This is a genomic window from Peribacillus deserti (genome assembly GCF_016909175.1).
GTDB lineage: Bacteria > Bacillota > Bacilli > Bacillales > DSM-1321 > Paraperibacillus > Paraperibacillus deserti.
This window is the reverse complement of record NZ_JAFBFI010000003.1, coordinates 230,686-283,491: the sequence shown is the minus strand read 5'-3', so window position 1 is coordinate 283,491 and position 52,806 is coordinate 230,686. Positions and strand designations below refer to the sequence as shown.

Genomic DNA, 52,806 nt, shown 5'->3' with positions numbered 1-52,806 from the left:
GGATTAAATAAAATGACCCCGGTACAATACCGGGATCATTTATTAGCAGCATAGGGCCTTTTTATTAAACTGTCCATTTTAGGGGTTACAGTTCACAGATTCGGGGTTTCTTTTTATGATTCATGATGCAACGGCCTCATACTAAGAACAAGATCTATACCATACGATTGTTTAGTTCTTACTTATCCTGGCCCCGCAAGCTGGCCGCCCCGCGGCTGTTTGATTTTTCATCATTTCCGCCATTTTTTTCGGCTACAAATACTTGATTATCCTTCGTAACTTTAGCACCTTCTGAAAAGTTGTCCTTTGTTTTCATTTTCTCACCTCCTGTTTTATTTTGTACGATCCCTATGTATTTATGAAGAAATGCAGCGGTTCCTTAATATCTGGGTTCTTACATCTCGCTTCATTCATGTTAGAACCCCTAAACCGAAAAGAGTACGCAAAAAAGCCCAAGTGCATCACTTTTAGCTCTCAGGGTTCTTTGGGAAATAAGGTCTGTCCCCAGCATAAATTCTTACAATCCGTGAAGGCATGTCCCACTGGGAAATTGGGACAGTCCCCGAATAAAAAAACAGGCCATAATCGGCCTGCTTTCCTGTTTTATCCCTCTAAATCTACATTGTGGTACACTTGCTGAACATCCTCTAAATCTTCCAATGCATCAATCAATTTTTCAAATTGAGCCTGCGAATCCTCTGGAAGTGTCAATTCATTCTGAGCAAGCATTGTTAATTCTGCCACTGTAAAATCAGTAATTCCTGCATTCCTGAAGGCTTCCTGAACCGCATGGAACTGATCAGGCTCGGCATACACGATGACCCCTTCGTCTTCCTCAAGAATGTCACGTACGTCTACATCAGCTTCCATTAATAATTCAAGCACGTCATCTGCTGATTTATCTTCAACACCGATAACAGCTGTGGCATCGAACATATACGCTACAGAGCCGCTGACACCCATGTTGCCTCCGTTTTTACCGAAAGCTGCACGCACATCGGAAGCTGTACGGTTCACATTATTTGTGAGTGCATCAACGATAAGCATAGAACCATTCGGACCAAAGCCTTCATAACGGAGTTCGTCAAAAATTTCCTCTGAACCGCCTTTTGCCTTTTCAATGGCCCGGTCAATGATCGTTTTTGGCACACTATAGGTTTTGGCACGTTCCAGTACCACTCTCAAGGCCTGATTGGATTCAGGATTAGGTTCGCCCTGCTTGGCCGCTACATAAATTTCGCGTCCAAACTTAGCATATATCCGGCTTGTATTGGCATCCTTTGATGCTTTTTTCTCTTTAATATTGTTCCATTTACGGCCCATAATGAACACTCTCTTTCAACTTTGGTTCTTAATTTTTTTTATGGATTTGTTCTTCAGCTTATGCAAAACTTCATCATTCGAAGAAACGGCATCCATTCACTTCACTCACAACCATTATTATACCGTAATTAAGTTATATGTTAAAAGATTAATAACTAGGAAGATCCTTTATAATATCTGACGCTTTTTTATGAAATGGCGATGTAACTTAGGAAGATCCGCACCGCATGTGCAATTAATGGACCGAAATCGAATAAGCTGATGCCAAAAACCAGCAGGCGAAGCGCTACTTCGCCTGCTGGTTTTGCTCCTCAAGATGCTTCCTTACTTTCTGAAGATATTCCGGGGCATCCATTGGATCTTCTACCACCAGCTCAATCAAACAAAGCATATCAGCGTTCTCCTTCTCTGCCTTTTTAATCGCAGCATCCAGCTCATAGTTTGTTCGTACCTGAGCAGTAAAGGATGGTACACCAAATACATCAGGGATTTTAGAATAATTCCATTGCGGGATTTGATTATACTTCTGGTTTTCCGTTTTTACATTTAATATTTTTTCAACGGTATACCCTTGATTGTTTAAAACGAATATAATAGGTTTGCAGCCATGTTCAAGCATTGAGCTGATTTCCTGAACAGTTAGCTGAAGGGATCCATCTCCGGTAAATAGCACGACTCTCTGGTCTGGTGCCGCAATGCAGGCTCCAAATGCAGCTGGTGCCGCATACCCTATGCTCTGCCAGCCTCCCTGGGCGATGTATGCTGCTCCATGAGGAAGTCTAACCTGCGACATTCCATAGGAAAGAGTTCCTGTGTCCACTACTACAATATCCTTTTCTTTGAGCATCTGCTGAAAACGGGGATAATAGTAGGCTGCCTTGATCGAATGATCTGCTTCTCCATTTGCTTCAACATCATTAGGAAAAGATATAGGGACCGTGCCCTCTTTCTGATGATATTCTATCGAATGTAATTCTCTAAGCATATCTTCTGCCATAACATTCGTGTACAAAGCTTCGCCCACTTTTACTGAATCTGGCTGTATGACTATCATTTTCATTGGATCGAGCTTTGCAGTATATTTAGCAAAATTCATATCCGATTGTAAAAAGCCTGCAGCAATAACACAATCGGCCTCTTCCACGATCTTACGGACCTGATTACTTCCAAAAGCTCCTCCATACATCCCGATATAATGAGTATGGCTTTCGTCAAAACCGCTTTTACCCTGCATCATAGAAGCTGCAGGGATATTCAGCTTCTCTACAAGAGCCTGTACAGAATCTTCTAAACCATGCCGGAGTGCGGCCAAATCAACCAGTGCTGCCATTTTACGTGACCCTTCCAGCATTTCCCGGATATGCGCTAAAGCTGCCTGCAAGGATTTTTGATTTGAATGAGCAGGTTCAGGTTCCTCCAATTTGTGCGTGACGATTGGCTTTGTAACAAGGTCAATCGCGACCATGACATACACCGGCTTTTTTGATTCTCTAGCGATCCTGATGGCCTTTGGTATTTCTATTTCAGCATTTTCAGGAGTCAAATTAGCCGTATATTCGGTTATGTTTTGATATACTTTGCGAAATACCTCATAATTTCCATCCATCAGCGTATGATGAAGCAGCTTTTTCTCGTTCTGTTCCTTCGAATTAGGAGAGCCGACAATATCTATAATCGGCACATTTTCACTATAAGCACCGGCTATTGCATTACAAGCACTCATCTCTCCTACTCCAAAGGTAGTAATCAGTGCCGCCATTCCTTTTACCCGTGCATAACCATCAGCTGAATATCCGGCATTAAGCTCGTTCGTCCATTGATGAAACGAATTCTTCCATAATTCTCTAGAGTGTCAAGCAGCGAAAAGTTATAATCTCCGGGTATACCGAAAATGTCCGTTATGCCTTCTTCCATCAAGCAGTCCAGCAAAAACTGACCCACAGTCTTTTCCTCTGCACCAGCCAAACTAATCCCTCCATTCTCTTTATGTTGTACTATCACTTTATACCCATTGCCTATTCCTCTAATCAGCCAATGTAGCTCACTGCATATCCAAATAAATATAAAAAAAGAGATATCTACAATAGATATCTCAAAAGCTATCGATGTTTACATAATAATATTACTTTTAATAGTCATTTAGAAAGGAACCAATCCTTTCATATACGTCTTTTATATCCTCTTTTGAATCCATTATACTAAATAGATTAAAGAAGCCGTGAATCTGCCCCTCTTCCCTTTTTAGGACAACTGGGACTCCAGCCTGCTGTAGTTTTTCAGCATACAGTTCTCCTTCATCACGCAGCGGATCATATTCAGCCGTGATTACAAGTGCCGGCGGAAGGCCGCTTAAATCCGGAGCGTTAATCGGTGCCGAAAATGGGTTCCCGGCATGCTCAGGATTTTGAACATACAACCGTCCGAATAACTGCATCGACTCTGTTGTTAAAAAGTAACCGCTGCCATTTTCCGTGTATGAAGGATATTTGTCTGGGTTAAATCGGTCAGTCACTGGATACAGTAATACCTGCTTAGCTATTTCCAGGCCGCTCAGCTCTTTTGCCATCATAGCCACAACAGTGGCCAAATTTCCGCCGGCACTGTCTCCTGCAACAGCTAATTTAGTCCGGTCGGCATTTAGTTCTTCTGCATACTCATACACCCATTTGGCGGCTGCAAAGCAATCGTTCGGTGCTGCTGGAAAAGGATTTTCGGGAGCTAAGCGATATTCAACGGCAACGAGCATATGATTTGAAGCTTTTACAATACTTCTGCATACAGAATCGTGAGTTTCCAGATCTCCATATACAAACCCTCCCCCATGGAAAAAGACTACAACAGGAAAAGGCCCTTCTCCTTCAGGCGTGTAAATCCTTACCTTAATAGTACTTTCTGCCCCTCTGATGTCCCGGTCGCTTACGTTGTGAACAAACTCTACCGAGCCTTTAGGCACTTCACTATTCCTATTACGGATATCCTCAAGAGAAGGAACATAGCCTTCCGGATAGGAAGGGATTAAATTCCCAAGAAAAAACTTCATTTTAGGATGTAATTCCGCCATTTCCAAACCTCACTTTATCTATTTTAATATGTATCCATAGTATTTATATTCTATGAATATACTTGCCAATCCTTTTTCATAAACTGTTTTTACTAAACCTCCTCTGTGTTATGTCGATTTAGTCTATTTAGATAATCGAATGATAGATTGGGCTGCTTCAAATTTTTTAAACTGGGTCATTGAAATAACCTTAAAATAAAAAGGCACCCGCCTTACTCTGAAGTATGGTGGATGCATGGGTAATAGAGTTAATCTTACTAGCTGCGTTTCTGTACTATATAAATTTTATATCAATCTCCAAGATTTCAGAACGGCTGCCAATCCGAAGCGGCGGACCCCAAAAACCGAAACCTGAAGAAACAAAAGCATGCAGATTGCCTTTTTTCAGATATCCCCAGTCAAGTTCGTAAATTTTCTTTGTGATTAAATGGTTCGGCGCCATCTGACCTCGATGGGTATGGCCTGACAGCAGCACATCTACACCGCTTTTTTCAGCGTTGTCTAATTCATATGGCTGATGATCTAAAGCAATAATCGGATAGCTTTTATCTAGATTGCTGGTTAGATCTGTAAATGGCTTTCTGTTTCGATCCATACGGTCCTTTCTTCCCACCAGGTAAAAGTCTTCTTCAATTTTGACCGTCTCATCCATCAGGATTTGAATATTAATGCTCCTCATAACGTCTACTAACTCCGAAATTCCCCCGCCATAATAATCATGGTTTCCGGGTACTCCATATACTCCAAGTGGTGCTTGCAGCCCTGCCATAATTTCATGCATATTCTTTCCGATGAATGGCTCCGGGTCATCATCAATAATATCGCCAGCCAGAAGGATCAAATCTGGTTTAATTCCATTCACTTTCTTAATCAGCCGCTTTGCGTGGCCTCTTCCTGACAGCCGGCCAAAATGCATATCGGAAGCAACTGCAAGCTTCAAAGATTTCCGCCTGCTTTTATTTTTTGCTACTGTAATCTGATATCTTCGGATAATTGGACTGTATGCATTAAACATACCGAATGCAAAAATCCCAATAAACAAAGCAATAACAAGAAACCCGGTATAATAAATGGCCTCCTGCAAAGGAACTCCACCCCATGTTATCCCCCATACAATGAGATCTGCTGCCGGAAAAAGCATGACACCGTACTGAAAAAAGCCAAACCAGAAAGAGCCAACCGCACGAAAAATATCCGACTTTTTCCTAAAAAAATAAGAATAAGAAATCATAGCCCATAATACCCAATACAAGAAAGGCTGGTCAAACCCAAATGATGAATGCAGCCACACCCACCCATTCCATCCCATAAAAAGAATCAATCCATTAAAAATAAGAAGAAGTAACATATATCGTAAGTATCCTCGTCTATTATCCATTCATTCTGCGCTCCCTTTTTGATAGACCTTCTTTTTATGATACCCTCCTTCCAACGTAATTCAAATATAATGTCTTGAAACCAAAATAAAAACACCTGGATGCATATGATCCAGGCGTACTTTCTTTAATGTAGTGATAAGGTAATCCATGAACTGTGTACATACAATTTAAGTTCTCAGCAAAATCAACAATCTGTCCAAAATAAATAAATGGATAAAAAAGGCGTTCCATCTATATTTCCTTCATGGAATAGTTCTAACTTTGCAGATACTGGATCCCTTGCTACAGTCAAACTTAAACGAACTTTTTTTACGCAAGTATAGTTTCAATTTTCTCAATTACATCAGAAGATAATGATACATCCACTGCTTTCACGTTTTCTTTTACCTGCTCTGGTTTGCTCGCACCAATCAAAGCACTTGCCACATTTGGCTGGCGGAGAATCCAGGCCAATGCCAGCTGGGAGATGGAGATTTCCAACTCTCTTGATATTTTTTCTAACTGCTCTACTTTTAACAGGACGTCATCCTGAAGCAATTTATCCATGAACATATTGGATTTTGCATCTGCAGCACGGCTTCCCTCAGGCAGCTCTGCTCCACGTTTATATTTCCCAGTAAGTACTCCCTGTGCAAGCGGTGAGAACACAATCTGGCTGATGCCATTTTGTTCGCCCAAAGGAATGATTTCCTTTTCAATATAACGCTGAAACATGCTGTAATTCGGCTGGTTTACTACAAGCCGGTCTAATAAATATTTGTCTGCCGTACCCAGGGCAGATTGGATTTGCTGGGCAGTCCACTCACTTACGCCCACGTATAAAACCTTTCCCTGGCGAACCATATCATCTATCGTTCGAAGTGTCTCGTCTACAGGAGTTTCAGGATCGAACCTGTGACAATAGTAAATATCTACATAATCCAGTCCAAGACGGTTTAAGCTTGCATGCAGCTGTTCAAATACATGCTTTCTTGATAGACCTTTGTCATTCGGACCTTCTCCCATCTGGCCGAAAACTTTTGTAGCCAGAATATAAGATTCTCTGGGATACTTCCGTAAAGCTTCACCTACGATTTTTTCGGCTTCTCCTCTTGCATATACATTAGCGGTGTCAAATGAGTTAATTCCTAAATCATAGGCTGCATCAATTGTAGACACAGCTGTATTTCTCTCAGTAGAATTTCCATATGTAAGCCAGCTTCCTAAACTTATTTCACTAACCTTTAATCCTGTCCGGCCCAGTCTGCGGTATTTCATCTTGCATTTCCCCCATTCATTTGTCAGCTAAATATATATAGCGCTTTCATAAGTGTAGCTAGTATACTTCTGTTTTGTCCATTTCTAGGCTCAGGTTGACGAAATTTTTATCGGAAAACTTCTATTATGATAAGATTAGGAGTGTAAATAATAATATTAAATCTTAGGAGTGTATAATATGAACCGGTGTGGATGGGTCAATCAGGACCCGCTTTATATAGATTACCATGACCTTGAATGGGGGGTACCTGTATATGATGATCGGCTCCTTTTCGAATATTTAAATTTAGAAGGAGCGCAGGCGGGGCTGAGCTGGTATACCATTTTAAAAAAACGGGAGAATTACCGCAGGGCGTTTGATAATTTTGAGATAAATAAAATCGTAAAATATAACGAACAGAAAATTGAACAGTTGATGAACGATAAAGGCATTGTCAGAAACCAGTTAAAAATACGGGCAGTTATAACGAATGCAAGGGCCTTTCAAAAAGTAACAGAGGAATTCGGATCTTTTCAATCCTATATCTGGTCGTTTGTTGATGGACAGCCTGTACAAAACCATTTCCAGGATTTAAGTGAGGTTCCAGCCAGCACAGAAATCAGCGATAAACTTAGTAAAGATTTAAAGAAACGGGGATTTAAATTTGTAGGTTCTACGATTTGTTACGCATTCATGCAGGCAGTCGGGATGGTGAATGACCATTTAACAACGTGTATTTGTTATAAGAAATCTCGGTGACTTAAACAACATAAAGCGGCAATGAAATTCGGGTAACTGTACATATTCCCTTTAAAGGAATTATATATTACATAATGAAAATTAAATCCAATTGTATATAAAATTAAGTCAAGGATTAGGAGGTTGAAAAATGAGTACAGTGACTCTTCCCTCTTGGTTTTGGATGATCTACTATTTATTCTTGCTGATAACGGTTGGAACGGCCACATTTTGTCTAATTAGGTCAAGGATGACAGGCTGGTCATTACTTGTAATAGGAATTTCATGTTCTCTTCCTATTGTCAGCTTATTAAATAGTATAGGCCGAGAAGAAGGAATGAACGAATTTGAACATTTGTATAATCAGTTACAGCAAGGGTCACTCTGGTCCTTTTATGTATTTTTAGGTTATCTCTATACATTGGTATGGTGGTTTTTGTTCTTGAAGAAAAACTTTCTTAAACTAAAAGGCTGAACTTATCTATAAACGGGGATTCCTAATTGGGAAGCCCCAATTTTTGTAAGGTTTATTGACTAGCGTTTTAAAGCTCAAGGATGTTCCGCATCATTTTTGCGGTGAACTCAATTTTAATGATGAATTAATAAACCAAAATGGAAGATTTGCAGCGGATTCTTTGCTGGGGTTAAATCCGGTAAATCTGAAGGATTATCATAGTAAACAGCCGGACGGCAGGCAAGTGCCTCCGTCCCACTGTTATTAGACGATAGGTGCACCCACAAGATATGCAGTCTCAGTCTAATCTTTTAAATGAGATGAAAGAACAAACCTCACATTTTACTTTCTGTAAATATTTGGAAGCATATTCCAAATTTGTCTGTTACATTGCCGTAAGCTGGACTAAAAAACGTTTCCTGGAGCGGCATATTTACTTGACCGTCCTTAGCTAAGGCATCGAAAATTTGTTTGGATTTCTCTGCATCACCAATTGTTATACAGATGGTAACTTGATTTCCGCTTTGATGGGGCTGACCTGGGAACGTATCTGAAAGCATCAGATGGGTTTCACCAACCTGAATGGTTGCATGCGACACACGGTCCTTGGCTTCTTCAGGTAATGGAAATTCTGCATTTTCAGGCATTTCACCGAAAGATTGGACAAAAAGAACCTCGGCTTCCAAAGCTTCTTTGTAAAACTGAATGGCTTCTTTTGCATTTCCGTTCATCACTAAATACGGGATTAATTTCATGGTCATTCTAATCATCTCCTTGGGAATTTTTATAAAATATGTATGCTGTCACTTAGAAGAAATTAAGATAAAAAGGAATGGCGAAGCAGCTGTTGTGGAGCCTATCAATATACCTGCTTTTTTCCATGATTATCCTCTTCTTGATTATAAATCACAGAACGTATGTTTGCAAACAAATTCCATAAAAATACCGCAATATTAGAAAGCTATATATTAATTGATCCATACTCTTCCATTTCCTTCCCTCGCAGTTATTTTCGCTCTATCGAGGGTTTCCAGAAAAGGGATCATATGCTTTCGGGACAGTCCCAAGACGTCCTTTGCTTCTCCTACTTCAAAGCTCTTCGCTGTTTTTTCCTTCAGCTCCTGAACGCCCTTATTAAAAGCATCACCGTGAACAAATAATTGTTCGTCTAATCCCACGATGAGGTTCTCGTCGATTAAAAAATGCATAATATCTGCTTCCAGCACTGCTGGCAAACCAGCTTCCATAAAGTATTCCTTGAAGGGACGAACTTTTAAGTGATCCTTCCGTACCGCTTCTATCATAGAATCTGCCCTTTTGCTCCAGCTGGAGGGAATGTGCGGAGTAAAACCGGCTGAAGAAATAAAAGGTCCGTTACGTTTCCAGAATCCCTTTTTTTCCCCTTCCGCTAGTAAAAACTCTGTTAACTCCCTCGGCATGCCTTCTTCGAGTTCCGATAGAAGTTCAGCTTTATTTATGCCGCATTTTAAGGAATTTTTTTGATGGTAATCCTCGATTTTTTCCTTAAGTATTTCCTCGAACCTAATTGTCACATCGATATGTGTGACATACCCAGGCTTATAAATTATAAATGCCGGGGCTTTGAGAACAGCTTCTAATTCATTACTTGAGAGTGCGGTTTCTTGGGCCAATAACTCTTTAGATATTCCTTTTTTACGATTAATGACATCAAGGACTCTATCCTCAGGCCTGCCCTCTTTTTTCTTCATCAATAATTCAATAGTATCCTTACCAAATCGATACTTCTCACCTGCTGCTTCAATGACCCATCCTCCTCCGACCGTTTCAGCCGGGCTGGGACGCCGCAGTATAAAACGGTCACCCCTTTTGACTGCAATCTCTCGATCAAGGCGGATCTGGCACAATACATCTTCCTGAGATGAGTTTAATTCGTTACGGTCAAAAAATACAATTTTCCCCATAACCTCAGATGTGCCGATATAGCATTTGATCGGCATGCGCTGTTTAATATTCCGAGATAATTCCTTAACAGTTGACAAAGCAACATCAAGTACAGTTGTCACTTTATAATCGCTGTTAGATACAAGAACATCCCCGCGAACCACTTCATCATTAGACAGATTTGCTACATTAACAGCAGCCCGCTGACCGGCAAAGATTTGTGAGGCCGGTTTGTTATGCACCTGAAGCTGACGGGCTCTGGTTTCCACATTCCCTGGTAAAAGATAGAGCTTTTCCCCTTCCTCAAGAGAGCCGTTATATACCGTACCCCGAACAATCGTTCCGTGTCCTTTCACAGTGAAAACCTGATCAATAGGAAGCCGGAAAGCTCCTTTGTGATAAACGGGCTGATGTTCATTCAGCTCTTTAAGAATTAAGCCTTTAAGTGCATCGATCCCTTTGTTCGTTAAGCTGTCTACACGTACAATGTTACTTTTTTCAAAAATGCTGCCTTCCAGTTCAAGGGAAATTTCTTCTTGTACCAGTTCCTGAAATTCAGGATCGACTTTGTCGATTTTTGTTAGAACTACAATTCCCTTTTTCACACCAAGAAATTGAAGAATTTCTAAATGTTCTTTTGTCTGCGGCATAACTCCTTCATCAGCAGCCACCACTAGGATGACTAATTGAATTCCCGCAGCCCCGGCAATCATCTGACGGATAAACCTCTCATGTCCTGGTACATCAATGATGCTCACTGAAAGCTTCTCGTCTTCATATAGCGGTGCAAATCCCAGTTCAATGGAAATCTGCCGCTCCTTTTCTTCTTTAAGACGGTCTGTATCCACATTTGTTAAGGCCTTCGTTAATGACGTTTTTCCATGGTCAATATGGCCTGCCATACCTATCGTATAGTATTTTTTCATCGTTTTCCCTCGCATGCTGCCTATATTTACCTCATCTTTTTTATTAGAACATACATTAAGTATAAAGGAGGAAAGCCATAATTTCTAACTGCGGATAAGGATTTAAAGCCATATCCATTTCATTAAAAATTTTGTAAAATAATTCTATATATTATTTATTTTGAAAAAGAGAGGAAAAATTAAAATGGAATATGTGAAACTTGGAAATACAGGGTTGGATGTTTCCCGGCTTTGTCTTGGTTGTATGAGCTTTGGAGATGCAAAGCGATGGATACATAAATGGATACTTGATGAAGAGAACAGTCGCCCTATTATTAAACAAGCACTTGAGCTTGGTATCAATTTTTTTGATACGGCTAATTCCTATTCAGGTGGAACAAGCGAGGAAATTGTTGGTCGTGCTTTAAAGGATTATGCCAATAGATATGAAGTTGTTATCGCTACTAAGGTTTTTTTCCCTATGCATGATGGTCCAAATAATAGTGGACTTTCCCGGAAGGCAATCATGAGTGAAATCGATAACAGCCTAAGAAGGCTCGGAACAGATTATGTAGACTTATATATGATTCATCGTTGGGATTATAATACTCCTATCGAAGAAACGATGGAAGCATTGCATGATATTGTGAAGTCAGGAAAGGCAAGATACATTGGAGCTTCTTCCATGATGGCGTGGCAATTTTTAAAGGCGAATCATGTAGCGGAGAAAAATGGATGGACTAAATTTGTATCAATGCAAAATCATTATAATCTGTTATACCGAGAAGAAGAGAGGGAAATGATGCCTCTTTGCAAAGAAGAGAAAATTGGTGTGATACCTTATAGTCCACTCGCTTCAGGAAGGTTGACTCGCGATTGGGCGGAAACTACATTCCGTTCAGAAACTGACCAAGTTCAGAAAGCTAAGTACGATTCGACTGTCGATGCAGACCGTTTAGTTGTAGAGAGGGTTGCAGCAATAGCAGAAAAACACGGAGTTCCTCGTGCTCAAATTGCACTTGCTTGGTTGTTACAGAAAAAACCTGTAACAGCTCCCATTATTGGTGCTACAAAAACGTCTCATCTTGAGAATGCCGCAGCCGCTTTATCAATTAATTTAACACCCGAAGAAGAAGATTTTCTAGAAGTACCATATGTACCCCATCCAATAAGTGGTTTTGGTTTGAAGTAATTTCGGTGTGTTGATTGAGCATCTTACATTAAAATATAATTTACAAAAAGAGAGCCAATTTTCCTTAGTAGGAAGATTGGCTTTTCTTTTTATGACTTTTATATACTTGAACCAATATACCCTGATATAGAAAAATACTTAACAAATAAATTTTCCTAAAGCTATGCTAAAAGCAGTCTGTTTTCAGGTGCGAAATCCACTGCTTTTATCCATGTTTTTATGTATATTTTTATGTATATTTTTTCCTATGCGGGTACTCCAAAAGGAAGGTTTACCCATAACACAGGGAGTTTTATTTATGTTCGCATTCTTTTATAAACGTTTTATTTTAGTAAACACTCTATTGATCATAATATTTAGACTCTATTATTCTCAATGAGCGTTCTAGTCATAAAATATTCCAGGTTTTTTCTGAAATAGCGCTGGTTAACAAACGAAATGACCAGGAGGACTGCATTAATAAGAAAAAGGACGATCGAGCCTGTAGACCATGAATGAAAGTAAAACAAAAGAATTAAAGTCATGCAGGATAATATGAAGCTTGTAGTTAGGGCGCGTAAAGCGTAAACCTGACCTGAACGATAGCTGTATATTCGCTGAATTTCAGGGCCACAAGGCTTGTTTATTATGATGTGATCCATTTTAAATTCATTACGGAAGTAGTTTTCCCATTTGTTCCAAATCACAAAACCGAACAACAAACTAACCTGGTGAATGACATATCCCAGTATGAACCCAAAACCAATGAGCAAGGCTGTGAGTCCCAGAAGCGAAATGTCCCATTCTTTCAAAAAACGAATGAAAGCTTTTTTATCGTCAATGGTGAAATAGGTAAACATAACTGAAATAAACAGCCAGCCTGGCATTCCCCATCTTATCATTTGTTTTGCTTCCAAATTCATATGTAAATCTTCCTTCCCCCAGGTAATTCAATGAAGGGAACGGCATCCCTTAAGTGATTAGCTATCTCTACTATATCATCAAATTCTTATTAATGCTTTCTCCTCTTTATCCATACATCTATTTGCTAATAGATTGGGTCTAATTATAATAGATTTTTATCTAAATGAAAAAAATCAGAAGCACCAAGGCTATTACATAGTCATATTTTAATAGTGGTTCATAGATTACTAGTATTGAAGCAGAAAGGGGAAATTAATATGGGAAAAAAAGAGAAAAAGATTGCTAAGCTTGTAGACTCATTACTGAAAAGGAGAAAAAAATGTATAAATATTAACGTATTCAATATGGTAGAGCCTGATCTAATAGGAGAAGCCGGGATGATGCAGAAACCTGCAGCCGGGATGATTCCTAAAAAAGCTAAACCAACCACAGCCCAAGCAGGATTAAATGCGGCAGCAGAAGCTGAAAAAACCGTTAAAAGTATCAACCGCGGTCCAGGTTCAGTTAATTCAGGCCGCAGAGTACCTAAAGATGTGCCAGTAGAGATTAATGCTAAAGGTATAACAGCTGCTGAGTTAGGAATAAATCAACATGGATTCCTTATGGGACCACAGTAAATTAGACTAAAGATTTTCCGATTTAAATAAAAAACGAGTTTGAACAAAAAAGAGGAATTTCGTAAGGGAATTCCTCTTTTTTCTTATAGCTATACATTCAATCCCACAGACCGAAATTTTGTAACTTATTCGGAATGCAGCGCACCAATGGCCCCGCTGTACTCTCCTCTTTCCAGTTCTTGATAAGTAAACCCAAAAATCTCAGTTGTCTGTTTTAAGTTCTTCTTAAACATTCTGCTGCCATTCATCGTATTTCCGATATAAAGAATATCTTTCACACCTTTGAGTTGAGCATTTCCTGCAGCAAGTAAAACAACGGTCTCAGTAATCATGCCTACAAGGGCGGCGAGGAGATCTTCATTTTTTATCTCTCCGTGCCTCAGGCCTTTGCCAAAATTGCTTGCGGTGTAATGGCCTGGAATAGGAGACTCTAGAGGTTCATAAATATCTTTAACTTGGAGATCCATCATACTGCGATCACCGATTTCAGCCATCCTGCAGATTTCCTGAAAGTCTCGTTCTCCAGTCAAAACAGAGGCGAGCCCCATAAGAGTTCCGCCGCCTACACCCGAACCGGTAAGCCTGATTGTTTCTTTTCCTGTTATATAATGGATAGAAGTGCCTGTCCCAATGTTGGCCAGAATAAACCCAGACTTGAGCAGCGGATGAGAAGGCTCAAGCAGATAGCGGATTCCTTCGGTGACGGCAGTAAACTCATCTACCAAATGCAGGTCTGAAGTCTTCAGCTTGTCCTGTATATAAGCTGCTTTTCCTCCAGTTATGGAAATTCGGGCATTAGGAACTACCAGCTTGATCCATTGTAAAAAGGAATCCAGAGTATCATATGAATATTTCTTAAGGTGCAGCCTGCCTTTTTCATAATAAACCGCTTTTAGAAGCGTTCCCCCTGCATCCAGGCCGATCGTTTGGCTCTCTGCCATCAATTTCACCTCTAAGTCTATCATTTCTTAGTTCATAAATTTAAATTCTGTAAAACTGCCATTTTGTGTGGCTGTTACCTCTAGCCGTGCATCAATTCGCTCTTTCAGCTCCGGAACATGGGAGATGATGCCCACAAGGCGGCCGCTGTTTTGTATATCCACCAATGCTTCGATCGCATTATCTAATGATTCGGGATCCAGCGTTCCAAATCCTTCATCAATGAACATGGTTTCCAAAGAAACACCGCCTGAATACTGCTGAACCACATCAGCAAGTCCTAAAGCCAGCGCGAGTGCCGCTTTAAAGCTCTCGCCGCCTGAAAGGGTCTTAACATGGCGCTCTTGGCCTGTATATTGATCATAAACAGAGAGCTCAAGCCCGCTCTGTACATTTTTGCGGGTAGGATCTACTTTTCTTATAAGCTGATACCTGCCGCTCGTCATTTTGGTCAGCCTCAGGTTCGCTTCCTGAAGAATATCATCAAGGAAAGCAGCGAGAACAAATCTTTCAAATGTAATACGGAACGGATTCTGGCCGCGGGCAATTTCATATAAGTGCCCAACAACCTTATATTTCTCGTCCAGCTCTTTTTGTTCCTCGAGCATCTCCTCCAGCTTCCTATGAATCTGCTGATTTTTCTGCAGCTGTACAATCACATTTCTGCTCTCAATCTTGTGCTGCTCAAGCTCCTGATTAATTGCAGCAAATGCTTGTTTGAGAGAATCTAAATCGGGCTTTTCCAACCCTTTCAGCTTCAGCTCTAAATCGTGCAGGAGCTCTTTTACCCGGTTGTAATTCTGTTCATATTCCGCAATTACCTCTTCCAGTCTTTTGACTTCATGTTCAGGCTTCTTTGCACTCTTATAATCTCCATACTTCTCAAATCCCTGATTCTGCATATCTGTCACAAAGCGTGTGCGCTCTTGCTCCAGTTCTGCCTTCAACCCGGCAAGCCGTTTTTCAGCAGAATCCTTCAAGGCCTGGACATTGGATTCCTGCTGCTTAGCTCTATGAAGATCCTGCTGAGATTTTTCAAGAGCTGCCTGCATTTTTTGCAGATTGGCAGCAGCCAGTTTAAGTGCTGATTCAAAAGCTGTGAGTGAGCGGATTTCTTCTGGCAGGGAATTCTGGATGCTTTGAAGTTTGGAACTGGCTTCATTGTAATCCTTGACCGCTGTTTCTTCTTCCGTGGCATACGTTTTGATTTTTTCTCTTATAATGTTTTTTTCTTCTTTAATTTTTCCTAACTGAGCCGTAATCACAGGCTGCTGGCTTTTGATTTTGTTTAAAATAGCAAGCTCGTTCGAATAGGATATTTGCTGCTGCTGAAATTCAGACTGGTAGTGAGACAGTTCCTTGAGTTCAAATTCAGGAAGTGCCTCCTTCATGCCGAGCACCCGGTCTTCGAGAAGCCGATTAGCTCCTTCAAGAGCAGATTTTGCCTGGTAATATCTAGTTTCTGCCAGACTCTTTTCTTTTTCAGCAGCAGCCAGGAGTTCCCGTTTCTCGTTCAGCTCTTCTTCAGACGGCATATCACCAAGTATTGATGCCGGCGCAGGATGGCTGGTAGATCCACAAACGGCGCATGGCTCTCCGTCTCTTAGAAGAGAGGCAAGAATTCCAGCATGAGAGTGTCTCCATTTATTCTCGAGCTCCGCCAGGCTATCTCTTGCCCCTTGTAAATGACCTGCTTTAAGCTGTAGGTCTTTTTCCCGGGACACAAATATCTTTTCTTCACTTAAGGATTCCGTGTGGCTCTGTTTAATCCGGTCAAGATCTGTTATCAGTCTTTTCACTTTCTCCAGAGCTCTTTCTTGTTCAGAAAACATCAGTGCTGCAGTATCGCTTTCTTCCTTCTGGATATAAAGCTTTTCTTCTTCTGTTTCTATCGCAGCAGACCTATTCTCAGCCTTTTGTTTATTCTCTTTTGCCATGCGAAGCTTTTGCTGCAGCTGATCGGTCTCTTTCTGAAGGCCTGAATACACTGATACAGATTCTCGAAGACCCTTTAATCGATGAATTTCGGCAGAAGCCTGTTCACGCTGTTCTTCTCTGCCCTGCTCCTGCTGATATCTTTCTTCAGCCTCTTTAACTGCCTGTCTCAGATTCTCAGCCTCTTTTGCCAGGTTAAAAGCTTCATCCTCTGTGCTTTTCACCTGTCTGCCTACTTTCAGGTAAAACTCTTCCTGCTTTTCAAGATGGGCCGCTTTTGAAGCAAGCAGAATCCTCTGTTTAATCGATTCTATTTCACCTTTTTTCGCTTCGAGCTCTTCCTTGTTCCGATGGAGGCTGTCACGCTCCTTAAGCTTGGTTAGCAGCTCCTCAGCCTGATAGATTTTCTGCTGAATTCCATCCCTTGTTAGCTGCTTTTTCTTCTCTTCTGCCTCAAGACTCCTGCTTTTTTCGTCAAGAGCCCCAATCTGCCCTTCTAAGAGAGATAGAATTCTCAGCTCGTTTGGATCTTCTGCATTCATTTCAGCCAGAAGTTCTTCATTTTCCCCCGCCTGAATATCCTTGATCAATGTTTTTCGTTCATTTTTATTGGCTTCAGCATGCTTTTTAAGAAGAGTCGCTTCTTCTTTCAGCTTTTCTTCTATTCTTTTATAAATTTCCGTATGGAATAGACGCTGCAGAATGACTTCCTTATCTTTACTTTCCGAAGTCAGAAGTTTCCTGAATTCCCCTTGCGGAATCATGAGAATCTGCCTGAACTGGTTGGCATCTAGACCGATGATCTGTTTAATCTTTTCATCCACTTCACGAACATTTGCCCCTAAGAGCTGTTTTTCGCCGTAATCATCTATTTCATACAGCTCTGCTTTAGCAGTAACTGTAGTGTTTCCCCCTCCGGACTTCTTTTTACGTTCCTGCTGAGGTGAGCGGTATATGTAATACGCTTTTCCTCTAAGAGTAAATTCTAATGAAACCTCTGTCAGCAGATCTTCCTCCGCAAACTGGCTCCTCAGTTCCTGTCCGCTTCGGTCTTCTCCGCTTGCCTTTCCATAGATAGCAAAACTCAGGCCATCAAAAATAGTCGTTTTGCCAGAACCTGTTTTTCCAGATATCACAAACATAGTCCGGCTGCCGAGAGAGGAAAAATCAATTTCCTCTTTCTCCGCATAAGGCCCAAAAGCCTGCATGGTGATTTTGAGCGGTTTCATTAGAAATCACCCTCTCTCTTTGTTTTTTCAATGACCGCTGTCATTACAGCCATCTTAGAGTCATTAAAGCTGCGTTCCGTCATATTAGAATAAAAGGTCTGGAACAAATCCAGCTCTGACTTTTTGTCATCTCTCTGGGCCGAGTAGGACTGTTTCCGCTTCATATCGGTGATGTCCCACTTTCTTTCAAGGTGAAGTATATTCGGATATACCTGGCGCAGCTTGCCCATCGGATCAATAATGGTCCCCTCATCCAGCAGAGTCACTTTCATATAATCTTGAATTCTTTGAGACTGATAAAAGGAAGGATCCAGCAGCTCTTCCAGATGCCCTGCAATTTCCCTCATATCGTTTCGAGGCTTCAAAGAACGGCACTGCAGATCAAAGGATCCGTCATCTTTCATTTCAATAATGGAAACTGCCTTTTTCTGCTTCGCTTCTGAAAACGAATATTTCATCAGGGATCCGGAGTAAAATACCTTAGGGTGCTTAATAGCATCCGGACTGTGGAGGTGGCCCATTGCTGTATAATTAAAGCAGTCAAAAAGATCAGCAGATACACAACCAGACCCGCCCACAGATAAGCTGCGCTCTGAATCAGAAGTTTTCCCGCCAAGCACGAACGCATGTCCAACCAATACATTCGGTTCATTTGGATTCAGTTTTTCTTCTATTTTACCGATCAAAGCTTTCATAGCATCCTGATGAGAATGAATACTGCTGTCATTGAAAAGATAACGGACTGTTCCAGGCTCTGCATAGGGAATGCTGTAAAAGTTCACTCCACCTATCTGCACAGGTGTGAGATCAGCAGAGAGCTTGCCCTGGATAAATAACCGGCTTTGTTTATACCAGCTTGTCCCAAAGGACAGCCTCTCTGCACTATCATGGTTCCCGGCAATTGCTACTACTGGTATTTTCATGTCTACATTGATCTTAAACAGAATTTCATCCAGCAGCTCGACCGCTTCAGTGGGAGGAACAGAGCGGTCGTATAAATCTCCAGCAATAATAACCGCATCCGGCTGCTCCTCTTCCACAAGCTGAACAAACTGGACTAGCATCTCTCTCTGTTCTTCTGTCATATGAATGCCATGGACAATCTTGCCTAAATGCCAATCGGCAGTATGTATAAATTTCAATTTATTCACCTCATACGTGGTTAATCTCTATCACGATTTTTATTTATCTTCTATTATAGCAAAAACAAATGGTATTCATAGCCTAAATCACGAACGCACGTTCCAAAGCGTTCGACATTTCTATTTCTAAAAATGGCTGTCATTGGAACTCATAAAAATAGACCTTTGAAAAGGCCCTCGTTTTACTAATATGTTTATATTCTTTTTTCAACATGGCTCTAAACTGTAAAGCTATCGCAGTCATAAACTTGAAACTTCGTCTTTTGAGAAATAGTGAAATAGTTTTAATGTATCCTTCAGAGTCAGCTCCCCTAAAATAAACCACTCCGTTTCAAATACAGGAACTCTCTAAGAGCTTCAGTGGTGTGTGTTATATATATATTTTTCTTTTTATTACTATTTACCTATCATTCAATTCGTCCTTAAAATTCCTTTTCTAAAATAATACTTTTCTTAAGTTTGAAAAATTCCATTTATTTAAAAACTATGAGAAAATAATGTCGATCAACAGAATACGCTTACATATGTTTCTGTTTCATTCCATGCAGCTGTGTGCAGACTAACAAATAAAATCTGCACCGGTATTTTAAGAAGGAGGAGAAGTATGAAATCATCCGCAGAACGCGCAAACTCAAGGCGTATTACGGGAAATATCTTCAAGGGATCAGTTGGCAATCTGATCGAATGGTATGACTGGTACGTCTACTCTGCCTTTGCTGTATATTTCTCGGCAGAATTCTTTCCAAAGGGAGACCCGACCTCCCAGCTGCTTAACACGGCAGCCATCTTTGCTGTAGGATTTCTGATGCGTCCGATCGGCAGCCTTTTGATGGGCCGCTATGCAGACCGCCATGGCAGGCGGGCCGCACTTACATTGTCCATAACCGTCATGGCTGGAGGATCCTTGATCATCGCCCTTACACCGAGTTATGAAACGATAGGCGTAATGGCACCGATTATCCTGGTACTCGCCCGCCTGCTGCAGGGTTTATCCTTAGGAGGCGAATATGGAACCTCGGCAACGTACTTATCCGAAATGGCAAGCAGCGGACGCCGCGGCTTCTATTCAAGTTTTCAATATGTGACACTTGTTGCCGGCCAGATGGTGGCACTTGGTGTCCAGATTATTCTTCAGCAAATCTTAAACGAATCTGATATGAATTCCTGGGGCTGGAGAATTCCATTCGTCATCGGAGCTCTGGGAGCAGTAGCTGTGTTATGGCTGCGCCGCACAATGGACGAATCAGAGCAGTTTGAAAAAATGAAAACAAAAAACAGTGAGAACGCCGGTACTGTAAAGGTTTTAGTGAAATATCCTAAAGCTGTCCTAACGGTAGTAGGTCTGACTCTTGGAGGAACTGTTGCTTTTTATACGTATACAACCTATCTTCAGAAGTTCATGGTCAACACAGTCGGAATTGCCAAAGAGCAGGTCAGCTGGATCAACTTTATCGCATTGCTGATATTCGTAGTTCTTCAGCCGCTGGCCGGGGCGCTTTCTGACCGGATTGGGCGCCGTCCGCTTCTTATGGGCTTCGGTATATTTGGAACACTATTGACCGTTCCCCTATTCCTGCTTTTGGAAAAGACGGACAGCCCCTTTGCAGCTTTCTTGCTCATGATGGCCGGACTCATAATTGTCACTGGGTATACTTCCATTAATGCAATTGTAAAAGCCGAACTTTTCCCTACCAAAATCCGGGCCCTTGGTGTAGGATTTCCTTACGCAATTACAGTGGCCGTCTTTGGTGGAACTGCAGAATTCATAGCTCTCTGGCTGAAAAACATTGGATATGAATCACTTTTCTACTATTACGTAGCTGCGTGTATTGCTATAAGCTTACTAGTATACTGGCGTATGGCTGAGTCTTCAAAGGAATCGCAAATTGAGGCAGAATATCGTAATTAAACACTGAAGCCGACCATTAATTGGTCGGCTTTTTATATTTAAGGCGTGACTGCACTTTGTATTCTTATTTCGGCGGAACATAAACTGCCCTCTTGCGCGCGATATCAGCTATGCTGTGCGCGAGAAAACAAATGCTTGCGCGAAAACCATTAACCACCAAGCGAAAAAGCCGGAATCAGCGCGAAACCATTTTCTCCCGTAGAAGTTTCTTATGATGAAACCAGCTCTATTAAAAAATTATTCCATATAACACTATGAATTTATGCTATGATAAAACAAAAATCAACGTTAAGAGGAAAAATTATGTATGTATCAGGACAAATAATTCTGGTGTTGGTTTCCATATTTTTTACCGCCTATCAAAAAATCGTCTATGATGAGCCCTTTGTAACATTCGACTTTTTAATTTTCACTTTAATTGCCTGGCTTGTCGGCTGGCAGTATGACCTGGCTAGATATTATGCTGCAAAAGCCAAATTGAATGAAACAAGTTATAAACAATTAATTGACTTGCTGCCTGACACCATTTATATTCATCGGGACTTCAAGGTCATTTATGCCAATGAAGCGGCGGTTCACCTAATAGGCGCCACAAGTAAGAAAGAGGTAATTGGGAAAAGCCTGCTTGACTTTATAGTGCCAGAGTATCATCCCCGGTTAATGGAAAGAGATAAGCAGATCAAGAAACAAAAACTTCCAATCCATACGATTGAATATAAGATAAAACGTTTTGATGGTACTTTGCTTTTCTTTGAAGCTTCTTCCCTGGAAATTGTTTTTGGCGGCAAACAAGCCGTTCTTACAATCGGAAAGGATATTACAGCAAGAAAAGCTGAAACCGAACGGATTCTTCAAAAGTCCGAAAAGCTGGCTCTATTAGGCCAGATGGCTGCAGGCATTGCACATGAGATACGCAATCCCCTCACTTCCATAAAAGGATTTATTCAGCTGTTTCAGGCAAATTATCCTCAAGAAAAATATACAGAAATTGTTTTATCTGAGCTTGAACGAATCAATTCCATCGTAGGAGAATTCCTGGTCCTAGCAAAACCGACTGCAGCTGTTTTTGCTGAGCAAGATGTAAAAATCTTGATAAAAGATGTGGTTACGCTAATAAATAATCAGTCCATGCTGAATAATGTCCAAATCTTCGTAGAGTTCGACAGACACCTGCCAATGGTCAGCTGTGAAGAAAAACAGATCAAGCAAGTTCTGTTAAACCTCCTTCAAAACTCAATCGAAGCCATGCCGAAGGGCGGAAATATTGATGTGAGGGTTAAGGAAAAAGAAGAAGGTAAAATCTCCATTCAGATTATTGACCAGGGCATAGGGATACCAGAGGAACGAATCTCTACACTTGGCGAACCTTTTTATACCACAAAGGAAAAAGGGACCGGCCTCGGCCTCATGACCTGCTATAAGATCATCGAAGGCCATAACGGAAAACTTAATATTGAGAGCAAATTAAATGAAGGAACCACCATTGAAATTATTCTGCCGACGATCACTCAGCCATATTTGCAGAGGGATATGAGCCATTCTTAATGAAAAGTAAAAATGCCGCATACAATATCAACTTTTGTGTGCCGGCATTTTTTTATTTATTTAGCACTTATTTCTACCTGATAATCTATTGAAGCATAGTTGATTGATTTTTCCGCTTTCTTTGCCGTCCAGATGGGACACCAAACAAAATTTAACAAAAAATTAACAGAAAAGAGAATCTTCCTTTATCATCTTGTTTTAATCTAGATAAGAAAGGAGCGGATCATATATGGCAGCCAATAACCTGGAATTACTTGTTAAGGTAAAAAAGAGTTTGGAGGAACAGCTGCAGGCATTCGAAAAATGTGAAAATGAATACAATTTTAAAATAGCTGAGCTTAAGCAGCAGTACGAATTGTTGAACAATACCGACTCCGTGTCTAATAAAGAAAAACTATTAGAACTAATCTCGAATACCATTCAATATGAGGAAGCTCAGTTTAAAAAATTCCTTGCGCACAAAAGAAATCATGAAGGTAGCCTAAATCATAACCTATACCTAGTTTGCAAATCATTAGCAGCACTGCTCAGCAAGCATCCTTATAGACATTTGTGTATAAGTTAACCCTGAAGATTAGCCCTGAAAGTAAATAAATGGCAGCAGATTTTGTTCTCTGGAAATCTGCTGTTATCTTTTTTTAGTGCTAAATTAATGAATCATTTATTAAATACGTCCATCCCGGCATGAACATAATTTCCCAGATTTTCACATAAAACTTACCTAATTTGCTCTTCAATAAATAAATGATTCAAGCTTTTATTAAATGCGATTTCAGCATTATCCCCTACACTGACAGCAAGTTTTTTTCCTTTCCATAGCTTAGTCCCGCACTTAAAACGCCCATGATCTTGTTTCACAAGATAAACCTCGATAAATGAATTTTTATGGAATAATAAATTGAACTTCACTGGGAAACCCCCTTTTTCATCCTCCGTTTTTCACAAGACTTCGAACTATTGGAGTTCTCCGTTTACGGTCAGAGTCAGACAGAGAGGAATTACTCATATCATTCCATTACTTTTACTTAAATTCAAGCAGACCGTCATTGACCACTTTTCCTCGTCTAACATCCAAATTTGCTTTGACCGTCCCATCTTTCGTGATTATATGGACAATATAGATGCCTTCCCCAGGATAGTAATCAACATGCGATACGATAAAAGGCAGTTCAGGATAATTTACATCTAAATACTCTCTTGCAATTTGCTTACTCTCCATTTTTGTTACCGGATTCCCATAAAAAAATACAAGCAAAAATATTAAAGCTGGAAGTGTAACCAAAGCAAGCGGTAACCAGATTTTTATACGCACAGTTTATCGATCCCCTTTTTGGTTCAGCTTTACCTGCGCTAAAGGAAAGTGATTAAAGTACGATATTATATTTTTGGATGGTAGATATTATACCTGTAGACTTGCATCTGAAAATTTGGATTTACTTTAGAAAAATGGCATAAATGCAGGCTGCTAATAAAAAGAAAATTAAAATGAATCCAGATAACGCAGTCTGTGTTGGAAACAGTATTTGATCAAAAAAGGAGGCCAGTTTAAGGTTTGACAGGAGGGTTTTTTTCTACATCTGGCCTTATCATCTATAGGATTTATGGTCTTTGCATATTTCTCTTATTTTTTCACCTTAAACGATTGACACTAACCAGTTAGTAATGATATTATAGAAAATTTGATAAAAAACTCAACTCATGTTATGATGGAGTATAGATACATGGAGGTGGGTTAATGTTTGAAGTTGGAGATAACATTATTTATCCGATGCATGGAGCTGGTGTCATTAAAGGAATTGAAGAGAAAGAAATTCAGGGAGTAACCCAGAAATACTACGTCATTCAAATACCGATGAACAATATGCAATTACTGATCCCCACTAGTCAAGCAACATCACGTATACGGATGGTTGCTGATGATCTTTCCCTGGGCCTTGTATTAGAAGTTTTCCATTACGGAGAATCTGATCGAACCTTAACCTGGAAAGAGCGTTATAAGATGAATTCCGATAAGATGAAAACAGGAAAACTGCAAGAAGGCGCTGAGGTTGTACGTGATTTAACCCGAATGCAAAATGAAAAAAAACTTAGTTCTAACGAAAAACGGATGTTAGAAAATGCCCGGATCATTTTTGTTGGAGAATTAAGTTTAATCAGAGGCATTACGGAGGGCCAGGCGGCAGATTTGTTAAAAATCTAAATTTCAGTCTTCTATTAATTACCGCGAACAATAAAGATTGGTTTGTACGATATCCGTCCTAAACACGCTGCATATTCCCCCTTTGCCCATCCGATACCCAAACATCGCTTTACTGCCCCCTTTCAGATTAGAAAGAGAACAGCCTCCCTCATAGAAAAATTGCACATCTTTCAAGAAGGGTTTACAAGCTATGTTCAAAATAATTAATTCTGTTGAATACACCTAAAGGAGCTTACACAAAATGAAGTACTTATGTGTTAAAGATTGGGAAATGAACGGCAAAGTTTATTTTAAAAAAGACAAAAGCTATAAAGGCAGAGAAGTCAAGGCCGCGCTCGATAAACAGGAAAACAGCGTTAAAATGATCGGCGAAAACAATTTGCGAATCAGATTCCAAAAGAATAGTGAGTATTTTATTGCCATTTAATTATGTTACCCCAGGTATGTATGCATCTTTTAAGATGTAATGAAATAATGATGAAGAACGAATTAGGATATCTTAACTCACTGTGCTATACTTAGTTAAACCTTTTAACCTGCCTTACTTTACTTGTTACCATTAACCTGCTCGCACGCTGAGCAGGTTTTTTAATGCGCTGTTTTTGGCAAAAGAAAAGCAGATCCTTTAAAAGGATCTGCTTTTGGATTCATATATTATGCTTTTTGAACGTTAGCAGCTTGAGCTCCACGTGGACCTTGCTCAACGTCAAAAGTAACTTTTTGACCTTCGTCTAATGATCTGAAACCGTCAGTTTGGATTGCAGAGAAATGAACGAATACATCGTCTCCACCTTCACGTTCGATAAATCCAAAACCTTTGTCTGCGTTAAACCATTTTACTGTACCTTGTTCCATTTTTGTTGCCTCCTAGTGCTTTAAAGCACAATGTGTTACTATCCTTGCCAAAGTGATCATCAAGACGAAAAGTCTGTAACTTATACTATCCTTTACACCGAACAAAAATAATTCTTCTTAAGAATAACATGAAATAAATTGAAAATCAACTAAAATTAACAATATATTTCTAAACCTTTGAAAATTAGTTTTTGATCCCCTGCCGCGTGGGTATAAATGAGTACAGAAATGACCCTCAAAGATGTGTAAGTTCAGTCACCAAACTTTATGATAAAAATAATAAATTGGTTTCTACAGGAGAAAGCTGCCTTCATGTCGAAAAAGTAAGTTAAGAAAGAAGGGGTTGACCCAATGGATAAAGCTAAACTATATAAAAACATTCAGCATGTTAACCGAGGGAATTTTTTTGCAATTGAGATTCCGATCGCTACTAAAAGTGAAGAAAAAAGCATTAAAGAGCTGGCCAAAGAGTTAGAAAATGAAGGGAAAATTAAATTAAGAGAATGCGTACTGAGAGATTACTCCGTCTATCTTCATGGAATCATTAAATACGCATCAAAATGATTTCATTAGTCATCACAAAAATTCAGTCAGCCTGGGTCTAGTACGACTCAGGTTTATAGTTTTTTTTTTGCGAATCATATAAAAAATCCACTAAAAAAGAAGCATTCCTAGAATGCCTCTCCTTATTGAAACAGATGCTGATATGGAGCCACATCCACCTGTCTCTGATTTAATTTTTTCAATAAAAATTTATGGTCCCGTTTTGGCGTTGCCATTATGTAGCCTCTTATTATAAGGTCCTGCGTAATTCGCTGTGCCTTCTCTTCTATGGCAAGCTCACCGATCTTCCCGGCAATTTTCTGACGGGCCACATCCCGGAACAATTCAGGTACAGGGCTGACTAAATCCTCTAGCAGCTCCTTTTCAGGCTTCTTCCAAAGATTCTTCGTCTGCTTCACATAATGCTCTTCCCAATCCAAAATGGAACGTCCATCTTCCTTTGGCATCCGTTTCAAAAACTTCCGAAACATAAAGAACCCGCCAATCGCAAACATCCCGACCAGAAAGACGACCCAAAAAAGGATAAACCATAAAAACCAGCCATTCAGCACTGTGTTCACCCCTGTTATTATATGTATAGTTTCTTCTATTATAGCCACGCTTACCTATCATTTACAAGAATAATAAAAGGTTTACAGTAAATTGAACGCTGCAGCATCCATGAATTTTTTTAATGTAAAACCAAGTATCTTGCTGAATACTGTAGGATCCTGCAGTATATTTGAAAAAACAGATAAGCACTGGTATACTAGTAATTTGTATGGGGCTGGAAGGGTAGCTGGTGCGCTCCTCGGTCTTCAAAACCGCGTGAGAGGCGCGTGTCGTCTCTGGTGGGTTCGATTCCCACACGGTCCCGCCAACCTTGATGTATAAGCTAGCTTAGAATACCAGAGTTTATCTTCCTCGTCCCTATAAATAATTGTCTTTAGGGTCAACATTTTCATTAAATTCATCAGGCCTATCTTGCTTGCAGTCTATTCAAAATCCGGAATGTTGCCAAAGGATAGTCATATTCATCCTTATTTAAACACTTCATTATTTTTTACTTGTAAAACCCTGGTCTCAATAATTTTGTTATACCAATAGGCGGATTTCTTCATTTTTCGGTTTCGATTCTGTTCCAGATTGATTTCCACAAGTCCATATTTTTAAAGGCATTCATCGGTGAAACATTATCTGTAAAAGCCCACAGCATATAGCCATTGCAATTAGAACCTTCTTCCACTGCTTTTAATAAAGAATTTAAGTGCTCACTAATAAACTCAATCCGGTAATCGTCCTGAATTATTCCTTCCTCATTCTTGAATCTGAATTCATTTTCAACCCCCATGCCATTTTCTGCAATAAACCATTCAATATTTCCATATTCCTCCTTCATCCTCATTGCCATATCAAACATAATTTGAGGGTAGATTTCCCAACCTCGAAATGGATTCATTTCTCTGCCAGGAAGTTCAAACATTTCATAGTAAAAGGCCGGATGAAAAGGAGCACTTTCATTCAAGGCAGTGGTCCTAGCCTTTACACGATATGGGAAGTACAAATTCAATCCAACATAATCTACGGTATTTTCTCTTATCAAAAAGCTCCGCCGGATATTCGCCCTTAATGGATGGGTCCAGGAAAATCCGATTAAAAAATAAATCAAATATCCTGGCTGCTTCCATGTCATGTTCAGCTGAAGAGCGAGCATAAGTAACTTCAGGATTTAAAATTACTCCTATTTTAGAACCATATTTCTCTTTGTAGGCTTTTTGTTTAAACAGCTGTACAACCATTGCAGTTGCAAGTGCTTTATTAAAATTCCACTGCATCCATTTTTTTGTGTTTTGTTCAAAAGGATATCGAATAGCATCTAAATATACCCGCGTTTGAACTACGATTGGCTCATTAAAGGTAAACCAATTCTTTACCCGATCACCATACCGTTCAAATACTTTTTCGGCATATTTTACGAATAAGTCTACGACATGTTTTGAACCCCAGCCTCCGTATGTTTCTAATAAAATGGCTGGGAGCTCCTAATGTTCCAGGCAAATCATAGGTTCTATTCCGTTGCTTATCAATTCATTGATGACCTGTTCTATATAATCTGCATATTCCTCATCAACGGTTACATTCTCATAGTCTAAAAGAAAACGAGACCAATTGATTGAGGTGCGAAAATGGGTGAGTCCTATTTCTCTCATAAGGGCAATATCTTCTTTATAACGATGATAAAAATTGGTGGCAACTGCTGGTCCATATCCATTATGCCAAACATGCCTGTTTTTTTGTACCACAGGTCAAGGTACGAATCCTGTGTGGACTTTTTCCCTTCCCACCCTTCTGTTTGCCATGCGGAAGCAGCTGCTCCCAATATAAAGTTTTTAGGTATGCTTATGGTATTTGAAATCCATATGGTAACTCCCTTCATTTAAAATGGAGGTTAGTAAAAAAATTACCAACCTCTTTTTCCTAATAGCCTAGCCCTTGCAGCTATCTATTTTGTAGAAATGCTCTCATGATATCCTAATTCTTCTCCATTTGTGGCAATTACTCTCCTATACCAATCAAAGCTTTTTTTCTTATATCTCTTCAAATCTCTTAAATCGGTTTCGCCTCGGTTTACAAAGACAAAGCCATAACGCTTTTCAAATTGTCCGCCAGAGCTGATAAGATCTGTTGCACCCCAAGTCAGGTACCCGATCACATCTACGCCCTCTTCCATCGCGATTTTCATTTGTTTGATATGTTCGCTTAAATATTCAATACGGTAATCATCTTTAACTGTATTGTTTTCATCTAATTGTTCGCGGACGCCAATTCCGTTTTCTGTAATGAAAATTGGCAGGTGATAGCGGGCATACATATCCTTTAAGCATACTCTTAAACCGATTGGGTCAATTGCCCATCCCCACTCATTTGTGTTCAAGTTCGGATTTGGTGCCATTCCAGGAATAAGCGACTTTCCATCAGCTTTATCCGCGCTTACTGTCTGGCTTTGGTAATAGCTGATACTTAAATAGTCTACAATGTTTTCTTTAAGTAATTCTGCATCGCCAGGTTCAAATATTGGCATAATGCCTTTTCTTTCCAGGTCCTTTGACACATAAGCTGGATATTCACCATTCACAAATACATCAAAATAGAAATCGACCAAAAGTTCTTTTGCTTTCATATTGGCTATTGCATCTTCCGGCTTGCATGTATTCGGATATGTTACTTGATAAGTCACCATACCTGCCATTTGTCCGTCCGGCACTAGCTCATGAAGAGCCTTAACAGCTTTAGCATGTGCAACAAATGCATTATGAGCAACCTGATATCTAAAGGCTTCTTCATTTTCAGCGCCATCTAATTTAGCTCCCCAGTGGTGCGGTTTGATTAATACTAGGTTCTGCTCATTAAAGGTTAGCCAGTATTTTACTTTATGTCCAAAACGCTTAAACAAGGTTCTTGCATAGCGCTCAAATAAATCAACAACTTTCCTGGAAGCAAATCCATTGTATTTTTCAGCTAAAGCAAGCGGAAGGTCAAAATGATAAAGAGTGATAACAGGCTGAATTCCATTGGTCAGCATTTCATCAAATAAATCATCATAGAATTGCAAACCTTTTTCGTTTACCTCCCCTTCACCATCTGGGAAAATTCTTGACCAGGAAATGCTTGTCCGATAAGCATTAAAGCCCATCTCTTTAAAAAGGGCAATATCTTCCTTATAACGATGGTAAAAGTCTACTGCAGTCTTCCAGTCTGATTGCCCTTCCTTTACAGGTCTTGCATCTACAATAGAAGGCCCCTTTCCATCTTCATTCCAAGCACCTTCCGTTTGGAAAGACGTAACCGCGCCTCCCCAAAAAAATCCTTCTGGAATCACGTTTGCATGTTTTTTTTCCATTCGTTTTCTCCTCACTGAATTTTTTCTAATGTATATTTTTTCAGTCTGAGCCCCCTGAATATCCATTTGTGAACACCATGCCGGTTGATTTTTTTCAAGAAAAAGTCAGGAGTCATTCCATCACTTCGGTATGTTTAACTTGTGGGTGTGGGGCCTGGCGTTGACTTACTTTAGTAAAAACGATATGGGCTAACCAATAAGCAATATAAGCCCCAATACTGCCGATAAATAGCACGGAAACAGGGAAGATATATAGTACGAGCGCAATTAAAACGAATAATAAACATAGTAACAGTGAATAAGGAATATAACTGATTGAAAGCAAGAACGAGTTCACAAATATATTCCGTGTTTTTGTTTTAAAATGAACTATATGCGGAAAAAGAAAGCTTGATCCCAACATAAGGAGGGAACCCAAAACTATTAATATCGGTGAAATGATTGCTTTAAGAAAGCCCAATCTTAGGGAAATAGAATAGTCAAAAAACAAGAAACCGGCCAATAGTATCCAAACCACTTGTATAATAAAACTTTGTTTGAAATTTTCTTTTAAACAGCGAAGAAATGCCGGGAAGACGCTGGTATCTTTATGAATAATCCATTGTCTCACTACCCCAAACATGGCAGCGGTTGCAGGGAAAATCGTAATGACGGGCAAACAAAGGATTAGCCATAATAAATTAAGAAGAAACATATTTGAGACAAAAACAAGGATAGAATAAAACCTGCTGTCAATAAACATAGATTACCTCACCATATTTCTAATAGTCTATATTATCTAAAAATTATCATAATTAACTCCTAGATGATACCTACAAGAATGTTAAGGAGGAAAAGCATGAAAGAAAATTTAATTAATATTTAAAAACAAATTTATATGAATCTTATGAAATATGAATAGAGGCTTTTTTGTTTTGTTGCTGTAAATAGTGAAATAATGCCCCGAGCAAATTGGCATCATTTTTAAAATGACATGTTTCAATTACTGGACGCACCCTTGCAAAAGGAACGGAAACGAATATAAGATCAAGTTTTTTATTAATTTGCTCGATCAAATCACTCCGGCTGCTAATAGCACCCCCAATAATGATTTTCTCGGGATCGTAGACATACTGAATATTGAAGATTCCCTGAGCTAAATAAAGGTAGAAATTATTAATTGCCTCGACACAATCTTGATCACCAGATTGGGCAGCTTCGAAAATCATTTTTCCGTTTATTTCTGATGGATCCATCCCTTTAACTTTTGCTACCTCTTTTACTAACGCACCTGTTGCCGCTAAATGGCTCCATGTACGGACGGTATGCTGCCCGCCATTTTCTTTTTGTATGTCCATTACCATGTAACCTACTTCTCCACCATGTAAATTCGCGCCTTTATGGATTTTTCTGTCTTTTATCACGGCACCGCCAATTCCTGTGCCGATAATGACAAAAAGGACATTTTGATTATCCTTAGCAGCACCCTTCCACACTTCCCCTAAGGCCGCACTGTTCGCGTCATTTTCGATTTCAACTGGAAGACCCGTAGCAACCCCAAACACTTCTTTAAAATTGGGTCCGTGTATACATGGCAGAGCGCTGTATCCACCTATAATCCCTGTCTCACTGTCAACTCCGCCTGGACAGCTAAATGCTAGTCCGGCAACATCGTATTTTTGTTTATTTTCAATAGTGATAGAGGTGATGTCATCCCTGAATTTATCAAAATCATACCGGGATGATGGAAATTCTCCTTTAACCAAAAACTCGCCATCTTCATTGATAACCGCATATTTAACGTTCGTACCACCCACATCAAATACCATGAAATTTTCCATAACCTTCTCTCCTCCTTTGTCTTACCGGCATTTTTATCTCGTATGAAAGAGTTTAGCAGAGAAATCCCCTGCTTTTTCTCTGCTCAATATTCTGATGCCAGGCTGGTGTGCTCTTCGGCGAGAATAATGAATACTTCAAGAACCTCCCCGCTCAGGTAAGATAACCTTTTTAAAAAATAGTAAAAATACCCGGGTCAACATCCTGAAAAACCGCTGGAGGAAGAGGCCACTGAGGGCGGCTTCCTCCGACAAATCCAAATTAGCTTCCTTAGTGACTATGACACAGGATTTTTCTACTTCAGAACTATCAAAAAATTCAGATATCATCGGACATCAGTAAACCGGCAGACATTATTATATAAATGCTGGTACATCATGGGAGAGTAAGATTTCATCAAATTCAATTATGCTGGCACATTTTATGGATCCTCCGCATATCTTGTCTGGCAATTATACGGGAAGACCCTAATTCTTTTGCTATTTTTGATGCCCAGCGAAGCAAATATACCAATGTATCAGCTTGCGCTTCCCTGAATCCAAAATCCAACAGCACCAATTCCTCTTCGTTTATGCCAAAACGGGCATATCCCCAAAACTCGTCTGCCTTCATTAGTCCCGCAAACAATTCTCTATTTTCAAGTGTATTTTGAGCTTTTATTGGCTGTGATAGCTGCTGTATCCATTGGCTTTCGGCACCGTAACCTGAAGGGATTTTGTCCAGCCCCCATCCTAATGTCTCGGCAGCCAGTTTTTGGATATCTTCGGGACTTTGTATTTTTGTCCATTCAAGCGGCGGGATCGGGTCTAATTGAGGAACATCAATAGAAACTTTCCACGATCTATACTCTGTTGAAATGCCCATTCCCTCTAATAATTCTGAAACTTTTACCGGATTTAAATCCTTTTTAACTGCGTTTTGTATAAGTTCTTTCACTGCTTTTGGAGTTTCCTTTGCAATGTCATTACTGTGTAGAACCAAGATGGAACCGCAATCCAGAAAGTTTGTGCCATTTTCTATTATTTTTTGGGCAGGAGGACCCGACCAATCCTTTGTATCGTCCCCTGTTATACTGTGATATCTCCATTCTGAAAGCCAGCTGAGATTTTCTTCATTATAATTCAGATATGGAAACCTAAAAAAATTTGGGCATGGCCTTCCCGTTGCTTCCTGATAGGCCAATTCAGTTTCCTTCAATTCCTCAAAAAAAACTTCTTTGGATATTTGTGACATACGCCGGTGATTGTATGAATGTGAAGCAAGTTCATGGCCACGTGCGATTAACATTCTTGCTTTATCCGGATGCTGGTCGATCCATTCACCAGTGAAAAAAAATGTTCCTGGGGCAGAAAATTGTTCAAGTACTTCCAGCCATGCTTCCAATGATTGTTTTTTGGGGCCATCATCAAATGTAAAAGCGCAGAATTGTTGGTTTGTATTGCCTTTTGAAATTGATTGATAAACCATCAAAATTCCTCCATTTTAATATAAGTTATAACTACTAACTTTCCACATGTATTTTCTTGTTGAATTGCGGGAGAAATCCCTTGTTTTCTATTAATATATCCACGAACATCTTTTTAGCTGTTCTGCAGGACCCACGAGTGGATGGATTGTTAACGTCTGGAATCCAACATGATAATCACTGTGTACTGCTCCCTAACAGTAAGTACTTCATATGCTTTGACCACCTGTAATAAACCACGGATATGAGAGGGCAATTCTGTTAAGCTGTAATGGGTGAGTTCCATCAGAATCAATCACATAATTGACTTCTACTGATACCATTTCTATTCTCTCTTGTAGCTCCTGAATTTTTGATAGATATCATCACTTGTTTCTATTCCTAAATGATCCATAGCTAGAAGGATAGACCCATACACGGGCTCCATATCTGGTATTATGAGTGAAACACTATGTCTTTCTCTTTCAATGGCCGTTTGCATTGCTTGAAGCAAGTGTTCATTTTTGGCCTTTTGTAAAACAGAGCCAACTAGAATCACTGGAATTGTATCGCCTTCAAAACCACCCAATCTTTTAATCACAGAGTTGGCGGCAGCCCCTAATTCTGCGCCCGTCTCACTCAGGATTTGAATTGCAAGGGGGTCACCTTCAGCTGCTGCTTCATGTAAAGTAATGGTCAATTCTCCAGGCACGTCAAATATGTCGCGGTCTAAGAAATCATTCACAAGCTGTTCCATGCTCTGGAACCCAAAAAATTTTGGAACCGTGTCTGTTAATAGGGAGGGCATTTCCCGTAATTCCCATGATCTTACCGCTGAACGAAATGTCTCTCTAGCCATATGTTTCCCGCCGGCAGCATCCCCGTAAAAAAAGCCAAATCCTCCTGTTTGTACAACCTTGCCCTCCTTATTTCTTCCGGCTGCATTCGTTCCGCTGCCACAGACAAGAACAACCCCGACGTTATTCTCGCTGCCTATTCTCAATCCTTCGAATGTGTCACATACCAAATCAAATGACTCTAACGGTAAAGTATTCAAGGCTGGCCGCAATATGGAAAAATCTTTTTTTCTATCAGCTCCAGCGAGACCAAATTGCGTAAATGAAATATCTTTATAATAAAGCCCTGCACTGGACAAGGCTTTATCAATGGACTCTTTGATGTTATTAAAAGCCGGTTCGATACCAAGAGCTTGATGATTTCCTCTCCCGGATATGCCTTCACCTAATTTATTTCCGTTTTCGTCCGTTATAACGGTATATGTTTTACTTCCCCCTCCATCAACACCCATGAGATAGCGCATATCCCCTTAACCCCCTTGAAGCTTATTAGCTTTGAATTTCAACAATTAGCTCAATCTCAACTGGTGTATCAAAAGGAAGTTCACTGGTACCGATTGCTGACCGGGCATGTTTTCCACTTTCTCCGAATACATCAACCAACAGATTGGAAGCACCGTTCATAACATATGGCTGATCTGCAAACCCTGTTGCACTATTAACAAAACCTAATAACTTCACAACCTTTACAACCCTGTCCAAATCCCCCAGATAGGATTGTAAAACTGCCAAACAGTTAATAATTGTTTGGCGGGCTGCCTCCTGTCCTTGCTCGATGGTTAATTCTTTTCCAAGTTTCCCTTTGTACATTAATTCACCATTTATCCTGCAATCCTGACCTGATAAATACAATAGATTCCCTGTTTGGTTACAAGGGATATACGAAAATTTTGGTTCACCGGGCTCTGGTAAATCAATTCCTAACTCTTGTAATCTATCTTCTATTTTTGACATGGCCATCCATCCTTTATAAAAATTTTGGAATACTAAAAATGTCTGCAAGGTTGACATGAAGAAATAAATACTCCTTGTCTTTCATTTGTATGAACCTTATCTTTCATTGTTAATCTTCCATTCACCCATACATGACTAATTCCATTCGGATATTGTTTAGGGTTTTGATAGGAAGCCTCATCCTTAATGGAATCCGGATTAAAAACAACCAAGTCGGCTTCATAACCAGGAACAATTAAACCTCTTTTGCCAAGTTTGAATCGTTGTACAGGAAAAGAGGTTATTTTACGGACTGCTTGTTCGAGTGACAGAACCCGGTCTTCCCTTACATATTTCGCGAAGACCCTAGGAAATGTACCGTAAAGCCTTGGATGCGGTTTCCCTGTTTCACAATGAAGACTATCTGACGCAATCAGGGAATTTTCCCATTGGACGACATGCCTGACGTCATCATCAGACATCAGGAAATATACAATTGAAACATTTCCGTCCTCCTCAACTAATAAATCCATGACGCAATCAACAGGGTGTTTACTTTTCATTACACTAATTTCTGCAAAGTTTTTCCCTTCCAAATCACGATTATGATCGGTTTGGACTGAGGAAATAAAGACATTTTCCCAGCCGGTCGAACAGACTAGATTGTCCCATTCTTCTTGTTCCATTTCTAACTCTTCCCTTATGTTCCTTCGGAGCTCCCTATCCTTAAAACGTTCTATAGTTCGCTGAATTCCGCCTTCGATCACCCAAGGAGGCAGCACCGTTGTCAACATCGTGGAACTTGCGGAATAAGGATAGACATCACAAGTCACATCCATCCCTTTTTCCCTGGCATCCGCAATCAGTTCCATCGCCTGATGCACAAGGCCCCAGTTTCGTTTCCCGGCTGCTTTTAGATGACTAATATGCAAGGGGACGCCTGTTATTTTAGCAATCCATAAAACTTCTTTTATAGAGGCTATTAAACTATTGCCCTCTCCTCTGATATGTGTCGAAAATAGACCATTGTACTTCGGAAGAACAGAGCACAGTTCTGCAATTTCTTCTTTTGATGCATAGCTTCCTGGTGCGTAGAGTAAACCGATTGACAGCCCAATGGCACCAGCCCTTAGTCCTTCTTCCAGCAAATCCTTCATACGTTGGATCTCGTCAGCATTAGCCCCCCTTTTTTCAAATCCCATGACCAAAATCCTTAATGTCCCGTGTGCCACATATGTAGAAATGTTCTCTGAAGGCCTAGCCTGAGTGAGTGTGTTAATATACTCCTCCATTGAATTCCAAGACCATTCATTATGCAATGGACCCAAAATCGGCTGAACATACTTTTGCAGTAATGAAGCGTTTTTACCAAAAAAGGGGGCTGGAGCTAAACCGCAGTTGCCAATGACCTCTGTTGTTACACCCTGCTGAAGTTTAATTTCACTGTTTGGGTGGTTTAATAGCATTAAGTCAGAATGACAGTGGCCGTCAATGAACCCTGGAGAAATCACCTGTTTTTTGGCATCAACCACATCATGGGCCTCCTGGTCGACATAACCAACTTTAACTATTTTTCCTGCTTTGATTCCAACACCACCATAAAACCAAGGATTACCTGAGCCATCAATAATTTTTCCGTTTTTAATAATGAAGTCAAGCATATCACCATCTTCTTCCTCTTTATCGATTAGGTAAGGCAGCCACGGGCATAAACCGTTTTTTCGATTAAATTCCCAGATTCATTAAGGTAAACTCTGTTGTGGAGATTAACGGTACTGCAAATATGATTGGGAAGCACGTGAATAATATCTCCGACCTTAAACGGATCCTTTGGATTGATTTTTACCATTCCGTGCTCCTCTGAAAGTCGTTCGATGATTGCATGTGGAGCCTCGATAATATGTCCATACCCTTGCAGATTTAATGGTTCGCTATTCGGTCCTACATCAGTTGCAAATGTCTTACTTCCCCCATCAACGATCATCAAGTCTTCGTATGGCCGGCTGATTACTGTTACACGAACTGATGCAGAACATTCCTTTAGCGAGCACGAGCCAAGAGCGGCCTGCATTCGATCATAAAAGACATAAGTACCTGGCCTGACTTCTGTAATCCCTTTTACTTGCGCAGCATAAGGGGCGGTAGGGGTTGATCCAACACTAATATCCCTAACCTGAATCCCTTCTTTTCTCATTCGTTCTGCAAGTTTAACCATCAGCTGGCCTTCTTCCATACCGGCTTTTTCTATATCCAGTGTTGGCCTGCCATTCATGCTGAAACCACGAAACGTATAGATCCCATTAAATTGAAGGGGCTCCATTCCTTGCAATTGAAAAGCAAGCCTTACAGCATCTTCATATGGCACCCCTGTCCTTTTAAATCCAGTATCGACTTCTAACCTGACCTGAATCTTTTTATATTGGCGCCTGGCAGTCTCGGATAATCTCATTGCCCCTTCTAAGCTATCAACTCCGACGATAACATTTACTTTTTCACTTAACCGAAGGACACTCTCAATCTTCGATTCTGTAACGATTGGATATGCTACGAAAATGTCATCGATTCCGTGGTCGGCCATCACTTCAGCTTCCGATACTTTTGCCGTGGTTACACCAATTGCACCAGCAGATATCTGCTTTTTGGCGATTTCAGGAATTTTATGTGTTTTTATGTGAGGTCGTAACTGTACACCGTATTTTCTTGAAATGCCGGCCATTTTCTCTATATTTTTTTGCATAATTTTTTCATCAATAATTAAGCTCGGTGTATCAACAATCATCTCAGTCCCTCCAATTAAGTAATCTTTTGTATAAAAAAGAAAGCTGTCAAAAATCCGACAGCGAGTATGATTATGAATGTTGTTGATCCTTACTTCCTATTCCTTTACAGACCCCGCTACCATACCTTTCATGATTTGTTCTTGGAAAAATAGATAAATGATGATAGTCGGTAACACGGCAATTGCCATAGCAGCCATTGTTAAACTATAATCTGTTCCAAATCCATCTGAAAAGATAGTAAGAACAAGCGGTAAAGTCTTTAAAGCTTGATCGTTAATAAATACCAGGGCAAATGCGAATTCATTCCAGTAACGAAGGAAAGCTAATATTGCAACTGTTGACATTACTGGAAATGATAGTGGCAGCATAATCCGGAAAAAAATACCCCAATACCCTGAGCCATCAATCATGGCAGCCTCTTCAATTGCTTTCGGGATGGAACTCATGAATGCAGCAATCAAAAAGATTGCAATTGGTAGTTCAAAGGCTGTATATGGTAATATAAGCGACCAATAAGTATCGAGAATGCCTATTTTATTCATAATCATGAATAAAGGAACAAGCGTACTATGAATCGGAATTAACATACCCAACGTGAAAAAGAGCATTAAAGGACCTTTCCATCGAAACTCAAATCTGGATAAAACATAAGCAGTTAAGGTTCCCAATAGCAAGGTGAGAAACATAGCAGCCAATGTTACAATTGTTGAATTGATCATTGCCTTTCCCATTCCAGCTAATTCCCAAGCCCTAGTGATATTATCGAAAACCCAGTGAATAGGGAGTGAATATGGGTTTTCAAAAAATTCCTGATTTGTTTTTAATGCGCTGACAAATAACCAGTACAATGGATATAACATTGCGAATGCAAACAAGATCAATATGATTTTAGAAATCCACGATTTTCCTATTTTCCAAACATTTATGTTTTGAACCAGTGAAGTTCGTGGAATTAAGACTTCGCGATGGTCTGTTTTTGTTTCCATACGATATCCCCTTTCACTTACTGATTCTTTCGTTTCATCAAGATTTGGCTTATTAAAATCAATATCATACTAACAATGACAATCATGGTGGATATCGCTGATCCATAGCCATAGCGGTATACTTCAAAGGTGTTATTGTACATATAAGTGGCAAGAAGTTCAGTGGATTGCGCAGGCCCTCCTCCGGTCATAACGAAAACTTGATCAAACGCTTTCAGGCTCCCTGCAATACATAGGACAATCACGACTTTGACAGTATTCCAAATCATAGGAAGTGTCACATAGTATAATTTTTTAAAACCAACTGCCCCCTCCAGCTTTGCTGCATCATTTATTTCGGAAGGAATATTTTGCAATGCTGCAATGAAAATGATCAAATAGGGGCCAATATAATTCCAGATAATGGGGATGGATACTGAAAACATATTAATTTTAGGGTCGGATAGCCAGGCTCTTGTCAATGACTCGAGCCCTAAGCTTTTTAACACATAATTTACAACACCAATTTGTGGGTGGTACATATATCCCCAAATTAAGCCGACAACAACTGTCGAAAGGACCATTGGCATGAAAACGGCCGACCGGACAAAACGGTTAACGAAAGAATTTTTCATTAATAAAAGCGCCAATACCAAGGCAATGGGGACTTGGCCGAAAACAGATGCTGCAATGATAATAAAATTGTTCTTAAGGGAGCGCCAAAATATTTCATCTTTTATGACTTCGATATAATTGGCCAATCCAGTGAATTTGGCATCTCCCATGCCACTCCAGTCAAAAAACCCATAATATGCCGACCAAAATATAGGTACGATTACAAAAAAGGTATAAATAAGCAGGGTCGGAAGCAAAGCAAGAATGATAAATCCTTTTAAACGTGCAGTTGTTCCCATGACGCTTCACCCCTCCGTATATTTTTCTTATGAAAGCCACTAAGTAACCTCGTTTTATTTGACGGCTTTTGATTGAGCGTCCTGAAGTTTCTTAGCTACTTCTTTTGGTTTTCCACCCAACATCAATTCCTGCAAGCCTTGATTAATAGCTTCTCCTCCAGCAGAAGAAAGGTAAAGGTCATATACGGGAGCGAAATTAACTGTTTTCACCAATTCATATGCTTTATTGTATAAAGATGAAACTTTTGATTCGTCGATATCGACGTCATACATCACTAATGATTCACTTTCCGCAATTGCTTTTTGCGCTTCTGGACCACTGATAGCATACATTAACTCTAGAGCCAGTTCGCGTTTTTTATCTTTAACTTTACTGCTCATTAGAAAACCGCCTCCTGGTCCACCTGTCATTGTATTTGGCTTGCCTTTGCCGCCTTCAATAGATGGAACAACAGTCACTTCAATTTTATCTAATTCCTCTTTGTTCGAAGATGCCGCTAAATTAGTGATTGCCCATGAACCATTAATCATCATTGCTGCATTACCTTTAACAAAATATTGTTCTGCTTGAGTATTATCAATGCTATTTGCGCCTTCTTGAAAAGCTTTAGCATCAACAAGATCTTTAAAATAATTTAATGCTTCGATAAATTGTGGATCATTAAAGGTGGCACCGTCTGATTTAATTGCTTTCATAAACCATTCCGTTCCTGTTACATGGTCGGCAATGACCCCAAAAACACTTGATTGAGCCGGCCATGTAGCCTTGTTTCCTAAAGCGATAGGGGTAATTTTATTTTTATTGAAAACTTTAATAGCTTCCATTAATTCATCCCATGTTGTTGGAACTTTTACATTGTATTTTTCGAATAAATCCCGATTATAGTATAAGAAAGAAGTCGCAGACATTCCTACAGGTGCAGAATATACTTCATTGTCATATGTGAAAATTTCTTTAGATCCCGGTAAAAATTTTTCAGCCCAGTCTGGTTTCTTTTCCCAAAGGTCTGATACAGGTTGAATAAGGTTGCCTTTATAAAATTCTTCGGTAAAACTTCCTGAATAGGAATAAAAAACGTCCGGCATTTCATTTGCCGCTGCAACCGTTTTCAATCTTTGGCGATAACCATCAACAGGAATGGCTTGCTTGTCCAATTCCACTTCAGGATGTTCTTTCTCAAATTGATCGATCTGTTTTCGCACCGCTTTAGCGCGCAAATCATCGCCAGCATAATTATGCCAAATGGAAAGCTTGATTTTATCACCTTTTCCCTTAGCATTATCCCCTGTCGTTTTGTCCCCGCTACATGCTGCTAATAAAAGGGACAGAACCAACATAACCACTAGACTCAATTTCAATTTCTTTGTTTTCATCAACTATTTACCCCCTTGTTTAGTTGGATTCTATTACAGTATATAAAAGGTTAATAGTCCCTCAAAGGGGACATAATTCAGGAATAGGGTAGGTTTTTTTCAGACTATTTAGAAATCTTTTGCTGTAGTTATTAACCCAACTGGATTCACCCTTTATTTTTCAAGGGATCTAAGCTGATTTTCAATTATAAAAAAAAAGCTGGCTCCTTCTTCGAGCCAGCCAATCGATTATCCTACTTTTTCTGCTTTTTTTCTAAAATCCGTCGGTGTCATGCCGGTATGAAGCCGAAACAGTTTAGTAAAATATTTAATATCCTCATACCCTACCTGCTTTGCGACCTCACTAATTTTCACGGGTGTTTCCCTGAGGATTGCCATGGCTTTTTCGATTCTGACAGTTTTGACAAATTCTATATAGCCCATGCCCGTTTCACGTTTGAAAAGTTCACTGAAATAATTTGGATTTATATGTACATGACTTGCAACCTCAATCAATGATAAGTTTTTGTTTAAATTGTCCTGAATGAAGATGGTCGCTTCCTGTACATAATGAACTTTTCCTTCCGTCATTTGCCGGTATTTATCCATAATTCTATCAAAATACTGAAATAGTATATCCTCTGGAGATGAAGTCAACAGGTCTTCATCTTTCATTTTCCAGTCTGGTATTGGTGTGGAAATTCCAATAGCAGACACAACCCGCTCTATCCAGCGGTACCCCGAAATTAAGACAGATTGAAGAAAGACATTAAAAGAATCGGGTGTTACGTCCGGATCAAGCCTTATTTGTTCAAGCAGATTTTTAACCCATTGTTTAAGTTCGTCAGTATTGCCAGATTTCAGCAAGCCTGCCATTTCTGATTCTTCCTTAGATGAACAGACCTTTCTTATTCCTTTCCGATCTTTTATATTGTCGTAGGAAACATAACCTCTGTTTCCCAACAGCCATCTATATCCAAACACATGTTTAGCTTTTTCAAAAGATTTATGTAGATCCTTTATGTCTTCAACGTTTGAACCGGCAGCGGTAAAAATATGACAATTCATTAATCGCTCCGTACGTGCAAATGCTTCCTTTACCTTGTGTAGTTCTTCTTGTGAAGGTCTATTCTGCAAAATAAGGACGAGTGCTCCATTCCATTCCAACGATTCGAATGAGAGAATTTCTGAAAGGGTATTCATTACCGCATGCTGAAAAAATCGGTTGAAACTGCTGTATTCATTTGATTTGGACGCAAATACGATCGCTACCTGCAGTGTATTTTCCCCGTTATTGAGATTTAAATAAAATTTTTTTACATCAGCTAAAAGTTTTGTATCCGGTTCTTCTTCAAAAAGCAGCTTTTCTAGCAGCTTGTTACGGAAAGCTTTTTTCTGAATTTGGTTTTCCTCAACTTCCTTTTGTTTTTTTATTATACGCTCTTTTGCAGATATCACAGCGTTAATAATCTCTTGTGGTCTGCTGGTTTTAAGTAGATATTCACCTACCCCCTCCCGAATAGCCTTCTGGGCATAAACAAAATCATCATAGCCTGAGAGAATGATGACTTCTGTTTCAGAAAACATTTGTTTTACTTCTCTTGCCAGATCTAAACCGCTTTTACCACTCATTTGTATATCTGTAAGTACTATATGTGGTTGATTAATTTTCACAATCTCAAGTGCATCCTCTGCGGATTCTGCTGGCTCCAATAGACTAAACCCGTGTTCTTCCCAATTAATCACTGTGCTTAATCCGTTACGAATGATCACTTCATCATCAACAATCAATACTTTCATGATGTTCACTCCTCCAGAAATGGTACCGTAAACGAAACTTTTGTTCCTTCTCCTTCCTTGCTGGTTATGTGAAGTCCTGCGGGATCGCCATAATGTAATACGAGTCGCTTATGAACATTCCTTAATCCATAACTTCCTTTCTTCACTACAGCTTGTTTCTTTGAATCCTGTTCAAATGTTACCTCTTCCTGCAATTTCTTAACTTTGGCTTCGCTCATACCAATTCCATTATCCAAAACGGTAAACTTCATTTGTTTTCCATTTGACTCAGCAAGTACAATAATTTTCCCCTTGCCTTGCTTTTTCAGGATTCCATGTAACATGGCATTTTCAATGAGCGGTTGCAATAGCAGCTTAAGCATTTCTTTTGTCAGCAATTCAGGAGGAACACTAATCTTAAAATCAAACTTGTCCGGATATCGGATTTTTTGAATGGTAACATAATTATCAACATGAGAAATTTCCTGGGAGACAGCACAAAATTCTTCACCTTTATTGAGACTGAATCTTAAGAAGTCGCTTAATGAACCTACCATTTCAGCAGTTTTGGTGTCTTTATTCATTAACGCCATCCATTGGACAGATGAAAGCGTATTATATAAAAAATGAGGATTGATTTGTGCTTGCAAAGCAAGCAAATCCATTTCCTTTTTTAATGACTCATTTAATTTTACATGTTCCATCAAATTCCTGATCCGGTTATTTAATTTGTTATAGCTCATAATCAATTGTCCAACCTCATCATTTGCCCTTACAGGAAGAATTGAAATTTGCTCATCTGGATTGGATTTTCTGAGCGCCCTTGTCAGTTCGGTTAGCGGTCCAATCACTTTATGAGTGAGGAACAATACAAGCCCTAATCCCAGTAACATCGCAAACCCGACTGCCATGGTGGTTAATATAAGAAAATAGCGGTTTTGTGCACTATATTCTTTTACGGGTATAACACCAACCAGCTTCCAGTTGACACTGGAAACAGTAGAAAATAGAATCGTTTTTTGTTCATCCCTTGTGTCACTTTTTAAAAATCCTGATTGCTCCTTCATATCTCCAATATTCGGCAAATATTCATCAATGTTTTTGTGAAGCCATTTATCGGATGAACCGGCAATAATGCGGTTTTCATTATCTAACAATAAGACAAAACCATTTCCTTCAAGGCCTGTTTTGTGCAAATGGTTTGAAATAAACTTTTGATCGAGACTGATGGCCAATTGACCGGTATTTTTATACCTGCTGATACTGCGAATTGGTCTATATAACGTAATCATTCTTTGATGCCCCATTGGAGTCATGTCCTCATAAAGACTGGACCAGGCTTTTGATTCCTTATCATATTCCGGAATCCGCTCAAAAATATCAGCGCTCCCAGACTTCATAAAGGTTGTGTCAGATATAGCCGCGCCTCCATTTAGCGGCTTTATTGTTATATTTGCAATATAGTCTTTGGAAAAAGCCAAATTGGTTAAAAACCCTGACATTGAGCCCTTTTCAAGTAAACCTGCCTCACGATTTTGTAAATAGCTTTGCACTTCATCATTTCCAATTAGGAATACAGACATATTTTCTACATCCTGGATTATGAATTCTAAGTAAGCATTCAATTGCCATAAGGTATTCATCCCTGACATAATCGCTTTTTCCTCTGTTAGATTTGAAGCAATTTTGTATGAGAATAAACCCAGGAAGAGAAGCGGCACCAAAACTGAAACCAATGTCATGAATGATAGTTTTTGTTTCAATGTTCTTCCAAAGTATTTCTTCCCCATATCCCCCATCCTTCATACCAAACCAGCTCCGGTTGATGGATTAGTCAACCTTAAATTCCATAATTGTATCAATCAGAATTTTTGTAGAATCAAATACCTGCTGTAAATCGACCCATTCATCTTTGGTATGTGCCTGATTAATATTGCCAGGACCGAAAACAACTGCAGGAACCCCAACTCTCGTTAATTTACTTGCATCACTGCAATAAGGTGCTCCTGTAATTCTGGAATTAGGTTTGTATTTCGCCACCGATTTTAATAGTCCGGTAACAAATGGGTCGCCAGGGGAACTTTCCATTGAGTAATCAATCACAAACGGCTCATAAACAATTAGTTTTAAACATGGGTTATCATTTTCTATTGTTTTTAGGCTGTACTTTATTTCCTCCCAAACCTCTTGGGCATCTTCCCCCGGTATTGTTCGCCGGTCAATGGTGATTTTACACGAATCAGGAACTGTATTAGGTGCCACCCCACCCTCAATCATGGTTATAGACAGTGTTGGGCCTCCTGCCAACGGATGATTCAGTTGACCCCTTTTATGAACAATTAATTTTTTTAGATGTTGAATAACCAGAGCCATATTTTCAATTGCATTGACTCCTTTTTCAGGTGAAGAGGTATGCGCAGCTTGGCCCTGTATTTCAACACAAAAACGAATGACCCCTTTATGGGCTACAATAATATCTAAATTAGTGGGTTCACCGATTATCGCCGTGTCATATCTTAATTTTCCATGAAAAATATCATCTGCTAAAAAAGATACCCCCTTGTAAGTTGTTTCCTCATCTACAACTGCGGCAAGATGAACAGAAACTGGAGGTATGGCCTCCTTTTTTTTTATAGATTCCACCGCTGAGAGCATAGCAGCTAATGAGCTCTTTGTATCACAGGAACCTCTGCCGAATAATCTTCCATCAGCAATCTTCCCATCAAACGGGTCGATAGTCATTCCTTTAACTTGAACGGTATCCATATGTGCTTCCAACAATAAATGTTTCTCAGAGGCGCCTTCTAAAATGCCAATTACATTTTCCCGGTTCTTTTCAACCAACTGAACAATATATGGAATATGTAATCGGTCAAAAAATTGCTTAATATAGTCAGAGATTTCTCTTTCACCATTTCCGCCTGTAAAATCAGGGTTTACGCTGGGAATCTGTACTAAATCCCGCAACACTTCAACAACTCGTTTTTCATCAACCCATTCACCATAAGCCATAAGAATCGCCACCTTCTGAAATTCTGATACAATATATAGGTATAGCAGAAGAATAAATATTAAATTATCCTGCTAGAATTACTAATGAAAGTTAAATATATCCACTACTGAATACGCATACATTTTAGATTGGTATTTTATTTGAGTGGAATTTTGGGGATATACGACTTATTAAGTTAAATCTTCTTCTATTATTTTATCACAATTTTCTAATTATTTTTATTTAGACCTTTAGTTTAATATGTAATAATTATATGTCGAATGATTACCTCAATTTTTTTACAAAAAAAGCAAAACAGGTATTATTCATTACAGAAACAGTCTGCGCTGAAGCCTTCCTCCTTCGACCTTACGTTTCACCGCAGCCTCTCTAACCGCAGATTTTCAAAAAAAAGAACCTTCAATCTGTGGAAAGATCAAAGATTCTATAATTTATTTTTCTCAATTCTTTAGGTGAATTTTTTAGTACCTATATTTTCCTAATCACTGCACTTTTCAATCAATTTCTTTTTCCTAGAAACGCTGGTACATTGATGAAAAATGTCGCTTAAACTTTTTCATTAAAAAGCTTTGTTTCTACATCCAAAGATTAACTATAAGCCAGTTCTTTTGCGCTGAGACCAAGTGTCTCCGCTGTTGAAGCATGAATGTCTTGGAAAAACTCTGGATTTTCAACTAATGACACGCCATAAGAAGGAATCATTTCTAATATTTTCGGTTCCCACTCTTTCATATGTTGCGGGAAGCATTTTTCTAATACTTCAAGCATAACGTGAACGGCAGTAGAAGCTCCTGGAGAAGCGCCTAGCAATGCGGCTACCGATCCATCAGCTGCACTAACAACTTCCGTACCAAATTGGAGTGTTCCTTTGCCGCCGGCCTCAGTATCTTTGATAACCTGCACACGCTGGCCAGCTGTCACTATATCCCAATCCTCGCTTTTGGCATTCGGAATAAATTCTCGTAATTCTTCCATTCGCTTTTCATTCGATAACATAACTTGCTGGATCAGGTATTTTGTTAAAGCCATTTCTTTTGCACCTGCCGCAAGCATAGTTAAGACATTATTCGGTTTTACGGAACCTATCAAATCTAAATTTGAACCAGTTTTTAAGAACTTTGGTGAGAAACCGGCAAACGGTCCAAACAGTAATGCTTTTTTGTTGTCGATATATCTTGTATCAAGATGCGGAACAGACATTGGAGGAGCGCCAACTCTAGCTTTACCGTATACTTTTGCATGATGCTGCGCGACAACTTCCGGATTGTTACATACCATAAATAGACCGCTTACCGGGAAGCCTCCAATATGTTTTGACTCAGGAATACCGGTTTTTTGCAGTAAAGGCAGACTTCCTCCCCCGCCGCCGATAAACACGAATTTTGCAATATGGTTTTCGATTTTACCGCTTACATTATCAAGTACTTTAACTTCCCATGAGCCGTCGCTGGTACGTTTAATATCCTTTACACTATGCTCGTAGTTTATTTCTACGTTATTACTCTTTAAGTGGTCAAATAACATGCGTGTTAAAGCACCGAAGTTGACATCCGTTCCAGAGTCGATTTTTGTGGCCGCTATGGGTTCGTTCGATGTACGGCCTTCCATGATAAGCGGAATCCATTCTTTCAGTTTTTCAGGGTCATCGGAAAATTCCATCCCTTGAAACAGCGGATTCTTTGACAGCGCTTTAAATCTTTTTTTCAAAAAAGTTACATTACTTTCCCCTTGTACTAAACTCATATGAGGTATCGGCATGATAAAGTCCTGCGGATTACGAATCAAATTGCTGTCTACAAGATAAGACCAAAACTGTTTTGAAAGCTGAAACTGTTCATTTATGTTTATAGCTTTACTAATATCTATGGATCCGTCAGATTTTTCGGCTGTGTAGTTAAGTTCGCATAATGCAGCATGGCCAGTACCTGCATTATTCCATTCGTTAGAGCTTTCTTCTCCTGCATTTGCGAGTTTCTCAAATACTTTGATTTCCCATTGAGGTGCCAACTCTTTCAGTAAAGATCCCAAAGTCGCGCTCATGACACCTGCACCAATTAAGATAACATCTGTTTTTTTCTGTAAGCTGCTCATTATACCCTTCCTTATCTCCTAAAATTGCAAAAAAAGAGCAGGAGCTCCTGCTTCGGTGTTGTACCATAAGCAAGGCGCCGCCTAGGAACACACCTTTGCTGTCTCAAATTAAAACCATTTCAAAGTCTATTATAAATATTAATAGAATAAAATATCTACTGTTCTGATAATTATAAACTATTTAAAACTATTAAAAAAGTGAGAAGTCCGTCACATGGCGCAATAAATACACAAAAACCAATGCCTTAACTCAGCTTATTAGAAAATTAAAGGCGTTGGTTTGCAGTTGCCATTGGATGATACCTTCTAATTTTTGACGTTACTTATAGTACGGTTCTCCATACTGAATTTAATTGAGGTTATCAGATGTATTAGTTTTTTGAATTTATCAAATGAAAAAGATTCATTTTACTAATGCATTATCAAGTCATAGTATGGAGGTAACAACAGTTGTTTGAAAGGAGTTAATAAAGATGAGAGAAATCAGAGTATATCATGTAGATGCATTCACAACGCAAAAATTTGGAGGAAATACAGCAGGGGTCGTGTTAGATGCTGAAAAATTAACTGAAGATGAAATGCAAAGTATTGCAAAAGAGCTAAATTTACCGGAATCTGTTTTTTTACTACCTTCAAATAATGAAGAGGTAGATTATAAGGTGAAATTTTTTACTCCTGCTGAAGAAATCAACTTTTGTGGCCATGCAACTGTTGGATTAACATGGCTTCTGGCTACTGAGTTTGGTCTAGCCGATAAAAAAGAAGGTATCGTGTTAGAAACGAATATAGGTAAAGTACCGGTAGTATGGCATAAGGAAAATGGAAAAATAATTGATGTGGAAATGACGCAAGTTAGCCCAAAAACGCAAGATATCACAATTGATCTTGAAGTGCTAAGTCAGCTGATTGGCGTCGAAGCTGCAAGCATTGACCTAAACTATCCAATCAAACTAGCTAATACAGGAAACTGGCATTTACTCGTTCCAATGAAAGATCAAATGAACATTGACGAAGCAATGCCAGATTTAGCCGCTTTAAGGAAGCATAATAAAGAACATAATATTAGCACGACACATCTTTATACATTTAACACTTCGAAAGAATGTGAAATATACACGAGAGATTTCGCACCTGGGATTGGTATACCTGAGGATCCTGTAACTGGAGCTGCAAATGGGGCATTGGCTGGTTTTCTCTATTTAGAAGGTTTTATTCCGAAAGGTGAAACGACATATCTTAAAATCGCTCAAGGAGATGCGATAGGAAGACCTGGAACGCTTTACGTGACGGTCATACCAAATAAATCAGAACCAGTTATCAAAGTAGCAGGAGCAGCAACCATCACAATTCGCGGTATCTTAACTATATAAACCTATCAGCTTGAATTGGTGGCCTTATTAGGGAACTTCCTATTCAAGCTGTTCCTATTTAAAATATTCTTTTGAGATCTCAACAAATTTCTTACTGGAGGGAGATGCTTGTTTAATAGATTTTATAGCTATCCCTATTTCACGATACAAATCCGTTTCAAGCGGAATCACTTTCGTGTTAGGAATGTTTTTTGGTAAGATCATTTCCGGGAGAATGGTAATTCCTAGCCCTTCTTGAACCATAGAAATGATCGTACTATTATCTTTTATTTCAAAAATTACATTAGGATGTACGTTATTTTCTCTAAGTATTCTCTTTATTAAAACATCACAACCAGCTTTCGGCATAATAAATGATTCATTATGAATTGATTTTACATGTACTAGTTTCATTGTGTTCAATCGGTGATTTTCATGTACTAAAACAAATAATTTGTCTTTGAGTAAATGAATTGTATCAAATTCTCTGGTTGGAAGCGTTAAAAAACCAATACCAATCGTTCCTGAAGCAATCCAATCTTTGATATCGTCGTAGCCTCCTTCATATAGCTCTATCTGGATACCGGGATATTTATTAATAAAGGTACGAATGAGACCTGGAAGAATTCTTGATGAAAAACTGGAAAAGGTACCGATTTTAATGCTTCCTACTTCAATCCCTTGAATAAGGGCAGCTTCCTGTTCAAGCAATTTTGCATGATGAATGATCTGACGAATATGAGGTATAACTCGCTCCCCTGCATCAGTTAAAGATATCCCGTTTCGATTGCGCCTAAGCAATACGATCCCTAATTCTGTTTCTAGTGTTGAAACGTTATGACTAACCCCTGATTGTGACAATCCAAGTTTTTCTCCTGTTTTTGTAAAACTACCACTTTCAACAACCATTAAAAAAACTTCGTACTGGAAAATATTCAATACCCTCACCCCGTTCATTCCTAGATTGAATTTTGAACTCTACTTTCAAAAACAATATACGATTCATTCTAAGTCTAACCTAAGAATATAAGTAAAAGAAGGCTATCTTGAATGTACTTGATTGATGAAAATTTAATGCTATATCATATAAAGGAATGGTATTTAAATGTTATTTCAACGATTAATGTTTTTCTCAATCAGAGAAACCTCATTGACTGATAGTACGGTTCTCCGTACTGTATCTAAATGAAATTAAAGCTATAAAATAAGCGAGACAGCCGCAATGGCCGTCTCACTTACGATTTTGTTATTGTAGTTTAACGGTATTAACCGCACTTTTATCTCCCGCAGCATCTTTTGATTCTTTTTCACCTTTACCTGATGCTATAGTGGTTGTGTAGGTTACTTTATTTACTATCGGGGCATCTGGGGATTCTAGCAGCCTACACAGCTGCTTTCTTGATATCCTCAGAGGGAGCATCAAATGTCACGTAGGTCCCGGCAATTAAATCATGCAGGGCTCTTTTGTCTTTTCGAAGGCCGACCATAAAGGCACTTACTATTAAGCCGATTCCCACGGTTACAAGATACACAATGCCGCCAACAACGATTCGCATGAACATGGCTCCAAACCCTATTTTAGCGCCATTGACCTTTGCAATTCGTATGCCCATAATTTTTTTGCCAATCGTATATCCATACCATAATACAGGGATAATCAGGGAATACAAGATGTTGATCACATTTGTGGCAGGATCGCCATCCCAATTTCCAGTAACCAGGTAACTAATTATGGTAAGGGGCAATCCTATAATTATTCCATCCAAAAGGTTTGCTGCTAAACGTCTCCAAAATCCAGCTGGATTACTCATATGTGTTCCTCCCAAGTTTGTTATAGATTATGTGTCCTATAAAAATAATAATATATTATCAGATACAATAGAACGGTAATTTGGAAATTACGGAAATTAATTAGATTCTTGTTGTATGGTCCCCCTGAACGTTCCCCTGGCATGTTAACCAGATTCCTGTCTCACCCTTAAAAAGTCTCTCTTGTGGTATACAGCCTTTATTGAGTAATCAAGACCTTTGACCGGAGGGCTTGCTTAAATGAGCGCAAGAAGAGAAGCAGGCTGTTCGTTCAGCCTGCTTCTTTCATTGTTCTTATAGCACTTTGCTCAGGAAGGCTTTTGTACGTTCTTGCTGTGGTGACTCAAACAAATGCTTTGGTATGTTTTCTTCTACGATATAGCCTCCATCCATGAAAAGGACCCTGTCGCCAACCTCGCGTGCAAATCCCATTTCATGAGTAACCACAACCATTGTCATGCCCTCTCTTGCAAGCTGCTTCATGACTTCCAGCACTTCTCCGACCATTTCGGGGTCGAGAGCTGAAGTCGGTTCGTCGAACAGCATGATTTTTGGCTCCATCGCCAAAGCCCTTGCAATGGCGACGCGCTGTTTCTGCCCGCCTGATAAGGAATCAGGATAGACATTTGCCTTTTCTTCAAGCCCTACTTTTTTCAGAAGACTTAGTGCCTTTTCCCTGGCCTGATCCTTGTCCACTTTTTTAACCTTTAAAGGAGCCAGCACAATATTTTCCAGGACAGTTTTGTGAGGAAATAGATTGAAGTGCTGGAACACCATTCCTACTTCAGCCCTTATTTTATTTATATCTGTTTGTTTATCAGTAATATCTTTTCCTTCTATCAGGATATGGCCAGCCGTAATGGTTTCCAATAAGTTGATGCAGCGGAGGAAAGTAGATTTACCGGATCCTGAAGGACCGATTACCACGACCACCTCCTGAGGTTTGATCGTAACATTAATATCCTTTAGCACCTCGTTTGCCCCAAATGATTTTCTTAATGCTTGGACCTTTATCATTCCGTAGCCAGCCTTCTTTCTAAACTATGTAATAAGATGCTTAAAAGCAGTGTCAATATCAGGTATATGACTGCCGCTGTCAGATAGGGCTCCCACGTGCGGAAATATTGACTGCTCATTGCGCGGCCCCAATACATTAATTCTGGCGCGGCAATGACTGAAGCAAGCGACGAGTCCTTGATCAGGACGATGAATTCATTTCCAAGCGGAGGAATCATTCGTTTGAATGCCTGAGGCAATATAATATGTCTCATTGATTGTACATGGGATAGGCCAAGTGATCTTGCCCCCTCCATTTGTCCCCTGTCGATGGAAGCAATCCCTGCCCTGAAAATTTCAGCAATGTAAGCTGCTGCATTTAGCGACAGCGCTATAATGGTAGCCGCCACCGCATGTGTTTCCCCTATAAAGAACGGGACTACGCCAAAATGTATCAATAATACCTGGACAAGCAATGGCGTCCCTCTAAATACAGTGATATAGACCGTAAAGGGGAACGCTAGATATTTATTTCTCATCATTTTTCCAAGCCCAATAAATAAACCCAGAATGGTTCCTATAACTATGCCCGCAAGCGATAATCCAATGGTGATGAGGGTCCCTTTCAACAGATAGGGTGCATATTCCATAATTATGTCAAAACGAAAATCCATCTAAATTCCTCCGTATAGTTAAAATTGCGCAGGCACTGGGTGCTGCGCAATTTATTAAAGATTACTTAGCTTGTTTTAGCTTTTCAATATCCGGTGAAGTC

The 52,806-nt window shown here is 39.5% G+C and carries 46 protein-coding genes, 1 tRNA gene and 2 pseudogenes (1 of these 49 only partly in view); 12 read left to right on the top strand and 37 right to left on the bottom strand.

What is annotated here, in order from left to right:
* Nucleotides 1–178: 178 nt before the first annotated feature.
* The 6 genes and pseudogenes from JOC77_RS05645 to JOC77_RS05620 form a co-directional block, all read right to left on the bottom strand.
* Nucleotides 179–316: a hypothetical protein gene (locus JOC77_RS05645; RefSeq protein ID WP_204539926.1), complete on the bottom strand. Its 138-nt coding sequence runs from the start codon at nucleotides 314–316 to the stop codon at nucleotides 179–181.
* A 287-nt stretch (nucleotides 317–603) separates the two neighbouring features.
* Entirely contained in the window at nucleotides 604–1,323 is a 720-nt protein-coding gene (locus JOC77_RS05640; RefSeq protein ID WP_204539923.1) for a YebC/PmpR family DNA-binding transcriptional regulator, read from the bottom strand.
* 286 nt (nucleotides 1,324–1,609) lie between these two features.
* Nucleotides 1,610–3,237 (bottom strand): annotated as a pseudogene (locus JOC77_RS05635) (alpha-keto acid decarboxylase family protein).
* Nucleotides 3,238–3,451: 214 nt separating this feature from the next.
* Entirely contained in the window at nucleotides 3,452–4,384 is a 933-nt protein-coding gene (locus tag JOC77_RS05630) for an alpha/beta hydrolase (protein ID WP_204539920.1), read from the bottom strand.
* A 274-nt stretch (nucleotides 4,385–4,658) separates the two neighbouring features.
* Nucleotides 4,659–5,762, bottom strand: coding sequence for a metallophosphoesterase (locus JOC77_RS05625; RefSeq protein WP_204539917.1), 1,104 nt, complete (start codon nucleotides 5,760–5,762; stop codon nucleotides 4,659–4,661).
* Nucleotides 5,763–6,072: 310 nt separating this feature from the next.
* Nucleotides 6,073–7,020, bottom strand: a complete 948-nt coding sequence (locus JOC77_RS05620) for an aldo/keto reductase family protein (protein ID WP_204539914.1) — start codon at nucleotides 7,018–7,020, stop codon at nucleotides 6,073–6,075.
* 178 nt (nucleotides 7,021–7,198) lie between these two features.
* On the opposite strand from JOC77_RS05620, the gene JOC77_RS05615 reads away from it, so the two are divergent.
* Complete coding sequence (locus tag JOC77_RS05615; protein ID WP_204539912.1) at nucleotides 7,199–7,759, top strand: DNA-3-methyladenine glycosylase I; 561 nt, start codon at nucleotides 7,199–7,201, stop codon at nucleotides 7,757–7,759.
* Nucleotides 7,760–7,889: 130 nt separating this feature from the next.
* On the top strand, nucleotides 7,890–8,213 hold the full coding sequence (locus JOC77_RS05610) for a hypothetical protein (protein WP_204539909.1): 324 nt from the start codon (nucleotides 7,890–7,892) through the stop codon (nucleotides 8,211–8,213).
* A gap of 314 nt (nucleotides 8,214–8,527) precedes the next feature.
* On the opposite strand, the gene JOC77_RS05605 is transcribed toward JOC77_RS05610, so the two are convergent.
* Nucleotides 8,528–8,953, bottom strand: a complete 426-nt coding sequence (locus JOC77_RS05605; protein ID WP_204539906.1) for a VOC family protein — start codon at nucleotides 8,951–8,953, stop codon at nucleotides 8,528–8,530.
* Between the two features lie 207 nt (nucleotides 8,954–9,160).
* Nucleotides 9,161–11,041, bottom strand: a complete 1,881-nt coding sequence (gene selB / locus JOC77_RS05600; RefSeq protein WP_204539903.1) for a selenocysteine-specific translation elongation factor — start codon at nucleotides 11,039–11,041, stop codon at nucleotides 9,161–9,163.
* A gap of 184 nt (nucleotides 11,042–11,225) precedes the next feature.
* On the opposite strand from selB, the gene JOC77_RS05595 reads away from it, so the two are divergent.
* Nucleotides 11,226–12,212, top strand: coding sequence for an aldo/keto reductase (locus JOC77_RS05595; RefSeq protein ID WP_204539900.1), 987 nt, complete (start codon nucleotides 11,226–11,228; stop codon nucleotides 12,210–12,212).
* Between the two features lie 356 nt (nucleotides 12,213–12,568).
* On the opposite strand, the gene JOC77_RS05590 is transcribed toward JOC77_RS05595, so the two are convergent.
* Complete coding sequence (locus tag JOC77_RS05590) at nucleotides 12,569–13,114, bottom strand: BA5345 family protein (RefSeq protein ID WP_204539897.1); 546 nt, start codon at nucleotides 13,112–13,114, stop codon at nucleotides 12,569–12,571.
* A 258-nt stretch (nucleotides 13,115–13,372) separates the two neighbouring features.
* Between JOC77_RS05590 and JOC77_RS05585 the strand changes: the two genes are divergently transcribed.
* Nucleotides 13,373–13,732 (top strand): hypothetical protein, encoded by a 360-nt coding sequence (locus JOC77_RS05585; RefSeq protein ID WP_204539894.1) that lies wholly within the window; start codon nucleotides 13,373–13,375, stop codon nucleotides 13,730–13,732.
* Between the two features lie 125 nt (nucleotides 13,733–13,857).
* On the opposite strand, the gene coaW is transcribed toward JOC77_RS05585, so the two are convergent.
* Genes coaW through JOC77_RS05570 form a run of 3 tightly spaced genes read right to left on the bottom strand, consistent with a single transcriptional unit; the run spans nucleotide 13,858 to nucleotide 18,977 of the window.
* A complete protein-coding gene (gene coaW / locus JOC77_RS05580) occupies nucleotides 13,858–14,673 on the bottom strand; it encodes a type II pantothenate kinase (RefSeq protein WP_204539891.1) in 816 nt (271 codons plus the stop codon).
* A 27-nt stretch (nucleotides 14,674–14,700) separates the two neighbouring features.
* Nucleotides 14,701–17,835 (bottom strand): AAA family ATPase, encoded by a 3,135-nt coding sequence (locus JOC77_RS05575; protein WP_204539888.1) that lies wholly within the window; start codon nucleotides 17,833–17,835, stop codon nucleotides 14,701–14,703.
* The gene (locus tag JOC77_RS05570) at nucleotides 17,835–18,977 is read right to left on the bottom strand and encodes an exonuclease SbcCD subunit D (protein WP_204539885.1); all 1,143 of its coding nucleotides are present in this window, start codon (nucleotides 18,975–18,977) and stop codon (nucleotides 17,835–17,837) included. The genes JOC77_RS05575 and JOC77_RS05570 overlap by 1 nt, the downstream gene beginning before the upstream one ends.
* A gap of 604 nt (nucleotides 18,978–19,581) precedes the next feature.
* Between JOC77_RS05570 and JOC77_RS05565 the strand changes: the two genes are divergently transcribed.
* The 3 genes from JOC77_RS05565 (at nucleotide 19,582) to JOC77_RS05555 (ending at nucleotide 22,996) form a co-directional block, all read left to right on the top strand.
* Nucleotides 19,582–20,886, top strand: a complete 1,305-nt coding sequence (locus JOC77_RS05565; protein WP_204539882.1) for an MFS transporter — start codon at nucleotides 19,582–19,584, stop codon at nucleotides 20,884–20,886.
* Between the two features lie 303 nt (nucleotides 20,887–21,189).
* The gene (locus tag JOC77_RS05560) at nucleotides 21,190–22,431 is read left to right on the top strand and encodes an ATP-binding protein (protein ID WP_204539879.1); all 1,242 of its coding nucleotides are present in this window, start codon (nucleotides 21,190–21,192) and stop codon (nucleotides 22,429–22,431) included.
* 229 nt (nucleotides 22,432–22,660) lie between these two features.
* Nucleotides 22,661–22,996 (top strand): hypothetical protein, encoded by a 336-nt coding sequence (locus tag JOC77_RS05555; protein WP_204539876.1) that lies wholly within the window; start codon nucleotides 22,661–22,663, stop codon nucleotides 22,994–22,996.
* A gap of 152 nt (nucleotides 22,997–23,148) precedes the next feature.
* On the opposite strand, the gene JOC77_RS05550 is transcribed toward JOC77_RS05555, so the two are convergent.
* Together JOC77_RS05550 and JOC77_RS05545 are read right to left on the bottom strand one after the other, a co-directional pair.
* Nucleotides 23,149–23,340: a hypothetical protein gene (locus JOC77_RS05550; protein ID WP_204539873.1), complete on the bottom strand. Its 192-nt coding sequence runs from the start codon at nucleotides 23,338–23,340 to the stop codon at nucleotides 23,149–23,151.
* 112 nt (nucleotides 23,341–23,452) lie between these two features.
* Nucleotides 23,453–23,743 carry a YfjL-like protein gene (locus JOC77_RS05545; protein ID WP_204539870.1) on the bottom strand — a complete coding sequence of 97 codons (291 nt, stop codon included), beginning with the start codon at nucleotides 23,741–23,743 and terminating at the stop codon, nucleotides 23,453–23,455.
* Between the two features lie 423 nt (nucleotides 23,744–24,166).
* Between JOC77_RS05545 and JOC77_RS05540 the strand changes: the two genes are divergently transcribed.
* Together JOC77_RS05540 and JOC77_RS05535 are read left to right on the top strand one after the other, a co-directional pair.
* Nucleotides 24,167–24,631: a CarD family transcriptional regulator gene (locus JOC77_RS05540; RefSeq protein WP_204539867.1), complete on the top strand. Its 465-nt coding sequence runs from the start codon at nucleotides 24,167–24,169 to the stop codon at nucleotides 24,629–24,631.
* A gap of 241 nt (nucleotides 24,632–24,872) precedes the next feature.
* A complete protein-coding gene (locus JOC77_RS05535; protein ID WP_204539864.1) occupies nucleotides 24,873–25,058 on the top strand; it encodes a hypothetical protein in 186 nt (61 codons plus the stop codon).
* Between the two features lie 227 nt (nucleotides 25,059–25,285).
* On the opposite strand, the gene JOC77_RS05530 is transcribed toward JOC77_RS05535, so the two are convergent.
* A complete protein-coding gene (locus tag JOC77_RS05530; RefSeq protein WP_204539861.1) occupies nucleotides 25,286–25,486 on the bottom strand; it encodes a cold-shock protein in 201 nt (66 codons plus the stop codon).
* Nucleotides 25,487–25,837: 351 nt separating this feature from the next.
* On the opposite strand from JOC77_RS05530, the gene JOC77_RS05525 reads away from it, so the two are divergent.
* A complete protein-coding gene (locus JOC77_RS05525; RefSeq protein WP_204539858.1) occupies nucleotides 25,838–26,050 on the top strand; it encodes a hypothetical protein in 213 nt (70 codons plus the stop codon).
* Nucleotides 26,051–26,172: 122 nt separating this feature from the next.
* Here the strand turns inward: JOC77_RS05525 and JOC77_RS05520 are convergent, their stop codons facing one another.
* Nucleotides 26,173–26,601 carry a DUF2621 family protein gene (locus JOC77_RS05520; protein ID WP_204539855.1) on the bottom strand — a complete coding sequence of 143 codons (429 nt, stop codon included), beginning with the start codon at nucleotides 26,599–26,601 and terminating at the stop codon, nucleotides 26,173–26,175.
* A gap of 211 nt (nucleotides 26,602–26,812) precedes the next feature.
* Here JOC77_RS05520 and JOC77_RS05515 point away from each other — a divergent pair.
* A tRNA-Sec gene (locus JOC77_RS05515) sits at nucleotides 26,813–26,909 on the top strand.
* Nucleotides 26,910–27,069: 160 nt separating this feature from the next.
* Here JOC77_RS05515 and JOC77_RS05510 read toward each other — a convergent pair.
* The 16 genes and pseudogenes from JOC77_RS05510 to JOC77_RS05435 all read right to left on the bottom strand — a co-directional run bounded on the left by JOC77_RS05510 (nucleotide 27,070) and on the right by JOC77_RS05435 (nucleotide 47,877).
* Nucleotides 27,070–28,466: pseudogene (locus JOC77_RS05510) on the bottom strand (glycoside hydrolase family 1 protein).
* Nucleotides 28,467–28,532: 66 nt separating this feature from the next.
* A complete protein-coding gene (locus JOC77_RS05505) occupies nucleotides 28,533–29,930 on the bottom strand; it encodes a glycoside hydrolase family 1 protein (RefSeq protein ID WP_204539852.1) in 1,398 nt (465 codons plus the stop codon).
* 112 nt (nucleotides 29,931–30,042) lie between these two features.
* The gene (locus tag JOC77_RS05500; protein WP_204539849.1) at nucleotides 30,043–30,672 is read right to left on the bottom strand and encodes a YesL family protein; all 630 of its coding nucleotides are present in this window, start codon (nucleotides 30,670–30,672) and stop codon (nucleotides 30,043–30,045) included.
* A 142-nt stretch (nucleotides 30,673–30,814) separates the two neighbouring features.
* Nucleotides 30,815–31,750 carry an ROK family protein gene (locus JOC77_RS05495; RefSeq protein WP_204539846.1) on the bottom strand — a complete coding sequence of 312 codons (936 nt, stop codon included), beginning with the start codon at nucleotides 31,748–31,750 and terminating at the stop codon, nucleotides 30,815–30,817.
* Between the two features lie 400 nt (nucleotides 31,751–32,150).
* Nucleotides 32,151–33,215 carry a polysaccharide deacetylase family protein gene (locus JOC77_RS05490; protein WP_204539843.1) on the bottom strand — a complete coding sequence of 355 codons (1,065 nt, stop codon included), beginning with the start codon at nucleotides 33,213–33,215 and terminating at the stop codon, nucleotides 32,151–32,153.
* A 323-nt stretch (nucleotides 33,216–33,538) separates the two neighbouring features.
* Nucleotides 33,539–34,513, bottom strand: coding sequence for an N-acetylglucosamine kinase (locus JOC77_RS05485; protein WP_204539840.1), 975 nt, complete (start codon nucleotides 34,511–34,513; stop codon nucleotides 33,539–33,541).
* A gap of 25 nt (nucleotides 34,514–34,538) precedes the next feature.
* Entirely contained in the window at nucleotides 34,539–35,003 is a 465-nt protein-coding gene (locus JOC77_RS05480) for a RidA family protein (protein ID WP_204539837.1), read from the bottom strand.
* Nucleotides 35,004–35,035: 32 nt separating this feature from the next.
* Entirely contained in the window at nucleotides 35,036–36,643 is a 1,608-nt protein-coding gene (locus JOC77_RS05475; protein WP_204539835.1) for an N-acyl-D-amino-acid deacylase family protein, read from the bottom strand.
* 26 nt (nucleotides 36,644–36,669) lie between these two features.
* Nucleotides 36,670–37,761, bottom strand: a complete 1,092-nt coding sequence (locus JOC77_RS05470; protein ID WP_204539832.1) for an alanine racemase — start codon at nucleotides 37,759–37,761, stop codon at nucleotides 36,670–36,672.
* A 96-nt stretch (nucleotides 37,762–37,857) separates the two neighbouring features.
* Nucleotides 37,858–38,748 (bottom strand): carbohydrate ABC transporter permease, encoded by an 891-nt coding sequence (locus tag JOC77_RS05465; RefSeq protein WP_204539828.1) that lies wholly within the window; start codon nucleotides 38,746–38,748, stop codon nucleotides 37,858–37,860.
* Between the two features lie 17 nt (nucleotides 38,749–38,765).
* Nucleotides 38,766–39,641 (bottom strand): carbohydrate ABC transporter permease, encoded by an 876-nt coding sequence (locus JOC77_RS05460; protein WP_204539825.1) that lies wholly within the window; start codon nucleotides 39,639–39,641, stop codon nucleotides 38,766–38,768.
* Between the two features lie 54 nt (nucleotides 39,642–39,695).
* On the bottom strand, nucleotides 39,696–41,015 hold the full coding sequence (locus JOC77_RS05455) for an extracellular solute-binding protein (protein ID WP_204539964.1): 1,320 nt from the start codon (nucleotides 41,013–41,015) through the stop codon (nucleotides 39,696–39,698).
* A 228-nt stretch (nucleotides 41,016–41,243) separates the two neighbouring features.
* The gene (locus JOC77_RS05450; protein WP_204539823.1) at nucleotides 41,244–42,794 is read right to left on the bottom strand and encodes a response regulator transcription factor; all 1,551 of its coding nucleotides are present in this window, start codon (nucleotides 42,792–42,794) and stop codon (nucleotides 41,244–41,246) included.
* 5 nt (nucleotides 42,795–42,799) lie between these two features.
* Nucleotides 42,800–44,563, bottom strand: coding sequence for a sensor histidine kinase (locus JOC77_RS05445; RefSeq protein WP_204539819.1), 1,764 nt, complete (start codon nucleotides 44,561–44,563; stop codon nucleotides 42,800–42,802).
* Between the two features lie 40 nt (nucleotides 44,564–44,603).
* The gene (locus tag JOC77_RS05440; protein ID WP_204539816.1) at nucleotides 44,604–45,785 is read right to left on the bottom strand and encodes a M20 family metallopeptidase; all 1,182 of its coding nucleotides are present in this window, start codon (nucleotides 45,783–45,785) and stop codon (nucleotides 44,604–44,606) included.
* 589 nt (nucleotides 45,786–46,374) lie between these two features.
* Complete coding sequence (locus JOC77_RS05435) at nucleotides 46,375–47,877, bottom strand: malate:quinone oxidoreductase (protein ID WP_204539813.1); 1,503 nt, start codon at nucleotides 47,875–47,877, stop codon at nucleotides 46,375–46,377.
* 473 nt (nucleotides 47,878–48,350) lie between these two features.
* On the opposite strand from JOC77_RS05435, the gene JOC77_RS05430 reads away from it, so the two are divergent.
* A complete protein-coding gene (locus tag JOC77_RS05430; RefSeq protein WP_204539810.1) occupies nucleotides 48,351–49,247 on the top strand; it encodes a PhzF family phenazine biosynthesis protein in 897 nt (298 codons plus the stop codon).
* Nucleotides 49,248–49,301: 54 nt separating this feature from the next.
* Here JOC77_RS05430 and JOC77_RS05425 read toward each other — a convergent pair whose 3' ends face one another.
* The 5 genes from JOC77_RS05425 to JOC77_RS05405 all read right to left on the bottom strand — a co-directional run.
* Complete coding sequence (locus tag JOC77_RS05425) at nucleotides 49,302–50,183, bottom strand: LysR family transcriptional regulator (RefSeq protein WP_204539807.1); 882 nt, start codon at nucleotides 50,181–50,183, stop codon at nucleotides 49,302–49,304.
* Between the two features lie 425 nt (nucleotides 50,184–50,608).
* Complete coding sequence (locus JOC77_RS05420; RefSeq protein ID WP_204539804.1) at nucleotides 50,609–51,037, bottom strand: RDD family protein; 429 nt, start codon at nucleotides 51,035–51,037, stop codon at nucleotides 50,609–50,611.
* 292 nt (nucleotides 51,038–51,329) lie between these two features.
* Nucleotides 51,330–52,052, bottom strand: coding sequence for an amino acid ABC transporter ATP-binding protein (locus JOC77_RS05415; protein ID WP_204539801.1), 723 nt, complete (start codon nucleotides 52,050–52,052; stop codon nucleotides 51,330–51,332).
* On the bottom strand, nucleotides 52,049–52,705 hold the full coding sequence (locus JOC77_RS05410) for an amino acid ABC transporter permease (RefSeq protein WP_204539799.1): 657 nt from the start codon (nucleotides 52,703–52,705) through the stop codon (nucleotides 52,049–52,051). The genes JOC77_RS05415 and JOC77_RS05410 overlap by 4 nt, the downstream gene beginning before the upstream one ends.
* Nucleotides 52,706–52,766: 61 nt before the next feature.
* On the bottom strand, nucleotides 52,767–52,806 hold the 3' portion of the coding sequence (locus tag JOC77_RS05405) for a basic amino acid ABC transporter substrate-binding protein (RefSeq protein WP_204539796.1). The gene runs 791 nt beyond the window's last position; the window shows 40 of its 831 coding nt (coding positions 792–831); its start codon lies beyond the right edge, outside the window — the gene reads right to left on this strand; its stop codon occupies nucleotides 52,767–52,769.

Coding starts and splice junctions, on each gene's coding strand:
- JOC77_RS05585 (WP_204539894.1), top strand. CDS start 13,373: ATGGGAAAAAAAGAGAAAAAGATTGCTAAGCTTGTAGACTCATTACTG.
- JOC77_RS05490 (WP_204539843.1), bottom strand. CDS start 33,215: ATGGTTTATCAATCAATTTCAAAAGGCAATACAAACCAACAATTCTGC.
- JOC77_RS05475 (WP_204539835.1), bottom strand. CDS start 36,643: ATGCTTGACTTCATTATTAAAAACGGAAAAATTATTGATGGCTCAGGT.
- JOC77_RS05630 (WP_204539920.1), bottom strand. CDS start 4,384: ATGGCGGAATTACATCCTAAAATGAAGTTTTTTCTTGGGAATTTAATC.
- JOC77_RS05645 (WP_204539926.1), bottom strand. CDS start 316: ATGAAAACAAAGGACAACTTTTCAGAAGGTGCTAAAGTTACGAAGGAT.
- JOC77_RS05425 (WP_204539807.1), bottom strand. CDS start 50,183: ATGAACGGGGTGAGGGTATTGAATATTTTCCAGTACGAAGTTTTTTTA.
- JOC77_RS05430 (WP_204539810.1), top strand. CDS start 48,351: ATGAGAGAAATCAGAGTATATCATGTAGATGCATTCACAACGCAAAAA.
- JOC77_RS05575 (WP_204539888.1), bottom strand. CDS start 17,835: ATGAAACCGCTCAAAATCACCATGCAGGCTTTTGGGCCTTATGCGGAG.
- JOC77_RS05470 (WP_204539832.1), bottom strand. CDS start 37,761: ATGATTGTTGATACACCGAGCTTAATTATTGATGAAAAAATTATGCAA.
- JOC77_RS05480 (WP_204539837.1), bottom strand. CDS start 35,003: ATGTCAAAAATAGAAGATAGATTACAAGAGTTAGGAATTGATTTACCA.
- JOC77_RS05440 (WP_204539816.1), bottom strand. CDS start 45,785: ATGGCTTATGGTGAATGGGTTGATGAAAAACGAGTTGTTGAAGTGTTG.
- JOC77_RS05445 (WP_204539819.1), bottom strand. CDS start 44,563: ATGGGGAAGAAATACTTTGGAAGAACATTGAAACAAAAACTATCATTC.
- JOC77_RS05435 (WP_204539813.1), bottom strand. CDS start 47,877: ATGAGCAGCTTACAGAAAAAAACAGATGTTATCTTAATTGGTGCAGGT.
- JOC77_RS05530 (WP_204539861.1), bottom strand. CDS start 25,486: ATGGAACAAGGTACAGTAAAATGGTTTAACGCAGACAAAGGTTTTGGA.
- JOC77_RS05460 (WP_204539825.1), bottom strand. CDS start 39,641: ATGGGAACAACTGCACGTTTAAAAGGATTTATCATTCTTGCTTTGCTT.
- JOC77_RS05640 (WP_204539923.1), bottom strand. CDS start 1,323: ATGGGCCGTAAATGGAACAATATTAAAGAGAAAAAAGCATCAAAGGAT.
- JOC77_RS05555 (WP_204539876.1), top strand. CDS start 22,661: ATGGCAGCCAATAACCTGGAATTACTTGTTAAGGTAAAAAAGAGTTTG.
- JOC77_RS05605 (WP_204539906.1), bottom strand. CDS start 8,953: ATGACCATGAAATTAATCCCGTATTTAGTGATGAACGGAAATGCAAAA.
- JOC77_RS05620 (WP_204539914.1), bottom strand. CDS start 7,020: ATGAAATACCGCAGACTGGGCCGGACAGGATTAAAGGTTAGTGAAATA.
- JOC77_RS05540 (WP_204539867.1), top strand. CDS start 24,167: ATGTTTGAAGTTGGAGATAACATTATTTATCCGATGCATGGAGCTGGT.
- JOC77_RS05535 (WP_204539864.1), top strand. CDS start 24,873: ATGAAGTACTTATGTGTTAAAGATTGGGAAATGAACGGCAAAGTTTAT.
- JOC77_RS05495 (WP_204539846.1), bottom strand. CDS start 31,750: ATGGAAAATTTCATGGTATTTGATGTGGGTGGTACGAACGTTAAATAT.
- coaW (WP_204539891.1), bottom strand. CDS start 14,673: ATGGCAGAGAGCCAAACGATCGGCCTGGATGCAGGGGGAACGCTTCTA.
- JOC77_RS05565 (WP_204539882.1), top strand. CDS start 19,582: ATGAAATCATCCGCAGAACGCGCAAACTCAAGGCGTATTACGGGAAAT.
- selB (WP_204539903.1), bottom strand. CDS start 11,041: ATGAAAAAATACTATACGATAGGTATGGCAGGCCATATTGACCATGGA.
- JOC77_RS05560 (WP_204539879.1), top strand. CDS start 21,190: ATGTATGTATCAGGACAAATAATTCTGGTGTTGGTTTCCATATTTTTT.
- JOC77_RS05595 (WP_204539900.1), top strand. CDS start 11,226: ATGGAATATGTGAAACTTGGAAATACAGGGTTGGATGTTTCCCGGCTT.
- JOC77_RS05410 (WP_204539799.1), bottom strand. CDS start 52,705: ATGGATTTTCGTTTTGACATAATTATGGAATATGCACCCTATCTGTTG.
- JOC77_RS05610 (WP_204539909.1), top strand. CDS start 7,890: ATGAGTACAGTGACTCTTCCCTCTTGGTTTTGGATGATCTACTATTTA.
- JOC77_RS05615 (WP_204539912.1), top strand. CDS start 7,199: ATGAACCGGTGTGGATGGGTCAATCAGGACCCGCTTTATATAGATTAC.
- JOC77_RS05415 (WP_204539801.1), bottom strand. CDS start 52,052: ATGATAAAGGTCCAAGCATTAAGAAAATCATTTGGGGCAAACGAGGTG.
- JOC77_RS05625 (WP_204539917.1), bottom strand. CDS start 5,762: ATGGATAATAGACGAGGATACTTACGATATATGTTACTTCTTCTTATT.
- JOC77_RS05525 (WP_204539858.1), top strand. CDS start 25,838: ATGGATAAAGCTAAACTATATAAAAACATTCAGCATGTTAACCGAGGG.
- JOC77_RS05590 (WP_204539897.1), bottom strand. CDS start 13,114: ATGAATTTGGAAGCAAAACAAATGATAAGATGGGGAATGCCAGGCTGG.
- JOC77_RS05500 (WP_204539849.1), bottom strand. CDS start 30,672: ATGTTTATTGACAGCAGGTTTTATTCTATCCTTGTTTTTGTCTCAAAT.
- JOC77_RS05420 (WP_204539804.1), bottom strand. CDS start 51,037: ATGAGTAATCCAGCTGGATTTTGGAGACGTTTAGCAGCAAACCTTTTG.
- JOC77_RS05485 (WP_204539840.1), bottom strand. CDS start 34,513: ATGCGCTATCTCATGGGTGTTGATGGAGGGGGAAGTAAAACATATACC.
- JOC77_RS05465 (WP_204539828.1), bottom strand. CDS start 38,748: ATGGAAACAAAAACAGACCATCGCGAAGTCTTAATTCCACGAACTTCA.
- JOC77_RS05505 (WP_204539852.1), bottom strand. CDS start 29,930: ATGGAAAAAAAACATGCAAACGTGATTCCAGAAGGATTTTTTTGGGGA.
- JOC77_RS05450 (WP_204539823.1), bottom strand. CDS start 42,794: ATGAAAGTATTGATTGTTGATGATGAAGTGATCATTCGTAACGGATTA.
- JOC77_RS05455 (WP_204539964.1), bottom strand. CDS start 41,015: ATGAAAACAAAGAAATTGAAATTGAGTCTAGTGGTTATGTTGGTTCTG.